Here is a 56,975-nt window from a genome sequence, read left to right on the forward strand (position 1 = left end):
TCACTGTTTCTTGAGATGACAAAGCCCGTGCCCTCATGTTCCATTTGGACGGCGCCTTCCGGGAAACCCAAGGCGACATTCGCCACAGATGTGGAATGCATGTTTTTCAGATTTGCAACAGCCGGCAAATCGGAAAGCATTCCCGCGGCAGCTTTATGCGGTGCTGTTACAATCACAGATTCGGCATCAAGTGATACACCGTTATCAAGATCAAGCGAGTAGCCCGTGCCCTCTCGGCTAATCTTGGTAACCTTTGTGCCTTTGTATACCTTTGTCAGCTTTAGTTGATTTTCGATCTCTTCGACAAGCGTCTGCAGGCCTGTTGTCAGCGTCTGAAACTGCCCTTGTTTTTTGGCTGTCAGCTGCTGGCCGGAGCCTTGAGGTCTTGTTTTTTTCATCCCAAGGATCAGGCTTCTGTGCTTTTGTTCCGTCTGATAGAATTGCGGGAATGTTGACATCAGGCTGAGTTTGTCGATATCACCTGCATAGATGCCTGATAAAAGCGGCTCGATTAAATTCTCGACAACTTCATCCCCGACACGTCTGCGGAAAAATTCTCCCAGTGACTGATCCTCTTTTGATTTACTTGCGGGCAGGATGAAATCCATTGCAGCTCGCGCCTTCCCTGACAGAGAAAACAGCCCCGTTGACACGAACGGCGCGATTTTTGTCGGTATTCCCATTACAGCCCCCTTCGGCATCGGATGCAAAGTGCGGTTGACAAGCACGTAAGATTGTCCGGTCGCATTGTTCACAAGCAGATGGTCAAGACCTAAGTCTTTGACAAGCTGCGGAGCGCTTTTTTTCCGTTCCAGGAATGAATCAGGCCCTCTTTCGATGATATAGCCGTCCTTCTTGACTGTCTGGATTTTTCCGCCTACTCTCGGACTTGCCTCAATAAGCGTCAGCTCAAGCGGCAAATTTTTGTCTCTGATTTCTTTTTCCATGTAGAAGGCGGCGGCTAAACCGGTAATGCCGCCGCCGATGATGACTACATGTTTTTTGCCGTCACTCATGTTCATCGCCTTCTTTAACGTCCTAATTTTTTCAAAACGACTGTTGCTAAAGCATCAATAAATGCCGGCTTAGCGTTTGGCATTTCCGGCCGGTAATAGCTGGCGCCGATATCGTCAGTCACCACTTTGCATTCATAGTCATTGTCATAAAGCACTTCTAGATGGTCCGCGACAAATCCGACAGGCACATATACAAATGCTTGATAGCCTTTTTGTTCAAATAAATCACGTGTCAGATCTTGCACGTCAGGTCCGAGCCACGGATCAGGCGTATTGCCTTCACTTTGCCAGCCGACAGCGTATTCAGATACGCCTGCGCCTTCAGCGATCAGCTTCGCGGATTCATGAAGCTGATCCGGGTACGGATCTCCGTACTCTTTAATTTTTTCCGGAAGGCTGTGCGCAGAAACGATGAGCATCGCGTTTTCTCTTTCTTCCTTCGGCATTGACGCGTACGTGTCCTTCACTTGGTCAACCCAATATTTCACAAACTTCGGTTCATCGTACCAGCTTTCGACAGACGTAATTGTTAAGCCGCCGAGTTTTTCAGCCTCTTCTTTCGCACGTTTGTTGTAAGACTGCACGCTGAATGTGGAGAAGTGCGGTGCCAATACAAGGCTGACCGCCTCTGTAATGCCGTCCTTATGCATCTCTGCCACAGCGTCTTCAATAAACGGCTCGATATGCTTCAGCCCGATATACGCTTTAAACGTAATCTCATCCTGAATCTCGTTTAAGTGCTGTTCAAGCTTATAAGCCTGTTCTTCTGTGATTTTGGCAAGCGGCGAAATGCCCCCGATTGCTTCATATCTGTCTTTCAGATCCTGAAGCATTTCAGGCTCAGGCTTTCTGCCTCTTCTGATATGTGTATAATAACGCTCTATATCTTCTTCTTTGTAAGGCGTGCCGTACGCCATAATGAGAAGCCCCATTTTCTTTTTACCCACTGTTTACACCCTCTTTAGATGATCTATCACAAAACAATTTTGACAGGCTTTTATCCTGATACCAAAAAATATGCTCAGGAGTATTGGCCTATTTTCTTTGATTGAGAATATTCATGTACAAATGCAGTCAGCTTTTTCAGCACTTCCGGACTGACATCAGGAAATACACCGTGCCCGAGGTTAAAAATGAAGCTGTCCGATTTTAAGCCTTGATCAAGAATCTCTTTCGTTCTCTTCTCGATCACTTCCCAAGGAGCAAGCAAAATGGACGGGTCCAGGTTGCCTTGCACCGTTTTGGTGATGCCTTTTGATCTGGCTTCATCAATGCCGAGTCTCCAATCGAGCCCCACAACATCGAGAGGCAGGTCATGCCAATCCGTTGCTAAATGGCTGGCACCTACACCAAACATGATAAGCGGCACATTTTCCGATGCCAGCTCAGAAAAAATCCGATTCATTACCGGTTTGATGTACGTTCTGTAATCCGCTTGATTCAGCGCGCCAACCCATGAATCAAAGATTTGAATGGCTTTTGCGCCCGCCTTAATTTGCGCTTTTACGTACACGATAATCATGTCGGCAAGCTTTGTCATCAGCAGGTTCCAGGCATCCGGCATGCTGTACATAAAGGCTTTTGTTTTATTGTAGTTTTTCGAAGGCCCGCCTTCGATCATATAGCTGGCAAGCGTAAAAGGCGCACCAGAGAAACCGATTAGCGGGACGTCAAGCTGTTCATTGACAAGCAGTTTGATCGTTTCGAGCACGTACGGCACGTCCTGTTCCGGCTCAAGCTTGCCGAGCTTCTCAATGTCCTGCAGTGAACGAATCGGCTGATCAATCACCGGTCCGATTCCATTTTTAATTTCAACATCTACACCGATCGACGGAAGCGGCGTCATAATATCTTTATAAAGGATTGCAGCATCGACTCCGTATTGCTCGACCGGAAGTCTTGTGACGTACGCACACAATTCGGGCTGATGTGTAATTTCGAACAATCCGTATTTTTCCTTCAGCTTACGGTACTCCGGCTGTGAGCGCCCGGCTTGTCTCATGTACCAAACAGGCGTGTGATCCGCTTTTTCTCCCCGCGCAGCTTTTAAAAACGTCTCGTTAAACGTTTCTCGTTTCCTCATCTGATTTCCACCTTTCATACTGCAACCATACGTTCGTGTTCCTTGACCATTACACTATACCTCGTTTTGGGCAAATGGTATAGAAATGCGGCTCAAAGTTCAAAAAATCGCCGAATTCCATTAAGAGGAAAACAGTTTCGGCTGAACGTAATCGGTTCCTTCTCCTTCTTTTTTTGTCTGTGTATTATAAGGCACCACTTTATAGGAAGCGCCCGAAAACAAATTGGCATATGGGATCTCATAGCTTCCCTTTCCTTCAACAGAATCAAGAAGCGTTTCCTTGCCGTCCTTATTTACATAAATTCTGTACACTGCCCGATCATCCTCTTGCGCATCCCATTTTAATTCAATCGTAAACAGCCCCGCTGCCCTAAATGTATAGTCAGCCGTCAGCGTTTTGACAGGCTCAAGCTCAATTGGGCTTTCAAGTTCTTTTACTTTTTTAGGCTTCGCAAACGCAGAACCCGTTTCGCCAGCCTGTGTCAAAATATCCTTAAACATTCTGGTCGGATATGCGCTTCCGCCTTTTAAGTAATGGTTTTGATCTGTTTTGTCATAGCCCATCCAGACAGCTCCCGTTATGTTCGGCGTATAACCTGCAAACCAGGCATCCTTTGTTGCGCCGGAAACGCCTGTATATGAAGTAGAACCGGTTTTCCCGGCAAGATCGCCTTGATAGGTGCCGGACGTTGCTGTTCCCTTCTTAACCACCTGCTGAAGCATTCTCGTCATGTTCCAAGACGTCTGTTTGCTGAATACTCGTTTTCCTTCTTCTTTATGATCGGCTATTGTTTCCCCGTCTTCATCTGTTATGTTTGAAATAAAGTACGGCTCGGTGTATGTTCCATTCGCGGCAAACGTATGAAAAGCGCCTGCAAGCTGGAGGGGTGACACGCCTTTTTCCAAACCGCCGAGAGCCAGAGCAAGCCCTTCATCCGGTATATCAATGCCGTTTGCCTTCAAATAAGATTTCCCCGTTTCCACACCGATCTCATTCAGCGTCCACACTGCCGGCGCGTTTTTGCTGTAAGTGATGGCATCAGACATCGTGACTTCCCCTTCATAACGGCCGTCATAGTTTTTCGGTGTGTAATCTCCGTAGGATTGTAATTCATCCTTTAACAGAGAGTACGGCTTAAATTTCTTTTCCTGCATCGCCGGTCCGTATACGGCCAGCGGCTTAAACGTTGACCCCGGCTGGCGCACAGCTGTCACACGATTATATCCTTTAGCCGTGTAATCTCTTCCGCCGATCGCCGCTTCCACACCGCCTGTTTTATTGTTGATAAAGACTGCGCTTCCTTCAGCATCTTGATCTGTTCCGGGATAATAGCTGCCTTCCTTCATGACTTGATATGCCGTTTTTTGCAGTTTTGAATCAAGCGGCACCTTAATCGTGTACCCTCCTTGAAGCAGCTGCTCTCCGGAAATGGAATACTTGTCCTCCGCTTCTTGGATCACAAGGTCAATATAGCTGTCAAACCAAGGTGTTTCCGACTGTTTTTTCACGTTCAGCCCGAGCGTCCTCCCCTGCGCGCTGACAGCCTCTTTCGCACTGATATAGCCTTGGTCATTCATCATGCCGAGAATCGTATCACGCCGCTCCTTGCTTTTATCAGGATGCAAAACAGGAGAATACGTAGAAGGCGCCTTCGGAATAGCAGCCAAGACCGCGCCTTCTGACACGGTTAAATCTTTAACTTCCTTATTAAAATAATAATGGGATGCAGCTTGAATTCCATAAACCCCGTGTCCGAAGTATAGCTGGTTCAGATACATTTCCAGCAGCTTGTCCTTGCTGTAATCCCGTTCAAGGTTGATCGCTATGATCACTTCTTTCGTTTTTCTTAAAAACGTTTTGTCATGTGTCAGAAAAATATTTTTGGCAAGCTGCTGGGTGATCGTGCTCGCGCCTTCTACTTTTCCTCCTGCTAATATATCGCGGTACACCGCTCTTCCGACAGATTTCACATCGATACCGTGGTGTTCATAAAATCTCTTATCTTCCACTGAGATAAACGCTTCTCTGACCCCTTTCGGAATTTCATTGATAGAGACCGGTTCACGATTTTCTGTATACAGACTTGCGACCTCATCCCCGTTTTGGTCAACAATTTTTGAAGATGCGTGAAGGATCAGCTTCTTTTCATCTATGACATAATGACCGAGAAAAATGATTGAAATATATCCTATTAAAGCGAGAAAAGCAGTTAACACTAAAATAATGATGGGAATGAAAAGTTTCTTTTTCTTTATCTTAAACATGAACTCACCTCGCCTTTCTAAAGGTAGTATGGGAAAAATTGTTTGGATTTATGTTTGAAGCAGTCGCCAATAGAAACTTATACCATTGTTTTGATATACTAGCAAGCAGGAGGTGGCTGATATGAAGGTTTATATTACATATGGGACAGCCGATTTTTTGAAAAACATCGTGCAAAAACATTCCTCGGAAAATATGCTTTTGATGCAGGGACAGGAAAATGCGATTTTAATTCACGAAACAAACGGAGAAACGGTTTTTCAGGCCCCCCATTCCTATGAAGTCATTGACCAAGTCGGGGACATGAAGCATCCCGGTTTCGCAGTATTGAACAATATAGCCGTCACACAGGAAGGACGGCCGCTGTTTGAAAACAGATTTAAAAACAGAGCGGGAAAAGTCGAAAACGAGCCCGGTTTTGAAGCCATTCGTGTCCTGCGTCCGCTTGACAGCGACACGTACGTCATTCTCACCTTGTGGGAAACAGAAAGATCCTTCCAAGACTGGCAGCAGTCAGGCTCATACAAAGAAGCCCACAAAAAACGCGGCACGTCTGCCGGAGTTGACACAACGTCCATTTTCTCCCGGCCTTCGTATGTCACCACATATGTTGCTGTCGAATAGCTGCCGGAATGTCCGGCAGCTTTTTTTATGGCGAAAGGGAGGGAAGCTAGATGAAGTATATTTGCCCAGTCTGCGGGTTTAAAGGGCTGACAGAACCGGCATATGATGACCAAGGGAATCACTCCTATGAAATCTGCTCGTGCTGCGGCTTCCAATTCGGATTTGACGATTTTGAAATGACGCGTGAGGACGGTTCATATTTAGAGCCTTCGGAAAGCATAATCGCCTACCGAAAAAACTGGCTTGCTGTCGGTGCCGTTATTTTTTCACCCGAATGCTACCCGCAGCATCAGCAGCAGGCTAAAAAAGTATTGAAGCACGAGTTGATCGAGCAGCTAAAACATATTCATGTCTATCTGAAGTAATATCTGCGGTCAGATGCTATCTGTCCCGGCACCTTCCGCCCGCCTATGAATAATCTGTAGGAAGCGGAAGGAGTGATCAATGATGGAAATCGGGATTATGTCTGTTCATGTTCTTTATGTGTTTTTTATTGGAGCGATCATTCTTTTTATGCTGCTGCGAAAAGATACAACCTTTATTTCGTTATTTGGGATTTTCATCATTTCGTTATGGGCCAGCCATTCGCTTTCAGCTTCGGTCAGCAGTTTATTCCACAGCTTCATCTATGCGGCATCTGAGCTGCTTCCTACGATTTTCATCATTTGTTTTATCGTGTCTATGAGTGATGTGTTAACGAAAACAGGGATAAATGAAGCGATGATTTCTCCCTTTGTCCGTCTTGTTAAAGGTCCAGTAATTGCATACTGGCTGATTGGCGGACTGATGTTTGCCATTTCTCTATTCTTCTGGCCTTCGCCGGGTGTCGCTTTAATCGGCGCCGTTCTGCTTCCGGCAGCCGCCCGTGCCGGCCTGCCGCCTATCGCTGCCGCCATGGCAATGAATTTATTCGGGCACGGCTTTGCCCTTTCAGGAGACTTTGTCATTCAGGCAGCGCCAAAACTGACAGCTGATGCAGCAAGCATCCCTGTCGGTGATGTCATCTCAGCAAGCATTCCGCTCGTTTTGATTATGGGCGTGACCACAACAACTGCGGCTTTCTTTATGATTCAGCGTGAACGCAAAAAACAATTGCGGCCCGCTTCTTTTTCCCCGATGTCAGAAGAACATGACACTTCAATGTATTTGCCGAAACGTCTTCGGTCAATGCTGGCTCTTTTGATTCCTCTTGTATTTGCCGCTGATATCGCGTGCATGGTCATATTCAACCTTCAAGGAAATGATGCAACCGCGTTAATTGGCGGATCGGCCATTTGCATCCTGCTGATCGTTCATTTCCTTGTGTATAAACAGAAAGGGCTTGAAAAAATCACTGGATATTTTATCGAGGGGTTTCAATTCGGCTTTAAGGTTTTCGGTCCCGTCATTCCAATTGCCGCTTTCTTTTATCTTGGTGATTCAGGCTATGAGAGCATCTTGGGTACTGAACTCCCTAAACATTCACACGGCATTGTCAATGATCTCGGCATCGCCTTATCCCACGCCATGCCTATGTCTAAGGAGCTTGCCGCCGCAGCCTTGACTGCCGCTGGAGCCGTAACCGGACTCGACGGTTCAGGTTTTTCAGGCATTTCCCTCGCCGGCACCATCGCCAAGCTATTTTCATCCGCTCTCCATGCTGATCCAGCTGTCCTGACCGCACTCGGGCAAATATCAGCCATCTGGGTGGGCGGCGGTACGCTTATTCCATGGGCGCTCATTCCCGCTGCAGCCATTTGCAAGGTCGATCCATTTGAGCTTGCCAGAAAGAACTTCCTCCCCGTTGTGATCGGACTTTCGGTGACAACCATTGCAGCGATGATCATGCTTTGAAACCCGACCAGTTGAAATATTCAGACTTTTTCTATACAATCATGGAAAAGCTTAGAAAAGGGGGAAGCGGCTTTGTCCATAAAGACGCTGCAAAAAGAGATAAACAAACAGCTCGACAGCTGTTTCGATGAAATGGTGGAAATCAGGCGCCATTTCCATATGTACCCTGAACTGTCCAATCAGGAAGAAAAAACGGCCGCTTTTATTGCTTCCTATTACGAATCGTTAGGAGTCCCGATCCGCACCAAAGTCGGCGGCAATGGAGTTTTGGCTTATATTGAAGGCAGCGAGCCCGGTCCTGCTGTCGCATTGCGGGCCGATTTTGACGCCCTTCCCATCCAGGATGAAAAAGATGTTCCTTACGCCTCCAAAGTGCCCGGTGTCATGCATGCATGCGGCCATGACGGCCATACAGCGGCTCTGCTTGCCGTCGGAAAGGTGCTTTATCAGAACAGGCATGATCTGAAAGGAACGTTTATTATGATCCATCAGCACGCTGAGGAGTACGCGCCAGGGGGTGCAAAACCGATGATTGAGGACGGCTGTCTTGAAAACGCAGACGTCATATTCGGCACCCATCTTTGGGCGACTGAGCCGATCGGTACCATTCTCTGCCGCTCCGGTGCCGTAATGGCCGCAGCTGACAGATTTACAATCAGCATTCACGGAAAGGGCGGCCATGGCGCTCACCCCCATGATACAAAAGACGCCGTCCTGATCGGCTCGCAAATCGTTTCCTCGCTGCAGCATATTGTCAGCCGCAAAGTCAATCCGATTCACTCCGCTGTCATATCGACAGGCTCTTTCATGGCTGATAACCCGTTTAATGTGATTGCAGACCATGCAACTCTCATTGGCACAGCTCGTTCGTTTAATGAAAATGTCCGCGACATTCTGGAAAAAGAAATCGAAGCTGTTGTAAAAGGTGTGTGCAGCATGCACGGCGCTTCCTATGACTACAACTATGAACGCGGCTACCCGGCGGTAGTCAATCACCCTGCGGAGACCGACCATCTGGTAAACGTCGCAAAAGCCACAGACGGCGTTCATCAGGTTCTTCAAGGTGAACCGCAAATGGGCGGCGAAGATTTTTCTTATTACTTACAGCATGTCAAAGGAACCTTTTTCTTTACCGGCGCCGCTCCTGAACAGCCTGAACGTATCTTTTCCCACCACCATCCAAAATTTGATATCAATGAAAAAGCGATGCTGACTGCTGCAAAAGTGCTTGCGGGCGCTGCAATCACTTACCATTTATCTTAAAAAAACAGCCGGAGTTTTACTCTCCGGCTGTTTCCTTTAATATTCTCAGATGAAAAACGTGTCTTGCTGTATCTCCAAGCTGAGCAAGCAGTTTATAATTGGCAATTCCGCCGACTGCGGCCCCTACCCCTGGTAAAAGCTGAAAAAGCTTGACGACATCAATATAATCGCGATACTCCTGCTGAAACACTCTCCAGTCAATATCCTTTTTCTCCGTCTCCCAGTTTTCAATGACAGAAAAAAGTGATTTGCGGCAGTCATCACTTGAAAAAGCAAGCTGAAATACAAGAAGCAAAAACATCCTTTCTTCTGCATTCTTCACATCAAAGCCGTATATCGAGGACAAAGTGAATAAACATTTCATCTTAATGGAAAGCAGGAGCGGGAAATCGGCAATACCTAAAAAGATGCCGCCCGCCCCGGTGCCGACTCCTTCAGCAGCCGCCACTTTCTGATAAGAAGCAATCGTTTTTTTCGCAAGCTCGTTTTTTTCACTGAGTGAAAGCGTGCTTGTATCCTTCTTATAAGTGATGATATTAGATCCTGTCATCGTTGCTTCCACCATTTTTTTCACGCTTTCAGTTACCGCTGCATGAATTTTTTCAGGTATTCGTTCATTCACCTTTGTTTGCACACGCTTTGAGAAGCGTTCAAACATGGAATCCTTTCGCAAAAAATGCATTTTCCATTGAAGAGCTTCCTGCATCAGCAGATTCTCGCTCATTTGACCTACCCCTTTTTTCAGCTCACAGCTTTCCGTGTTTTTTTAATCTGGCGGTCATGTAAGACGGCAGAACGACAAAGATCAAGACGGCTGAGCCGATCAGCGCGTACAGAAAACCTGCAGCGCCCGCAGCATATGCAGAGGCCGCTGCCATGAGCAGAGCCTGCACGCTAAGCGCAGTTTTTAATAGAGAAAAATAGCTTTTCAGCTTCGCTTCCTTTTTGACAGGATATAGATCTTGAAGCGCCAGATGGTCAAAGTGGCCAAACAGCGGCAGAAGCTGAATGCCTGTGATAAAGACGGTAAACACAGTCAAAATCCCTGCGATCATCGGGCTTGCAGACGCATACATAATAATCAGCGCGAAAATAACGGTTAATCTGACTTGAATGCCCAGATAATCACTTGAACGCAAAAACGCGCGGGCAAACATATAGGCGAACGTTTTACGCTGTTCAAACGGCACAAACCGCAGCAAAAAGTCGAGATACGCTCTCCGTTTCGCTTGTTTCTTTAAATGCGGCACATCCGTAAATAGGTTGGCAATCCGGTAAAAACGCTGCTTGCGTCTCAATTCGTATTCAATATGGCTTTCCCATTTAAATGTTTTTCCTTTTGCAGCGGAAGACACATAAAGATAAAGAGCCGCCATAATGATATAGATCACAAGCGCATACACATAAACAGACTGAAAAACAAAATACAGAACGAGTGTATTAGCGGCAAAACGAATGACAAGATCCATCTGTTTCATGCTTCGGTCATTTTGAAACGTCATACGCCATTCCAAGGCCTGATTCCACGCTTTCAGCAGCAGAAGCTGTACAAATACCGCCGCGTACGACACGAGCGATGCCCCCGGCGTGACAGCGAAATAAAGCGGCATCGCTACAAGGCTCAGTGCAATCAGCGGAAACAGCTGGGACACATAGCTGTAAACAAACGCCTGTCTCAAATACGGCTCCATCTTAGCCTCAAGCGGCAATAAGAAGACAAGGTCAGCCTCCTTTAAAAGCGTCCGCACATAAGATCCTGTCAGAACGAGTGAAAACAGAACGGCCATCACCCAAAAGGACGGAAAGTGAGCGGGAATGTCCCGTACCCATTTGCTGTACCAGCTCGCCGCACCTGCGATAAAAAAGATCAAAACGATAACGAGGTGATCGTTGAGCATATATTTCATATACATTCTTGTTTCTTTAATATGCTCCTGCAGCCGTGACTGCCAAATATCCAGCATGTTATTCATGGCCAGCGTCTTCCTTTGTGAGCTCTAGATATAAATCATCCAGCGCCGCGCCCTTCATTCCAAACTGCTCTCTGAGCTCGGACAGCGTGCCGCGCGCCCGCACTTCGCCGTTATGTAAAATGATAAACGAATCACAATAGCGCTCCGCCGTTGCCAGGATGTGCGTTGACATCAGCACGCTCGCCCCACTTTTCTTCGCTTCATTCATCCGCTCAAGAAGAGCATTGATTGCCAGCGGATCAAGTCCCAGAAACGGCTCATCAATGATGTAGAGCGCAGGCTCTGCCAAAAACGCACACATGATCATGACCTTCTGCTTCATTCCTTTAGAAAAATGCGCCGGGAACCATTTCAGCCTTTTTTCCATTCGAAATTCCTTTAACAGCGGCGGCAATCTTTTTTCCATGGTTTCTTTTGAAAGGCCGTATGCCATCGCCGTCAATTCAAGGTGTTCCATCAGCGTCAGTTCTTCATATAAGACGGGTGTCTCAGGAATATAAGTGAATTGGGACCGATAGCCTTCCCGATCCTCAGCAAAGGTTTTCCCGTTTAACTCAATAGATCCTTTATGCGGGTCCATCAGCCCGATGATATGTCTGATTGTTGTACTTTTACCTGCACCGTTTAAACCGATTAAACCGACAATTTGGTTCGGCTCAAGGGTGAATGACACGTTTTTCAAAACCGGATTTCTCGTATAACCGCCGGTTAAGTCTTTTACCGATAGCAGAGACATAGTTTCTCCCCTTATATTGTTTTTCTTCATAGTACCAAAAACAAAGCCTGATTTGAAACAATTCCCTTTTAACAAATGATGATTTTGCTGTAATAAAGAGACAGGTTTCTGGACAATATAATCGTTGTAGAGGAAAAAGCATATCAACTGAAAAATGAGGTGTTTGTCAAAGACGTCTTAGGCACAGTTGGATAGAAAATAACATGTCCTATGCTCAAACCTTTTTGCATTCACTGAATTGATGAATCTTCATTTCTGAAGCTGACTATCAAATGAGGTGTTTATCGCAGGAATCGTTAGGCATTAAACAAGTCTTCATTTTATTGACAAATGAGGTGCTTACCAAAGGCATATCACATTTTCTTCATAAAGCTGATTCCTCTGCATTCAGGGTGAACGCTCCGCCGTTCATCCTGTTTTCTATTTTCTTCATTTCTGTGGTACGATGAGTTTATACATAAAAAAACAATTTCATAAGGAGGAACCCTCATGCATAGTGCAGAGAATTGTATCTTTTGTAAAATTATCGCCGGCGAAATCCCGTCAGCAAAGGTTTATGAAGATGAACATGTGCTGGCATTTCTCGATATCAGCCAAGTGACGAAAGGCCACACCCTCGTTATCCCGAAAACCCATATTGAAAATGTTTACGAATTTACAGACGAATTAGCGAAACAATATTTTCACGCCGTTCCGAAAATTGCCCGCGCCATCAGGGATGAATTTGAACCGATCGGCTTAAATACGTTAAACAACAACGGCGAAAAAGCAGGACAATCTGTTTTCCATTACCATATGCATATTATCCCGCGCTACGGAAAAGGAGACGGATTCGGAGCAGTGTGGAAAACACATGCAGATGATTACAAACCGGAAGATCTCCAAGACATTTCTTCATCCATTGCCAAACGCCTGGCCTCATCATAAAGATGAGGTTTTTTTATTTGTGAACAATTCGCAAATATTCGTCATTTTCTTTTGATAATTCTAATTTTTTATCAAAAAAACTGAATTTTTGTGATAGGATAATTGTATTATTTATTACATTAACGTGGAAAACAGGGAGAGATCATGATGGAACGTACAACGAATTTTAACGCAGGTCCTGCAGCGCTGCCATTAGAAGTTCTGCAAACAGCACAGAAAGAGTTTATTGATTTTAATGAATCCGGCATGTCCGTTATGGAGCTTTCCCACCGCAGCAAAGAATATGAAGCGGTGCATCAAAAAGCGAAAAGCTTGCTGATTGAACTGATGGGCATCCCGGAAGACTATGACATTCTGTTTCTTCAAGGCGGGGCAAGCCTTCAATTCTCAATGCTTCCGATGAACTTTTTAACACCTGAAAAAACCGCTCATTTTGTGATGACAGGCGCTTGGTCTGAAAAAGCGCTCGCTGAAGCGAAACTGTTCGGAAACACATCTGTGACGGCGACAAGCGAATCAGACAATTACAGCTACATTCCCAAGGTTGACCTTACAGATGTAAAAGACGGCGCATATTTACATATTACATCTAACAATACGATTTTCGGCACACAGTGGCAGGAATTCCCGAATTCTCCAATTCCGCTTGTCGCTGACATGTCCAGCGATATTTTAAGCCGAAAAATCGATGTATCCAAATTTGACGTCATTTACGGCGGTGCCCAAAAAAACCTTGGTCCTTCAGGTGTTACCGTTGTCGTAATGAAAAAATCATGGCTGCAAAATGAAAATGCCAACGTTCCGAAAATCCTTAAATATTCAACACATGTCAAAGCGGATTCTCTTTACAACACTCCGCCTACATTTGCCATTTATATGCTGAGCCTCGTCCTTGAGTGGCTGAAGAAAAACGGCGGAGTTGAAGCCGCTGAACAGCGCAACGAACAAAAAGCACAGGTTCTTTACAGCTGCATTGACGAAAGCAATGGCTTCTATAAAGGCCATGCCAGAAAGGACAGCCGTTCATGCATGAACGTTACCTTTACGCTCCGTGATGACGGTTTAACGAAAAAGTTCGTTCAGGAGGCAAAAGAAACAAAAATGGTAGGCCTTGGCGGACACCGTTCAGTAGGAGGCTGCCGTGCTTCCATTTATAATGCGGTGTCACTGGAAGACTGTGAAAAATTAGCTGCGTTCATGAAGAAATTCCAGCAGGAAAATGAGTAAAAAGTCTGGCTGTGCAAACCATTCGTTTGGTATACTGTTTGCATAACAAATTCTTTAAGCCTTCGCAATAAATGATGAGCATATTATTGGAGGGCAAAAAGCTTAGCAGAGGAGAGCATAGTTATGAAAACAAAAGAGTTAGTCATTATGGCTCTGTTTGCCGCAATCGGCGCAGCGCTCCATTCCATTATTCCGCCCTTTTTAGGCGGGATGAAACCAGATATGATGCTGATCATGATGTTTATGGGCATCCTTCTGTTCCCGCGGGTGCAAAATGTACTCGTTATCGGGATTGTGACCGGGATCATTTCAGCTCTTACAACCGCATTTCCGGCCGGACAGATTCCGAATATCATTGACAAACCTGTATCAGCGTTTCTGTTTTTCTTCCTGTTCCTTCTGGTCAGAAAGAGCCAGAAAACAGCTGCAGCCGCAGTGCTGACAGTCATCGGCACCATCTTATCAGGAACTGTATTTTTAACGTCAGCTTTATTTATCGTCGGTTTGCCTGGCGGTTTCGCCGCATTATTTGCCGCAGTCGTTCTTCCGGCAGCTGTATTGAATACAATTGCCATGATCATAATGTATCCGATTGTGCAAACCATTTTAAGACGCTCAAGTTTTATGGAAGCTGCAAAATAAATGTGACACAAAACCTCTTCCGCTTCCGGGAGAGGTTTTTTTAAAAAAAGAGCCCGCAGCATGTCAGCATGTTTTAAGCGAGGAGTTTTGTGAAAAAGATAAGACATAGTGTAAAGGCGGTTCCGGTTGAACAAACAAGCGCTTTCTGCCGGATGACTTTCTTCGGCGGATAAGAAGCAGCCTGGCTGAGAAGTCTGATATAGTAAATGGCGCCTGTTGCAAAGGCAAGGGTGATGCAGGATAACACAATCATAAAGACAGACAACCTTCTCCCTCCTTTTCACTTAAAAAATATGCTAAAATAAAGCAAGCTATGTATAGAAGTTCATTCTTCGAACAAAATTGAAAAAGCTGCACGTATCATATTTCAAGAAAAAAACGGGGTGATTTTAATGGCGGACGGACGTTCTCTATTAACAGGACTATTCGTGGGCGGCATCATCGGAGGTGCTGCAGTTCTTCTATCAGCACCTTCTTCAGGTAAACAGCTGCGTGAAAAAATCAAAACCAATTGCGATTCTTTTGAAGAAACGATCAAGCGCTTAAAATCAGACGGCTTAACTTTAAAGGACCAGCTAGTGAAAGCGGCAAAAGAAAGTGCAGATGTCATTAAAGACGTGAGCGGTGAACTGCAAACCTCAATTAAAAAATGGCAGGAAGAGATCAAACCTCATCAGCAGGATCTTCAAAAAGAAATCGCCGATATTGAAGAAAAAATCAAACAGCTGGAGAAAACCTTACAAAACTAATATCCTATTCAAAGGAAAAAAGTGCGGGTCATAACATGACCTGCACTTTTTTTATTCGCAAAAGCCTTTCCTAGCAACGGCTCAAGAATTTATTAAAAAATTCTTACATTTTCATCTTTATTAATCTTTATTTTATTGGCATAATAGAGAAAAAGATAAAGAGAAGCAGGTGACGTAATGAATCAAGTGGAACCGCCTTATGATGTGAAAGAGGCTCTGGTCTTCACCCAGAAAATGGCTCAGCTTAGCAAAGCTCTTTGGAAATCGATTGAGAAGGATTGGCAGCAATGGCTCAAACCGTATGACCTGAATATTAATGAGCACCATATTTTATGGATTGCTTATCAGCTGAATGGAGCTTCCATTTCTGAAATTGCAAAGTTCGGAGTCATGCATGTTTCAACGGCATTTAACTTTTCAAAAAAGCTTGAGGAACGCGGGTATTTAAGGTTTTCAAAACGGCTGAACGATAAACGAAACACATATGTTCAGCTGACTGAGGAAGGAACTGAGGTATTCTGGAGCTTGCTTGAAGAATTTGATCCGACGCGCAACGCGGTTTTTAAAGGGTCACAGCCTCTGTATCATTTATTCGGAAAGTTCCCTGAAGTGGCAGAAATGATGTGTATGATCCGCCATATATACGGCGATGATTTTATGGAAATCTTTGAAACATCACTCACAAATATCGACAACGACTTTGAAAGCGTAAACGGAAAACTGAAGAAAAAAGCAACGGACACTGCTGCGGATGAATCAGCCGAAGAACTTCAACCTGTAAACAGTTAATCAAAGTGTCTGATAATGTCTATAAAAACTTCCATCAGTTCTTTATAAAGCCCCTGCTCATACAGGGCAAAAATCGTTTCATGAACATCTAATTTTTCGTTCAGCTGTCCGGCAAAAAGCGCAAGGAGCTTATCAAAGGTTACAAATCCTTGCGCTTTTTGTGCTGCCAGCTCCTCCGACAATTCACCGCATATGCGCACAACCTCTTCCCCTTCTTCTCTGCTCAGCCCTTTATCAATCAGCAGCGCATAGAAAGGGTACCTATCCATATCCACTGTTTTCACTAATAATTGTATGTAATATTCCAATCGCTCAATGCGATGATCCATCGAATCCATCCACACCACTTCTTTCTATCTTTAATCTTATTTTAGCTGATAATTCACTGAGAAGAAAGTTCTAACCCCATATTTCATAGATTGTTTGCTCCTTTCAAAAAAATACCTATTGAAAGATATTTTTTCTTAAAAAAGCATTGATTTTTTTTCTTGGGAGGAGTAAATTATTTTGAGATTCTATTCAAGATGTACGGAAGGATGACTTTGATGAATTGCTGGAAAACCATAAATCTGATGAAAGATTATGGTGCCGTTCGCATAATATTGATTGCTGTGTGTTTCATGATTATGGTTTTTATATCTAACTTCTTAGCATTTGAGCTGTTGCGGCCTAAAACAAGCTTGAGCGATGAATATGTACCGCTGTTCGGCGTTTTGCTCGTCGTTATTTTATTTGTACATAAAGTCATCCATGTCCTGCCGATCATCTGCAAAAAAAGAAAAATAGAAAAAAAGATTTATATATGGCGTATGCGAACGTGGAAACGAATACCGAAAACGACGATGCTGATTTCACTGTTAAGCCCTTTTATGCTGATAACACCTGTATTATTTTACGCCGCGCTGGCGTTTCCGAATCACGCCCATTACTTCTGCATGATTTCAGGCATTCATGCAGGCTACTGTCTGCCTGACTTTTTGCTGGCTCTGAAGCTGATGCAAGCACCGAAAGCATGCTTTATCGATCAGGAAGCAGACGGCTTGGATATTTTGGTCGAAAAGTAGCGGACGCTTGGCGCTGTGCCGATTTTTCAGTTTACATTCTATCTTTTTTGATAAATATTTGGTAATGTAATATGGGAGCAGTTCAGAGAGAGGGGGAATCTCCCATCATTTTATTCTATTTTATCGTGACTGCCTTGTTTATTGTTTACTTTATAAACAGGCTCACCAATACATTATGCCTTGTCAGAGAGATTCCTGAAGAGCGCCAGGATAAGGTATTTCGATTTATCAATGTATGTATATTAATTTTACTGATCTCTTCATTTGTGGAGATATCCTTTACTGTTTAAATATGAAGGAAGTAAAGAAAGCATAGCTGCCGGTCTCGCTAGAACCGGCAGCTATGCTTTTTTGCATTGATTAGTAAAGCCAAGAAGCGCCGATGATAATCAACAAGATAAATAAGACGACCAATAAAGCGAAACCGCCTGCAAATACTTCACCCATCTTAAAAAGCACCTCCTGTAAAAAGCTTTATTTTCCAATTACATCTTATGCAGTTAATTGATGAAACGATTAGGCGCTTGTGAAAGTAAAGGATCGCTTATTCAACAAGCGATCCCTTTTGCTGCTTAGTAGATGTAAGCTGCACCTACAATGATAAGCAAAATGAACAGTACAACAAGCAAAGCGAAACCGTTTGAATATCCTCCGCTCATGTTACATACCTCCTTTTCTTGATCAATATATTTGTATGTCATCAGCGAAAGTTTGACTAGACGAATGCCCTTTATTTAAAATCTTTTTACAGAAAGCCACAATATGTTATGATACGCATAGGCAATTCAATTTGGAATGATTAGGAGTGTTTGAAACAATGAAGAAAATCGCAATAGCAGCTATCACTGCTACAAGCATCCTCGCTCTCAGTGCTTGCAGCAGCGGCGACAAAGAAGTCATCGCAAAAACAGACGCAGGCGATGTAACAAAAGGCGAACTTTACACAAACATGAAAAAACAAGCTGGAGCGAGCGTCCTGACTCAGCTGGTGCAAGAAAAAGTTTTGGACAAGAAATACAAAGTATCAGATAAAGAAATTGACAACAAGATGAAAGAATACAAAACACAGCTCGGTGATCAATATACTGCGTTAGAAGATCAATACGGAAAAGATTACCTCAAAGAACAAGTTAAATATGAATTGCTTACACAAAAAGCAGCTAAAGATAACATCAAAGTTACAGATGACGAAATTAAAGAATACTGGGAAAACTTAAAAGGCCAAATTCGCGCAAGCCACATCCTTGTCGCTGACAAAAAGACAGCTGAGGAAGTAGAGAAAAAGCTGAAAAAAGGCGAGAAATTTGATGCCCTTGCGAAGGAATACTCTACAGACACAGGCTCAGCTACAAACGGTGGCGAACTTGGTTGGATTTCAAAAGATAACGAACAACTGGATTCCACATTCAGAAAAGCTGCATTCAAGTTGAAAACAAACGAAGTCAGCGACCCTGTGAAAACACAATTTGGCTACCATATCATCAAAAAGACTGAAGAACGCGGAAAATATGAAGATATGAAAAAAGAGCTGAAATCTGATGTTCTCGACCAAAAACTTAATGACAACACAGCTGTGCAGGCAGCCGTTCAAAAAGTAATGAAAAAAGCTGACATCGATGTGAAGGATAAAGATTTGAAGGATACATTTAACACTTCTGCTTCTACTAGCAGTCCTTCAAGCAGTTCTAAATAATAAAAAAAAAGCTGTGCAGGCTCACCGGAGCTGCGCAGCTTTTTTTATGCGATGGAATGATTTTGGTTTTCTTCCTCACGCTGCTGGGACGTGCGGCGTTCTTTTTCTTTTTCCATCCTTTCAATATAAATCTGACCTTCTTTTTCAATAAAAGACTGGTCTAACTTATCTTCCTCTTTGGCTGCTGACACCAGCTTATATGCACTGAAAATGATACCCACAATACAAAGATATACCCACCATGGAAAAAACAACACGGGCTTCTCCCCCTTTTGCATAGATTCTTTATTTTTAACCTTATGCAGGAATGAGACAGGTTATGAGCGGGAAAAGCATGTAAAAAAGGACTGAGCTGAACATGTCAGCATCAGTCCTTTTTGATTATTGATGAAAAGTCGGTTTATAAAAGGAACGGTTTTCAAGTGCAAATACACGTTCAGTGTACTCACCCGGCTTCACGCGCTCCAGCGCTCTGTCCATCATATTCATTTTCGCATCCAGATTATCAATATAGTGCAAAATTTCCGCTTCTTTTACCATCGGCGGTTTTGGGCTGCCCCATTCTGCTTTGCCGTGATGGCTCAGGATCAAGTGCTGAAGAATCAACACCTCTTCAGAATCGATTTGAAGCTCCTCAGCCGCTTTTGACAGCTCTGTGACCATAATGGAAATATGGCCGAGCAGATTGCCTTCTACTGTATAGGAAGTGGAAACGGGCCCGGACAGCTCTTTCACTTTTCCGAGATCGTGAAGGATAACTCCTGCATAAAGAAGATCACGGTCAAGAGACGGATATAAATCAGCAATTGCTTTTGCCAGATTCAGCATAGAGACGACGTGATACGCTAAACCTGAGACAAACTCGTGATGATTTTTCGTAGCCGCCGGATAATCCATAAATTCTGCTTCGTGCTTTTTGACCAAATATCTTGTTATCCGCTGGATATTTGGATTTTTCATTTCAAATATATATTGAGTGATGGTATCCAGCATTTCATTTTTCGGAATCGGCGCAGTTTCCAAAAAATCATCAATATTGACGTTTTCATTCTCGCTTACCGGTCTGATATTTCTCAGCTTCAGCTGGGTGCGTCCGCGGTAATGGTGGACATCCCCCACAACCTTAACGATCGTCTGCGGCGCATAGGTTACTTCATCACTTTGCTTGGCATCCCACAGCTTGGCTTCAATATCACCTGACTGGTCTTGAAGCATCAGAGTTAAAAACGGTTTTCCATTGCTTGCAATCCCTTTTGTTAAGGATTTAATCAATAGATATTGGTCAACCTGTTCGCCAACCTCATGTAGCATAATCCCTTTAGCCATACTATTAAAGCTCCCTCCATATCTTACATAATATCAGTATATCACATACCGATTTTCAGCTATATAACCTCATTTATGATACTAAATGGATGATTTGATCACTTTGAAACGCATTTTTTACATGTTCATGGCATGTAAAATAGAAAATCTGCCGTTCTCCTCCTGATAAAACAGCAAGCATTTCCAGCACGCGGTTCAGACGTTTCTGATCGAAATGTACAAAGCTGTCGTCGAGCTGGAATGGCAGCATTGCCCCATCCTGACGAGTAACGGCCAGAGCGAAACGAATTGCTGTATACAGCTGTTCACACGTGCCCTGAGACAGCTCTTCCGCCTGAAATACCGTTCCAGCGCTGTTCATAACCATGATGGAATCATCTGTTTCGGAAAAATAAATCGATTGATAGCTGCCGTCAGTCAGCGGGCGGAAGAATTCTTCAGCTGTCTCCAAAAGACGCGGCAATCCGACTTTTTTATGCCGCTCCATTTTGTTTCTGATCACATGTCTGACCATTTGAATCGATGCCCATTTTTTTGCAGCTTCTTTCACACGCTCTTTTTGCATTTCAGTTTGCAATTTGAGATCTGAGACCAATCCCGAAGCCTCTAACTGTTCCTGTTTGACCAAAAGCAATGCGATTTGGGCGCGCAGCTGTTTCAGCTCCTCATCGAGCCGTTCTTTTTTTTCATGTTCCTGCAGTCGTTTTTGTTCCAATTCAGAAAGAGTGCCGGAGTCCGCCAGATGAAGTTCTGCTGAGCTGACACCTTGAAGCTGTGCATTAACGTTATACAGCCTTATTTCAGTATCCTTCAATTTCTTGCTGATGTCGGCTATGGCGAAAAACTCATTTCTGTCTTTTGCTCCCGCCTCAGTGAATAATTGTTCGATCTGCGCTTGGAAATACCGTATTTCTTGCTCCAGCTCCAGCACCTGCTCTTCGTGAAATTGGATATCTGTTTCAATTTCTCTTTTTTGCTTCTCGATCTCTTTTTCGCGTTCCGCATTTTTCCGCAGTGCGTGAAGGACATCAGCCACGGGGGTTTGAGAATCGTTTTTGTCAGAATGCAGCATTCTGACGCGTTCCTCAAATGTCCGCCGATGCTTTTGTAATCTCCCGGCTTCGATCGTCAGCTCATGTTTTTTCTTCACTACTTTTTTTACATCCTTCATTACATTGTAAGCATCCAGTAAGAAGGAAGGGTCTTCCTTAAATCCGAGTTCATTCATGAATTGCTCAGCTTGACTGAAGGAGGGAGCCATATCGGCCTCCCACTGTTCGAATTGCTGGATGATCCTTTCGTAAGCTGCCTCTTTCTGCTGGAGCTCTGCCTGCAACGATGTGAGGTGCTGTTTATTGCGGTCATCCTCCCATAACGCTTCTCTAATCGCTTCGGCTTCTCGCGGAGAAATATCCATTTCTGGCTCTTCCCTCTCCCTTACTTCTTCAGAAGACAGCGGCTTTCTGCCAGTTGTAAAGACATACAGCATGAGTGCAGCGCCGACGCATATGGCTGGAATCCATTGCCCCAGCAGCAGAAAGAGAACCATGAAGAGAATGCCTGCTGCAATCACGATCTTCTTTTGTTTCGCCTGCTGCCTTTCGAAGAACTTCAGCTGTTCCCTCAGTTTCATCTGCTCTTGATGCTGTCCCTGTGCTTCATCATATGCTTTAAGAGCGGCTTCTTTTTCTTTTCTTTGGCTGTTTTCAAGTATGGCGGTAGATACGTCACGAATTGCCCTTTCAGCGTCTTCCAGCTCGCGCCGCGCCGCTTCAAACGCTTCATCAAGCTGTCTTTTTCTGTCTCTTGCCTGTACGTAATGCCGCACCGCCTGCTGGAGCTGCCATTCATAGTCATAAGACGTGTTCATATTCAGCAGTTCATTTTCATCTGTTTTATTCAGCTGCTCCAGCCCAGCCGCTGCCTGTGAAGAGGACTGACGCAGCTGAGCCTGGATGGCGGCAAGCTGTTCCCCGTAGGATTGGTACATATGATACGCTGATGATAGCTCTAGGATAAGCGCTTCATTCGCCAATATATCCTCATTCGGGTTAAGCTTTTGCAGCTGTTTGTCCAACTCTGCAAGCTTTACCCGAAGCGCCTCCAGCTGTGCGGATTTCGGATGAAGATGGGATTCATACTTTTCTAAACGATGTATCCCGTCAGCAGGGAATTGCCCCGCATGCTCCGGATATTGTTCAATCGCCTGTTCCAGCGCAGTTTTTTCGATTAGCACCGGCTTCAGTTCAATGGCTCTGTCGATGTTTCGAATATGTTCCGCAGTCTCATTCAGCTCTGTTTCAGCAGCAGCAAGACGGGATTCAAGCGTTCTTTTCTCCTCAAGTAGCTGATGATAGCCCGCCTCCTCCGCTTCAGCCTGCTTCAGCTTTGCTGCCAGCTGCTTCAGCGTTTCCAGCTCCTGATTCAAATGAGGGTTTCGGCCGTTTGGTTTAAAGAGCCTTTCGCTTTCCTTCATCAGTCTTGAATCAAGCTTTGATACAGCTTCAGCGCCAAACAGGCTGGAAAACAGCAGGAATTCTCCAATCTTGTCCCGATTAAAGGCGTGAATTTCCTGCAATCCGAATACGTCAAACGAATAAATGGCTTTGTACAGCGCCCTGTCCGTACCCTGGAACAGCTGCTTCAGAAAATCTTCCTGCTTTACCTCTCCGGTTTCTGTGTACACCCTTACCTTCTCAGCGGTTCCTTTCGTCCGTTCAATCTTCATCACGCCGTATTCAGGGTGTTCAGCCTCAAGAACACCGCCATACACACCGCCTGATTTCGGTTCATATTTTTTCGATTTCGGAAAACCAAACAGCATGCTTTCGATAAATGACATCATCGTCGTTTTTCCTGCCTCATTTAGTCCGTAGATTAATTGGACAGGCGAGGCGGAAAAGTGAAAGGTTCGATTTGAAAATTTTCCGTATTGGTAGATATGTATTGATATGATTCGCATAGCTTTCATCGCCTCATGACTCAAGCACCTTAAGCTGTCTTTTCAATAAAACCTGTGCCTGCTCTTTTATTTCCTTTATCTCCTCTTGACTAAACCGGTCTGCGTGTCTTCTATATACAGGATGCCGCTCAAGTCCTTCCAGCACGCCTGCAAGATCAGTCTGTTCAATGTCTTCCAATAAACCGCCGAAAAAAGGATCAAGGCTCTTAAGCTCTGCTTCATTTTCCGTCTCATCTTCTAATGAGAGCGGCCATATAAAATTCTCCTCGTCTACCTCTTGCTCCTGAAAGGCTTCAAGGAGCTCATCCAGTGAACCTCTCGGCGCATCCGATAACCATTCTGGCGCGATCCCCTGTAATACGAGCTTCACACAAGCAGGAGTCCCTTTTTTCCGCAGCTTTGAAAACGTGTCCTCGACAATTTGAAAGAGCGCGGTCATATTCTCTATCGCTGACACATCAACTTCTGCTTTCTCCCACAGGACGTCATGCGCTTTCTTAAATTCATAGGAAATATCTCCGCGCTCCACACGGACAAGATAAAAGCCTTTATCTCCTGTTTCCTTCATATGGCGCGCTTGAGGATTTCCCGGATATATCACGGCCGGATTCCCGGCAGAAACAACCTGGCGTTTGTGAATATGGCCAAGCGCCCAATAATCCATCCCGCTTTTCACAAGATCATCCTGAGTAAACGGGCAATATGGATCGTGTCCTTCAGATCCTGATAACGTGCCGTGGAGCATCCCGATATGAAAGGGCGCGTCAGTTGATCTCCGGTAGCGGGCGGCTTGGTTTTCCGTCACGGCTCTGGTCTGATAGCTGAAACCGTAAATGCTTGCTGCGCGCCTGCCATCCTTATAAAACGATTTTTCTTCAGGGACTGGGGATGTAAACATGTGAACATTCGCCGGCCATTCAATCGGCGTCCATTCTCCGCCGAGATGATCATGGTTCCCAAAAATCACATAGACTGAAATCCCGTACTCTCTAAGTCTATCGAACTGTTTTTTCAAAAAGAGCTGCGCCTTTAAACTTCGATTGGCCTCATCAAACAAATCCCCCGCCAGCAAAACGAAATCAACGTTCTCTGTGATTGCAGCGTCTATGATATGTCTCACGCTTGAAAACGTGCTTTCTTTGATCCGGGCAAAAATGGGTTCCGGCAGATGCGATATCCCGTAAAACGGGCTGTCGAGATGAAGATCTGACGCATGAATAAAGGTTAGATCAGTCAACATTCTGCTCCTTTCCAGGATGAAGTACCCTTATTTTAGCACCGATTTCTTACGAATGCACGTTCTGCCAAAACGAATACAATCAAAAACAGCCTGAGCATCCCCAGGCTGTTTTCCAATCAGCTTTTTGACAAACGCAGCGCTTGTTTGATTGCTTTAAACGCGCTTGAGTTGCCGTAAATCAAGACGCCGCCTTTATAAATTCTGGCGCCAATGACGGCAAGTATGATAATGGTGAGCAATGTTATCCCGATGCCGGCAGCCGCCTGCCAAAACGGAATATCAAGCATGCCGACGCGCAAGAACATAATCATCGGCGTAAAGAACGGGATAAACGATGTGACCGTAATAAATCCTGCGTCCGGAGCGTTTAGTCCGAACATGGCAATCATAAAACCGGCAACCACCAAAAGCGTCATCGGTGTGATCGTTTGCTGCACGTCCTCTATTCTGCTGACGACGCTGCCAAGAAACGCGGCCAGTGTCGCATATAAAAAGTAACCGAGCAAAAAGAAAATAACAGCATATATCACGGTAGAAACGGGAACGTCGGTCAGATTAAGAAAACCGCCGACAGATGAAGCCGTTTCGCTCGTTTTGTTCAGCTTCAGCGATAGATATCCGGCAGAAATAATGACAGCAAGCTGTGTTATTCCGACAAGCCCGATGCCTAACAGCTTTGCAAACATTTGCTGGATCGGCGGCATGCTTGAGATGAGGATTTCCATGACACGCGAAGATTTTTCAGTCGCAACCTCCATCGCAATCATACTGGCATACATAATAACGGAGAAATATATGACAAACAGCATAATGTAAACAAGCCCCATCGCCTGCCCCAGCTCTTCCTCAGACTTTGCACCCTCTTTCAGCGCCTCCTGCCCGACAGTGACAGGCGCATAGAGGCTGCTGATGGTTTCCTGCGAAACGCCGAGCTCCTCTGTTCCAACAGCGGTCTTTGTTTGTGTTAACGCCTGCTGCAGTGTTTGGTACGTGCTTTCATCCGAAATCGTTAACGCTTTGTACGTCCCTGAGATCGTCCCTTTTTCATCTCTTTTGATAATGAGCATCCCATCAAGCGTTTCATCTTTGACTTGCTTTATAACCTTTTCCTCTGATTGCTTAGACTGCTTCACATCAAGATCGCTGTCTGTATCGACTGCTTTCAGCTGCTTTGAGAAAATCGGATATAATTCGTTTGTTTCATCAATAACAGCAATTTTCTCTTTTGTATCTTCTCCTTGAAACATAGAAATGATCGATTCTAAATTGGTGACAGCCAATACAAGCAGAACCGTAATGACAGTAGAAATAATAAAAGACTTTGCCATAATTTTATTTTTGTATGTATGAGAAAGCATGATCAAAAATTTATTCATAGACGGCCCCCACCTTTTCTATAAAAATATCATGGAGTGACGGCTCTTCAAGCTCAAACTTTCGAATAAATCCTTTTCCTTGGAGCATAGCGAAGATCTCTTGAGAGATGTCTTCATTGGCAATTTGCAGCTTTACGCCGCCGGCCGTTTCTTTCCATTGCGTAATTCCTTCGTGCCCCTGTAAAAAATGCAGATCGTCATCGGAATGAATGGTCACATTCTTTTTGCCGAATGAACGTTTAATTTCCTTCAGTCTGCCTTGCACAACAGGCTTCCCTTTTTGCAAAATACAAAGGTGCTCACACAGCTCCTCGACATGCTCCATCCGATGGCTGGAAAATAAAATCGAGACACCGCTGTTTTTCAAAGAGATAACAGCCTCCTTCAACAGCTCGACATTGACAGGGTCCAGCCCGCTGAATGGTTCATCGAGAATCAGCAGCTCAGGCTTATGCAAAACCGACGAAATAAACTGGATTTTCTGCTGGTTTCCTTTTGAAAGCTCTTCTACTTTTTTATTCTCGTATTCTGTTATATTGAAGCGTTCAAGCCATGTTCCGAGCTCTTTTACGGCTTCGCGTTTCTCCATGCCTTTTAATCTTGCCAGATAGACAAGCTGGTCCTTTACCTTCATTTTCGGATAAAGTCCGCGCTCTTCCGGCAAATATCCGATTTTGTTGCTCATACTGTAGTTGACGGGACGGCCTTTCCAGCTGATCGTACCCTCCGTAATGCTTAATAAGCCGAGAATCATACGAAAGGTCGTCGTTTTTCCCGCTCCGTTTGCGCCTAAGAGGCCAAACATTTGCTGTTCCGGAATTTCCAAATTCAAACCGTCAACCGCTTTATAATCTCCAAATGTCTTCGTTACGTGATCAATCGTCAGCACCGAATCTCCTCCTTCCCTGACCCATTATATACTATATTTGGTTAAAACATAATAAAGGATTTTGGTTTGTTTTTTAGAATATAAATGAAGAAAGAACGATAAATGATGAAGTTGGAGGCGAAATATAATGGCGGAGTATTTTCTTACGGCTTTTGATCCTTCGGGAGAAATACTGATAAACGAGCGATTTGACGCAGAAAACGAAGATACGGCAAAAAAGCAGGGTGAAGCCCTATTAAAGGAAAAAGAGATTCATCGTCATACCCATCGTTTAGTGAATGCAGCCGGAAAGCTGATTTTGTTTCAGAGATGATCAGCTTCCCGGCTGATCTGTTATGCTTGAAACTTCGGCTCCCGTTTCTCTAAAAATGCACGGATTCCTTCCTGGTGATCTTTTGTCCTCCTCATTCTCTCCTGGGCACTTCGTTCAAGAGCCAGCACCTTCTTCAATTCATCAATATGGAGGCTTTGAAAAATGGCTTTCGTCTCAATCATTGCCAATAGGGGCGAGGCTAAAAGCGTTTCAACATAAGGTCTTGCACCTTCCGCAGGATCTCCGTTAAATGTTCCATCCAAGAGACCCATGCCAGCCGCTTCTTCAGCGGATAGCTTTTTCCCGCTCCAAATCAGCTTTTTCGCTTTCGCTTCCCCAATCCTTTTTTTCAGCAAATAATGTCCCCCGCCATCAGGAACAAGGCCGATGCCGATAAAGTTCATTGCAAGGACGGCATTTTTCTCCGCAAGCACAATGTCAGCACAAAGTGCTAAACTCAAGCCCAGCCCAGCGGCAGCACCATGGACAGCGGCAATTGTCACTTTTTTCATTTCGTATAACGTTAAAGTAATGGCTTCGATCGTATCCATCAGCTGCCTAAATTGATCAGGATCATGCTCAGAGGTCATCATCCGTATATCGCCGCCTGCCGAAAAACCTTTTCCGGTACCTCTCAGGAGGACGATGAGCGCCTCGCTTTCAGAAACCTTTTCACACGCCTCCTTCAGCTCGAAAAGCATTTGCTCATTCAAGGCGTGATGAGCATCAGGACGATTCAGCACAATTTCTGCCACAGGCCCCTTCAGTTCATATTGAATATAATCCATATGAAACACCTCCATGTATACGCTTTCTTTTTTTCTTTCTCATATACATTCCCCGCCGTCCTTAAAGAAACCTTTTTTATTTTTCAAGGTCAATAGATACTGAAAAATGCATATCATTTGAATGGGAACATAAAGTTTTATATAGTGAAATGGAAGGGATATAGAATGAGAAAGGGGGAAGGTAACATGGATAAATTGCTGATCAGCTTTCTATTAAGCTTATTTATGGTGTGCTTTCCCCCTTCTGACGTGGCCCTGCCCTCACAGTTTGATGCAAGCACTGACAGCTATGTGCCAATGTCCTCATATCCGAAAGAATCACAATCAGCCAAAACGCCGTCACCGGGCAGTCTGCATCTGGCGGAGTTTATGAAAGAGTACAATCCATTGGCGCAGTCTATCAGAACGTTATCTGTCAAGCCGCTTGATGATCCTCACATCAACAGGCTGGAAAGGGTTTGTGCCGTCCCTGTCAAATACCAGTCTAATTACCTCCGAATATGAATGTATATCGTTTTGTTTGTACCCTATCTTTTATGCCAACACTACATTCGGAGGGATTTTCATTGAATATAAAAGAAAACGATCTGCCGGGAATCGGCAAAAAATTTGAAATTGAAACAAGAAACCGCGAAAAAATGACGATTATCATTCATGATGACGGAAGAAGAGAAATCTATCGATTTGATGATCGGGATCCGGATGAGCTTCTTTCCAATATTTCATTGGATGATTCTGAAGCAAGGCAAATTGCAGCCATTTTAGGCGGCATGGTCTATAAGCCGCAGGCGCTGGAATCCATCGAGATGGCGTTTAGCGACCTCATTATTGAATGGTTTAAGGTGGAAAAAGGCGCGAAGTCAATCGGGCGCACCCTCGGCGAACTTGATGTCCGTCAAAACTATGATGTCACTGTCATCGCCATCATTAAACACAACCAGCAAAAGTTTTTAAATCCAGGCGCTGACTCGGTGATTGAAGAAGATGATACCCTTGTCCTCTCAGGTGAAAGAAAGCATCTGAAAAAACTGACTCATGATTTTCTTTCTAGAGAGGGCGTGTGATCAGCGGATGGATCATCTTGTTTTTGAAGTCGGAACTGCGCTTGTGCTTGTGGCAATTGCCAGTGTCATCGCAAATAAAATTAAGTTTTCAATTATCCCGTTTCTCATTATTTTAGGGATGCTGCTTGGCCCTCATGCCCCTAAAGTCGGGATCATTGACCTCACGTTTATAGAAAGCAGTGAAATCATTGAGTTTTTCGGGCGGATGGGCGTGCTTTTCCTCCTTTTCTATCTCGGACTTGAATTCTCTGTCGGAAAGCTGATCAAGTCTGGAAAATCCATCGCAATTGGCGGATCAATTTATATTTTGATTAACTTCAGCCTCGGACTGCTTTATGGCTTTATCACCGGGTTTTCTTTTCTGGAAGTCCTCGTGCTGGCAGGCGTCATCACCATTTCTTCAAGCGCGATCGTCGCAAAAGTGCTGGTCGATTTAAAAAGAACGGCCAACCCGGAAACAGAGCTGATTCTCGGCATTATTATGTTTGAGGATATCTTCCTTGCCGTGTATCTGTCTGTTGTTTCCGGCCTTGTGCTTGGAGACGCGACATCAGTCGGGAGTGCGCTTTTGTCCATTCTGATCGCATTTGGCTATATGCTGCTGTTTTTTATCGCGGCCAGAAAGCTCCCGCCGCTTTTGAATAAGCTGTTGGACATTCGCTCGAACGAAGTGTTTATTATCGTCATTTTTGCAGCGCTCTTTTTCATCGCCGGATTTTCAGAGACAATTCATGTGGCAGAAGCCATCGGCGCGCTGCTGCTCGGTTTGGTATTTTCGGAAACAGAGCATTCCGATCGGATTGAGCACCTTGTCGTTCCGTTTCGCGACTTTTTCGGCGCGATGTTCTTTTTCAGCTTCGGCCTCAGCATAGACCCTTTTTCACTTGGTGAAGCGGTTTGGCTGGCATTGGGAGCTGTGATCCTGACCATATTCGGAAACTTTATCGCCGGAATGGTGGCTGGACGCCGCGCAGGGCTTTCTCATAAAGCCTCATCCAATATCGGTCTTACGATCGTATCACGGGGTGAGTTTTCGATTATCGTTGCCAACCTCGGCATAGCCGGCGGCCTGTCAGCCACATTAAAGCCGTTCGCCGCATTATATGTCCTCATTCTGGCGATTTTGGGGCCATTATTAACAAAAGAGTCAAAATGGATTTACCGCCAGCTAAACAAGGTGTTTAAATGGAAGCCGGACGTTCAGCCTGTGAAAAAACAGCGGGGATAAAAAAAAGCAGCACTGTGATCAGTGCTGCTTTGTCGTTCTCTCAAAAATCTGCTCTAAATATTTGATCTTTTCGTCCGTGTAGTGCTCAAATCGGTCATTGTATGATTTCGGGTCTTTCGGATTGGCAAAGTGTGTGATTTTCCCTGTATCCGGATCAATAAATTTGCTTGCCGCACCGCAGCCGATGCCGATAATCGTCTGCACTTCTTCCATAATCATAATGTTGTAGATGCTTTCCTGGCCCGGAATCGAGTACCCGACGTTTTCCAGATTTCCAAGAATATTTTTCTGGCGGTATAAATAATAAGGCACGTATCCATGTTCTTTCGTCCAAGCTACCGCATCATCCATCATTTGAGAAACCTCTTCTCTCCCGGCAACTTTGTATTTATGTTTGTTTCTTGTCATTTCTGACGCCCGCTTAAAGGAAAGGGTATGAACAGTCAGCGATTCCGGCATCAGTTTCTCGGTTTCTGAGAGGCTGTGTCTGAACTCCTTCACGCCTTCGCCAGGCAAACCGATAATTAAATCCATATTGATATTATTCATGCCGTGCTGGCGTGACAGATGGTATTTTTCAATGGTCTCTTCCACCGTATGATGACGGCCGATTGCTTTGAGCGTTTCGTTTTCATAGGATTGCGGGTTAATGCTGATCCTGTCAATATCATATTTGTTCAACACGTCAAGTTTTTCTTCAGTAATCGTGTCGGGGCGGCCGGCTTCCACAGTAATTTCCCGAATGTTTTTCACATCCGGGAAGGAGCGGACCATTTCTTCATACAGAAGATCCATCTCTTCCGCTGTAATGCTTGTAGGCGTCCCGCCGCCAAAATATATGGTTGTGACCTTGACGTCATGCTCCTTGAGCCATTCGCCGATTTTCTGCATTTCGTAATGCAGCCCCCATAAAAATGAGCCGACTCTGCCTGCTTGTCCTTGGATGGCGTATGCAGGGAATGTGCAATACGCACATTTGGTCGGGCAGAAAGGAATGCCGATATAAATACTGACTTCGTCCTTTACTTGATACAAATCAGGAACTGCCGCCAGCTGCCTGTCGACAATTTGCTGCATCAATTCGATTTTCTCATCATGAATTAAATAGTCTTTTTTCAATTCTGCATGCGCCTGTTCCTTCGGCATCCCGCTTTGCAGCTTTTTATGAAGCAGCTTCGTCGGGCGGATTCCCGTGAGAATTCCCCACTTTTGCGTCATGCCCGTATGCGCTTGAAGTAGATTTAAGTAAACATAAGAAATTGTGTTTTTTACTTGTTTGAAAGCTTCTTTTTCATTCATATCAGGAGAAAAAGATTTAGTATGGTGTTCCTTAATTCCGGTTCCTTTCACTTCTCCTGAAACCGTCACATGCTCATCCGTTTGCGTGCACGCTAAAGAGATGACAAGATCCGCCGGCTCCTCTCCGCCGTAGACAAGACCGCATTCCTCATAAAACAAATTTGCGATATTTTGCAGTGGCCGATGAAGGCGGTCATCGTGTATGCCTTCTATTTTAATTTGCAACTTCATCACCTAATTTATCAGATTCAAAACTTTCTTTAGTGTACAGAAATAAACAGCTAAAATCAATCCGGCAAAAAAGCCGCCGCACCTGTTTGGGCGCGAGCGGCTTTTTTTATACGCGTTTCATGTGGAACTTATCGAGGAACCCTTTTCGCTGCTGCATACGGAAATATTCCTTCATCATATATGCGACGCCTTGCTCGTCATTTGACCTTGTGACCCAATCTGCTTTTCTCTTTATTTCCGGTGCAGCGTTCCCCATTGCAACCCCAAGTCCGGCAAGCTCAATCATCGGAAGATCGTCTTGCTGATGGCCGATAGCGACTACATCCTCCATCCCCAGCCCCAGTTCCGAAGCAACAAGTGCAAGGCCCGCTTCCTTCGAAACTCCCTTTGGAACAATGTTCATCTTCTCATCGTTTACGCGAATCACGTCAACCGCCGGGAAGGCTTTTGTAATCGTTTCTGTAATGTCTTGCTGAATATCGTGTTCTGTATATACTTCGATGACGGGCGCACTCACCGGTTCATCCATCAGAAGATCGCTTAACGATTCAACAAACTGAACCGGGTAAAAGATGGGATCTGACGGGTGGATCAGCGCTTTCCCAAGCAAATTTGAATTGACCTTTTTCTTGTTTCCAATCGAATATTTCTCGTGAAGAAGCCTGATGTTGCATTGATAGCTCTCAAGCACTTGAACGATATTAAAAGTATGATCGTCAGAAATTCTTTTTTCAAAAAAGGGCGCGTCTATTTTCTCAGCGATATAGGCGCCGCTGTGGGTGATCAGCTTTGCATCAAGCTTCAGCGATTTTGCTATTTTCTGAGCTGAGCGAAAATGGCGGTTGGTGACAAGTGTGACGTAAATCCCTTTTTTCTTAACATATTCAATCGCGTCTTTCGTTGCCTGATGAATTTTCCCGTTCGACCGAAGCAGCGCTCCATCTATGTTTAAGGCAAGCAATTGTTTAGACACAGAGATGTCCCCCTCCTTGATGACTGTACTTGTGTATAGGATATGACCCTGTCTCTGTGTTTAGAACAACCTTTTCTGTACAGCAAAAAAAGCCTGACTCAGCAGACTTTATACGCAATCATAATAGGATACGATCGAAGCAGCCATTCTCCCTAATATCGTTATTTCGATTTACTTACGAAAAATCATGTATCAGGAACCCCTTATTTGACCAATGATGCGCTCCGAACACTTACTCTCTGTTGCTTATCCCCTCTATATAACGGCATGATATGCGACCGTATCCATTTGAAATAGGTAAGTGTAGGCGCTTTCAATGTTATTATCCCAGTTTTCTCTGCAGATGACAAGGGTTTTTTTAACTAAAAAAAGTAAACAATATCTGTGTAACTAAGGTAGCGTGTAATGTTAATTATTGGATTTCACCACTTGAATAGGAACGTACATTCGTATACAATATAAACATTAAATGAAAAAAGCGGTGGTCCAATGACTGTATTAAAAGAAATTTATAATCAAGAACTGATCTCTCGATTGACAGATACTGTAAAAGAAACCTATCCTGCATTCAACAAAGACAAATTCGAGGAACTCTTAATGACGGGAGAATGGCCTGGGCTCGCATTAAAAGAACGCATGCGCCGCATTACCGTTGCTTTATACGAAACACTGCCGAAACATTACGGTGAAGCGCTTGCGGTATTATGGGATGCAGCTCCTCATTTTAAGGGACTCAGCGGAATCATATTTCCTGATTATGTGGAGCATTACGGCTTAGAGCATTGGGATGATTCAATGAAGGCGTTAGAATACTTTACGGCATATTCCACTTCAGAATTTGCTGTGAGACCTTTTTTGCTTTTAAATCAGGAAAAAATGATTGCACAATTCCTGATATGGTCTAAGCATGAAAATGAGCACGTAAGAAGACTTGCGAGTGAAGGAAGCAGGCCCCGCCTCCCATGGGGAAAATCGATACCCGCTTTGAAATCGGACCCCTCCCCCGTGCTGCCGATCCTCGAGCAGCTGATGCAGGACGAGTCTTTGTATGTGAGAAAAAGTGTGGCCAACAACCTTAATGATATATCAAAAACGCATCCTCACTTGCTGAGAAAAGTCGCAGAACAATGGTATGGAACACATCCTCATACAGACTGGATCATCAAACACGCTTACCGGACCTTGTTAAAAAAAGGCGATAAACAGGATTTATCGCTTTTTGGCTATCACGATGCTGACTCGATTCAACTGCAAGAATTAACGTGCGAGTCCAGCCGTATTTCTATTGGCGAAACCCTCAAGTTTACTTTTCACATTCATTCAGACAGGGATCAGAAAGTAAGAATTGAGTACGCCATTGATTACGTAAAAGCCAGAGGCCAGCATCATCGAAAGGTATTTAAAATAACAGAAACGAATATACGAAAAAACGAAACAAAATCATATACCAAAACACAAACCTTTAAGGATTTATCTACAAGAAAACATTACAAAGGAATTCATACATTATCAGTGATCATCAATGGAGAGGTAAAGAAATCGCTGGATTTTCTAGTTTGCTGAACGAATAAAAAAATCCCTTCTTATCCAGAAGGGATTTTGAATGATTAGCCTTCGACACTGCCGTAAAGCTCTTCTAAAGGCTTCATGATGATTTTGTTTAATTCGCCGATCAGCATACTCATACGCTGCTCCGCTTCCATCAGCTGAGAGATTTTTTCGTGCTGCTGCACAAGCGCAACGGTTTTTTGAGCCTGCTGCACTTCGTCTTCTGTAATTTCTTCTCCAGCCATTTGTTTTTGCTGAAGTCTCAGCTGCACATCACGGAAGTTTTCGAACATTCGTTTCGCAGACTCGTCTGCGTTTACTTCATCGTACAGGTTTTTTAAACGGGTAAACTCTTCGCTCCCGCGCAATGCATTTTCCAGATCATACGCTACATCATAAAAATTAACAGCCATTGTAAGTAGCTCCTTTCATTATTGCCGATTGACATACCACTCCACTATAACAGACTATGGAGCTCCTTTCATTAATCGAAACCCGTTTCTTCTTAAAAAAGGATGACAAACAACGCTTGAATTGCACCTATGATTCCGCCGAGAAGGCCGCCCAAATAGGTTATCATTTTAAATTCTTTTTTCGAAATCGACAGCACCATTTCTTCAAGACGCTGTACCGGGAACTGATCCACCTGCTCCTTTACAATTTCCTCAAGGCGCATTCGTTTTAATACACTTTCAAGATTGGTTGAAATCCCCTCAAGCAATTTGTCTAAAAGCGCCGGCAGGATACGATGGTTCAGATCATTTTCATAGCGGGCTGTAAGCGAGCCAATCGTATTTTCAAAAAACGGAGCAGTTGAAAATGCTTGCAGCACTCTTTGTTTCAGGCTAAAGATTAGTACTTTTGCGTTCCATTTTTCGTCCGCTTCATTAAATGTATACTCCTTCAGCTTGCCCCATTCGTTTTTCAGAAGATCAGAAAGCAGCTTATTCGTTTCCTCATTCCGCAAAAACTTCAGAAGCTCCGGCAGCACGCGATCAGCAAGGCTTGAATTGCCGAGAAACATTTGCACCATGCTTCCAAGCATACCGCGTTCTTTTAAGAAATCATCAATCATATTGCCGAGACGGATTTTTCCTTCTTCACTTTCAAAATAATGAATGCTTCGCGCCAAAATATAGCCTGAAATCATCGGTATCTTCTCTTCTAGCTTTTCCTGCACTTCCAATGGCAGTGCTTCCTTTAACGTTTGATGCTCATATCGGCGGAAAAGTTCATTCAATTTATCATCCGTCCAGCGGCTGATCCAGGCGTCTGCCGCTTCACCCGGATGCTTTACTCCGGCTTTTTCAAGCGCTTCTTTTACTGTCATTTCAGATAGCGACAAGTTTTGAATCAGCTGTTCTCCGACTTGAAGCGCCTGCTTTTTGGCTGAATCTGAAACAAGCCGCTTTTTAATACCCTCAGGCGTTAATAAATGGTTTACCACCATCAGCCCCATTTGTTTCGCAAGCTCATCACGTCTTCTTGGAATCAATCCCGGAGTAAAAGGGACTCGTTTTCCAAACAAATAATATGCCTTATACGGCCTAAATAGCATTTGAATTGCTAAATGATTGGTCACCGCGCCGATAACTGCGCCGATCACGATCATAAATATAAAGGTTCCTGCAATACCCATTCCTGCTCATCTGCCTCCATCTGTGCTTTTACTTTTTCATAAATAGAATGACCTATTTGTATTATAGAGGTTGGTGTGATCACTTAGCAAACAAGGAGACAAAACATATGGTCATAAAATCAGCTTGTTTAACAGGAATAGGGCAAGATGCTGAATCGTAATCTGTAAAGTAGACTACCGACAGCTGTGTTCCTGATGTTTTTTGAAGCGTAAAGCTGCTGACACCCGCCGGCAGCTTTTTAATAAAAGGGGGAGTCTCACCATGATAACACTCGGTTTTATGTCCTTAACCCGCCAGCACGAGCAGGATTATTCCGCAGAATTGGCCACAAGAGCGCCCGAATTCGGCATACGTTTGATCCGCTTTACACCGTTTGACATTTTGCCCGACACCCTGCGTGTCAAAGCGCTGGTTTATCATCCCGCCAGCAGCAATTGGAATGAAACAGAACTTGCGATTCCCGATTATATTTATGACCGCTGCTTTTATGGGAAGGATTCACAATCACAAAAAGCAAAACCGATCGTTGAATGGCTCAAAAAATATCCGAAAACCGAATTTATCGGGCGGGGTCTTCCTGATAAATGGACTGTGTTTCAAGATTTGCAGGAGCATTCTGTGATCAATCCTTACATTCCAGAAACCATGAAAGTGAGCCGATTTGAACAAATCCATTCGTATTTATTGAAAGAAAAAGCCTGTATTTTAAAGCCAGCGTTCGGTGCTGGCGGCAGAGGCGTGATACTTCTGGAGCTTGGCAAGAAAAACATAACCGCCACCTACCATATCGGAAAGGATAAACAGACAAAATCCTTTTCCAACCAAGCTTCATTTAAAACTTGGTGCAAAAAAGTGCTTCAGCACCAATATTTGATGCAGCCTTATTTAAATATCCAAGATAAGGAGCAATACCCTTGTGATATCCGGCTGTTTATGCAAAAAAATGAGGACGGTGAATGGCATACCGTCGGAAAGGCAGTGAGACGCGGATACAAAAACGGGCTGCTGGCCAATTTATCAGGCGGATCGGATACGCTTACATTTGATACATGGTTTGAAAATATCCCGAAAAAACAGCAGGTAGTCTTACTGGATGACGTATTCTCGATTACCCAATCGGTTCCGTATTATCTTGATGAGCGATACGGGCCATTATTTGAACTCGGTCTGGATATATGCCTTGCGAAGGACGGGAGGATCTGGATCCTGGATATCAATTCTAAACCAGGCAGAAAATCAATACTTCATGTTTCTCCTGAGAAAAAAGAACATCTATATACTTGTCCTCTTAAGCGGTGCAAATATCTATTTTCGCTGCAAAACCAGAAAGGAGTCCTTCCGCGTGAATCGTAAACGGTTTTTGATCGGCATAGACAAAAACAGTGAAAATACTCTGTTTCTGCCCTCCGCAATGAAGCAAGACGGCCTTTTGTCTGCCTCATTCGGAACGAAGGTTGTCAGATGCCATGTTACTTTCAGACGAAATCTCGAACAGACAGTGCTCCTCTCTGAAAATCTGTTTCACGAACTGTTGATACCGCATCGCAGCCGGGCTGATATTCTCATTCATGATCATTCGGTGCACATTGGTCCGTTAATCGGCATCTTCACCGCGGGGTTTACCGCATCACTTGAGCGCCCTTTTAAGGACCGTTCTCTCTTTTTTTCTAAACTGCTCACTTTGCATGAACAAACAGGAAGCTATTGCTTCGTGTTCGGCGCGCACCAAATCAATTGGCAGGAAGGGACGATTGAAGCGCTTCTATACAGGGAAAATGGCTGGGAGAAACACATTGTCCCGCTGCCGAACGTCGTGTATGACCGTTTGCCGAATAGAAAAATCGAGAACTCAATTGTCTTGCAGAATACAAAAAACCGGCTGATCAATGAATATCAAATCCCATGGTTCAATAAAACATTTTTCAACAAATGGGATGTTCATCAATTGCTGGAAAAAGACCCGAGAACGGCTCCTTACTTACCGAAATCAATCCTTCATCCTACTGTTGAGCGGATTGAAGAGCTGAGTGATTCATTCGGCAAGGTTTATATAAAACCGGCGGACGGAGCACTCGGCACCGGGATTTATCAGCTCGCCAAAACAAAATCCGGTTTGACTGTGAAACATACAAATGATGCCAAATCTTTTTCTTCAATCGACTATCCCGATGCTTCCGCATTTCTGGATGAATTTCAAAAACAGCATGATCCCGCTGTCTTTCTCGTTCAGCAAGGGGTAAATTTGATTGAATTTCAGGGAAAACCAGCCGATTTCCGCGTTCATACGAATAAAAACAGTAAAGGGAAATGGACTGTGACCGCCATCGCAGTAAAAATTTCAGGAGAAAACAGCATTACAACACACCTATCCAATGGCGGAAAAGTGAAAACGCTGGCCGAAGTATACGATGATCCGGCGGAACGAATACATGTCATTAAAAAGCTTTCTGCGGCGGCATTGACCGCCAGCCAAGTGCTCCATGACCATATCGAAGGGTTCATCGGCGAGATTGGTTTTGATTTTGGCATTGACCAAAACGGTAAGGTATGGATGTTTGAAGCGAATTCACGTCCGGGCCGCAGTATTTTTTCTCATCCGAGTCTGCAATCTGTCGATTCTTTGACAAAACGAAGAAGCTTTGAATATGCTTCATATCTTTCGAAGATGGCCATTACCTCCCATGAATCGCTGTGGCCATCCTAATTTGCCCGCTTTATGTAAAAGCGGGCTTGAAGTTTATTCAACGCAAGGACAAGTTCATCATAAAGCCCCTTCAATGATGTTTTGCAACAATGATACAATGAATATAATTCGTCCGTATCCATGTCAATTGATATCAATTTCAAGGAGCGTGGCCCCTGATGATTTCTCATTTCAGCTGGAAACCTTTGTTTCAAAAACAAAAACTGCCCGGATGGACAATTTCCTTTTACTATAAAGGCATGCATTACGAGGGCATCTATCATAAAAGCGGCGAGATTGAATGGGGAGATTTGTTTCCCGCCCGTGCTGATGAGCCTGCACTCAAAAACGAGATACATGAATTGATGCTTTTTCATATTTACGATTAGCTTAGCCTGAGCGGCTAAGCTTTTTTTATGCCTTCTCAAGATTTACCACTAAAATCCCCGCATGAGTTTCAGTCAAATCTAACATAATACGTAGTAACAAGCCGGCAAAGCATTGGGTTACGCCGAGACGGCAGTGACACCCGAGACGGGTCCACAGACTGGTGCAACTCCAGTTAACCCAACCATATCAAATAAAAAAGGAGATTTTACACATGGCAAACCAAAACTCTTCAAATCAATTACTAGTACCTGGCGCAGCTCAGGCTATCGACCAAATGAAACTTGAAATCGCTTCTGAATTCGGCGTTAACCTTGGAGCGGATACGACTTCCCGCGCTAACGGTTCTGTCGGAGGAGAAATCACAAAACGTTTAGTATCTTTCGCTCAGCAGAACATGGGCGGACGCGTACAATAACAATTCAATAAATGGCTGACAGAAGGCGCGGTTTCCGCGCCTTCTTTATATTTGTCACCCTTTTTTCCTACACCACATATCCTAGGAGAAGAGGGAGGGAATCAAGGTGCCATTCATCGCTATTGTGAATTGGGAGCTGGTGCAGTTCGTAAGTATATCCATGATTAATGAATATGTTTCCCATCGCTCTGTCTTTTTGTACAGGTATTCTTTCCCGCGCTGTTCAAACTGAGTACATCCTTTTATAATGAGGGGCGAGGAGGTTTTTTCATAAAAATTGCCTTATTTGGCGCAACCGGCCGTGTCGGACAAGCCTTTTTAAGATTGGCAGGCACCAATGAACAACTCGATATTTACGCTCTGATCAGATCATCGAATGATAAACTTGGCCTGCCGAAAGAACGGATCGTTATCGGGAATGCCCGCTGCCGAGAAGATGTGAAAGAAGTTATGAAGGATGCTGAGATCGTCATCAGCTGTCTCGGTACAGATGGCGACGATACGTTGTCAGCTGCCATGACACATATTCTTGCCATTATGCAGGAAAAGCATATCAAACGGCTCATAACGATCGGCACCGCGGGCATTCTTAATTCACGATTTGAACCAGGAAAATACCGATTTGAAACAAATGAATCAAAACGAAAGCTGACCCGCGCTGCCAAGGAGCATGCAAGGGTATATGAAATGCTCAGAGCTTCGTCCTTAGACTGGACCATGATCTGCCCCACATATCTCCCCGACGGAGAAGCAGCAGGTGAATACCGTGCAGAGCGCAACGTCTTGCCGGCGGAAGGTAAAAAGATCACTGTCGGCGACACTGCGGCTTTTCTGTATCACGAGCTTCTTACAGGGGACTATATCGGCTGCCGGGTAGGACTGGCTTATTAATGCGCACAAAAACCCAAAACATTGAATGTCTTGGGTTTTTGAAAGCTATGCAATGGAGTGCCTCTGTCCTTTTTGCAGCTCATACATTTGATAATATTGCCCTTTTAATGCCATTAGTTCCTCATGATTCCCTTTCTCAACAATTTCTCCTTTTTCAAGCACTAAAATTTGATCCGCGTTTCTGATGGTTGAAAGCCGGTGGGCAATGACAAATGTCGTGCGCCCTTGTTTCACTACATCCAGTGCCTTCTGGATCAAAGCCTCTGTCTCCGTATCAATATGCGCCGTTGCTTCATCCAAAATCAAAATGGCGGGATCGTACGCCAGAGCTCTTGCAAAGGAAATGAGCTGCCGCTCTCCCGAGGATAGCGTGCTGCCTTTTTCAATGACAGGTTCGCTGATGCCTTTCGGAAGCTTTTCAAGAAGCGACTCAGCCCCAACTTGCCGCAGTGCTTCTATAATGTCTTCTTCTGAAATTCTTTCATCCTCCAGACTGACGTTAGAACCGATTGTTCCTGAAAATAAGTACGGGTCCTGCAGCACAATCCCCATATGGGATCTAAGTTCCTGCCTTGACATGCTGTAAATGCTTCTCCCATCGATGAGCACATCCCCTTTTTGCGCATCATAAAAGCGGAAGAGGATATTCAAAATCGAGCTCTTGCCTGATCCGGTATGGCCGACAAGCGCTACAGTTTCGCCTTTTTGTGCTGTAAAGGAAATGTGTTTCAAAACATTTTGTCCTTCTTGATAAGCAAATGATACGTCTCTAAATTCAACCCGCCCCAGCGCGCGCTCCTTCGCCGGTTCACCCGTTTCTTCCGTTTCCTTTTCTTCAAGCAGTTCAAAAACACGCCCGGCGGACACCCGCGCCAGTTCCAGCTTAGAAAACTGATTGACGATACCTGTAATCGGCTGGAATAAGCGGTTTAAGTAATCCACAAACGCGTACAGCACACCGATGGAAACAATTCCTGCCGCGTTTAGACTTGCGCCGCCAAAATGCCAGATCAGACAGACAAACGCAAGGTTGCGGATCACATTCACAAGATTGTGTGACATTAAGGAGTTTAAATTCAGCATCCTGTTCTGATAGTAATAATGAGATTCATTTAATTCCTCAAACTCTCTCATTGTTTCTTTTTGATGGAGAAAAGCTTGGATGATCGGCATGCCTTGAATAGACTCATTCATTTTTGCATTAATGTCACTATTGATCGAACGGATTTGATGATTGTAATAGGAAGCGTATTTCCGGTAGATGATCGACCACAGCCAGATGATCGGCACAATCGCCAAGCATAAAAACGCGAGCTTTACATCCAGCAGGAACAACGCCGTAAATATCCCGATCATATATATGCCGCTTGTCACAAACGTTGACAGCACTGTCACATATAAATCTCTGATTGCCTCAGTATCATTTGTAATTCTTGCGACTACTTTGCCCGCGGGAAGATTATCAAAATAGCGCATCGGCAGTTTCTGAATGCGGGAAAACACATCCTGTCTCATCTTTTGAATAATGCGGTTGGCACTCATCTGCAATAAATAATGCTGCCCATATTGGAAAAATACCGAGAAGACAAGCAAACCGGCATACAGAAAAATAAGAAACGTCATCCCCTTCATTTCCGGCTTATAGAACTGAAAAATCTCCTGCTTTGTCAGCTTTTCAGCAGGATACGTCCGGCTTTCATTCCCATTAGTGATCGTCAGCTTTCCGTCAGAAACCGTTCTGTTCCCGTCAAAGCTGACAGCCTGATCAACGAAATAAAACGCCATTCCCACTTGATAAATATGCGCTTCTTTCTCTTTAGCAGCCGCTCCCTGCATCCGGTCTTCCCTGACATAGGAGGTGCCGTCAAATTCAACTGCATTTTTATCTTTTTCCGAGACCTCATACCATGTTTTTTCAATCCCGAGGATGTGGTCGTCAATCATTTTTTTGCCGATAAACGGTCCGGTCAGCTCTGCCCCGACTGCAATCGCAAGCAACAGGACGGCAGTGATCAGCAATTTTTTATATAGGAGTGCGTATCTCCATAAGGTTTTTCCTGTCTTCATGCCCCTGCTCCCCCTTCTTCTGCAGTGAACAGCTGCTGCCTTTCGTATTGTTCCCGATACCATCCGTTATTGGCCATCAGCTCTTGATGTGTGCCTCTCTCAGAAATCACGCCGCCGTCCATCACAAGGATGAGATCGGCATGCTCCACAGCTGATAAACGATGCGTCAGAATAAATGTCGTTTTCTCTTGGCGGTTTTTCCTGATATTGCTGATAATAGCCGCCTCCGTTTTTGCATCTACAGCGGAAAGAGAATCATCCAGGATTAAAATCTCCGGATTCGCCATCAGCGCCCTCGCGATTGAAATTCTTTGTTTTTGCCCTCCAGAGAGTGCGACGCCTTTTTCACCCACCATTGTCTCCAGACCGGCCGGAAGCATTTGCAAGTCTTTTTCAAAATGAGCTTCTGAAACAGCCTTCTTTACCTCAGCATCACTTGCGTCAAGCTTTCCGTACAAGATGTTTTCTTTTACAGACCGGGAAAACAGTAAATGATCCTGCGGCACATATCCAATCCATCCGCGGAGCCGGTCAAGAGGAATCTGCTCAATCGGCACACCTGAACATGTGATGCTCCCTTCACCGGCTGGATACTGGCGCAAAAGCTGCTTAATGATCGTCGTTTTACCGCTCCCTGTTTTACCGGCAATCCCGACAGTCTGCCCTTTTCGCACGGCAAAAGAAATATCTTGAATATTCACATTTGTTGAGCTTGGGTATGTAAAGCTCACATGGCTGAAAACGATATCTCCAGGCTCTTTTAAATCAGACGGCCGCTTCGGATCTGTCACGTCCGGTTCATAAGAAAGGGTTTCATTTACCCGATCTAAGGACGCGTTGCCGCGCTGCATCACATTAATTAATTCACCGATCGCAAACATCGGCCAAATCATCATGCCCAAATAGACATTAAAGGAAACAAGCTCGCCAAGCGTCAGCTCATTACGGAAAACAAGAAACGCTCCATACCCCAGCCCAATCAGATAGCTGGCGCCGACAAGCAGCTTAACAGTCGGCTCAAACAGAGAATCGATAAAGGCTACCTTCATATTCTTCCGGTACACATCGGCCGTCATTTCATTAAAACGGCGTTCATCATTCGTTTCCTGCACATAAGCGCGAATCACTCTCACACCCGAGACCGATTCGAGCACCCTGTCATTCAGCGCTCCGAAAGAATGTTGTGCCTCTGTAAACCTTTCATGAATTTTACTTCCGTATATGCTGATCGCAACAGCCATAATGGGAAGCGGTATTATGGCTGCAAGCGTCAGCTTCCAGCTGATCAAAAACCCCATCGTCAAAAAGATCGTCATCATAAACATTGTGGAATCGACTAATGTCAAAATGCCAAAACCCGTCGTTAAACTGACAGCCTGGAGATCATTTGTCCCCCGCGCCATTAAATCTCCTGTTCTGTATTTTTCATAAAACGGCGGCGCCATTTTCAGCAAATGGCCCATCAGCTTAGAGCGGAGAATTTTTTCCATCACATTCGCTCCGCCGAACAGCTGGTGCATCCAAAAATAAGACATGATATACACCACCGCCGTCAAACCTAAAAATACGCTGACATAAAACAGCAGCCCGCCTGAGGTAAACTCCCCCGATTTCATATCATCGATGGCGTTCCCCAACAATTTAGGCGGAAACATCTCAAGTACATTTACACATAATAAAAGCACAATCGCAATGGTATAGCGCAGCCAGTAGGCTTTAAAAAACCAGCCCAGCTTTTTCAATACTGAAAACATCCATCCCCATCTCCTTTATCTCGTCAGCCGCCTTCTATTTTTTCCTTGCAGCTCTTTTCGTTCAGGTTGTCATAACCAATCCTTGCCTCTGTATTTGTCTTCACATCCGATACACCTGTCTTTCTTAAGATTTTGTATATAAAAAAGGCATGAAGCGTCAGCTCCATGCCTTTTGTTATCGATTATGATGTACAGAGCGCTTTTCGGCGCGCGGATTAACCCAATTCAAAAAAACAGAATAAGGGTTTGCCGCGCCAATATGAAACTGTTCTGTAAGACATATCATTCCTTGGCATAGCAAACCCTCCATTCATTCTGATTTTTCACTCTTTTTTCATAATATAAACAAAACCTTTTTTTGTCAATCATTACTTGAACAGAGAAAAGATTAAATAGATATGATGTCGGGTATTGTATTGTACGACGTTTTTTGAAAGGGTGAGAATGATGTTTCATGCTGACCGTATTATTGTTGCGTTTGACGGAAGTGAAAACAGTAAGAAAGCGCTTCAGACAGCCATTGATCTTGCGAAAACGGTAAATGCAGCCATTACAGTCGCCCATTCACATGATATGAAAGACAACCAGACCATCATCGATCCGCCGAGGCCCGCAGCAGGGGCAAGCTATATTGGCGGAGGCATGACAAGTGTTCCTGACCCGCTGATATCAGATGTTGCGCCACCGGAGCCAATGATTTATGAAGACCGTACGGAAGAAGTCATCGCCGAAGCCAGAATGATGCTGAATGATCAGCAGACAGAGGGAGATATCGATATATTGGAAGGTGACCCGGCTGAATCAATTATCGAGCATGCCAACCGGATTTCAGCAGATCTGATTGTAACCGGAAGCAGAGACCAAAACAGACTGAAGAAACTTTTGTTTGGAAGTGTAAGTGAAAAGCTTTCGGCGAAATCAGATATACCGGTTCTGATCGTAAAGTGAGCACGCCACGTGCTCGCTTTTTTATATTCATAATTGTGAAAAAACACGGATTTTCGTTTTTTTCTGATATAATGCTTTCGTGCCCAAAAGCACAAAAGCATTAAAGAAAATGATGGGGTGTTGTTTTGTATTCTCAAAAAAAGCTGACGTTTCCGTTAGCCGTCGGTTTATTTATATTAATGTTAGGAGTCATTATCTCCTGCTTATTCTTTCTTCATACAGAACCGCATATCCCGCTGTTCCTATGTGTTGTCCTGCTTTCAGCAGCCGGTTTATGGTACGGTTTTTCCTGGAACAGCCTTGAAAAAGGAATTGTAAACGGGATTAAAAACGGTGTACAGCCGATCATTGTTCTGGCACTGATCGGTATCTTAATCGGCGCTTGGATGTACAGCGGCGCCATACCGTCCGTTACAGTTTATGCTTTGTCCTTTATTGAACCGAGCCATCTTCTGTTGACTGCTTTGTTTTCCTGCATGATCATCAGCACGCTTGTCGGCTCAAGCCTGACAACTGTAAGCACAATTGGCGTGGCACTGATCGGCGTGGCGAGCGCGGCAGGCGTTCCGCTCGAATGGACGGCGGGGGCAGTCATTTGCGGAGCCTGCTTTGGTGATAAAATGTCACCGATGTCGGATACAACAAATTTTGCTGCGGGTATAGGCGAAATATCGATCTTTGAACACATTCGCCACATGATGGGCACAACTATTCCCGCCTTGCTGATCACCGTTGTCCTTTTTTACTTTCTTGGTTTATCAGTCTCAGCAGACGCTGCTTCAACAGATGATATTGCACATGTTATTGCCGGAATAAAAGATGCAGCAAACGTCACACCGTGGGCGCTTCTTTCTCCGCTCTTAGTTGTTTTGCTGGCGATTAAGCGCGTGTCCGTTATTCCCGTTCTGACTGCCGGTATTATTTCCTCGGGAATTTTGACAGCCATCTTTGTTCCCGACAGCAGCATTCAGGCTTTTATGTCAGCCCTGCAAAATGGCACCATGTTCGAAACTGACAATGAGGCTGCCGCTAAAATCATCAACAGAGGCGGACTGCAATCCATGATGGGCTCAGTTTCTCTTATTATGATCGCTTTTGCACTCGGCGGTTTAATGGAGAAAATCGGCCTGATCTCCGCACTATTGGAGGGTGTGATGAAAGGAATCCGTTCAAAGGGCAGTCTCATTGCAGCAACTGTCTGCTCCAGTATCGGTGTCAATCTTGCAACAGGCGAACAGTATTTATCTATATTAATACCGGGACAGTCATATAAATCCTTATATGACAAACAAAACATTCAGCGGAAGTTTTTATCAAGATCATTAGAGGACGGCGGAACATTGATTAATCCATTAATCCCTTGGGGCGTCAGCGGGGCTTTTATGGCAACCGCGCTTGGTGTTCCCGTCATTGACTATATCCCATTTACGTTCTTCCTCTATATATCGCCGATCATCTCGATTTTAGTTGGATTTGTAAAAAAATAAAAAGAGCGCCGCTTGCAAAGCGGGCTCTTTTTTATCATTAAAATGATACGCGGGCTGCCTGCTGAATGCTTTCTTGAAAAGCCGCCTGCAGCTGTTTTGTCACCGGTCCGGGCACTCCGCTTCCGACTGATTTTCCATCAAGCGTCACAACCGGAACAATCTCTGCCGTCGTTGAAGAAATAAAGATTTCCTCCGCCTGTCTCAGCTCTTCTTCAGTAACGGGCCTTTCATCAAGCTCTATGCCGTTCTTTACGATGAGATCCAAAATCTTCATTCGTGTAATCCCATTGAGAATCATTCGGTTAGCCGGATGCGTCCGCACCGTACCGTTTAAAACAGCATAAACATTAGAAGATGTACCTTCTGTAACAATTCCGTCTCTTATTAAAATGCTTTCAAATGCTCCCGCTTCGTAGGCTTTCTGCTTTGCCATCACATTATACAGTAAATTCAGACTTTTAATATCGCATCTCAGCCAGCGAAGATCCTCATCCGTGATGGCTGAAACGCCGTATGTCTGCTCCTGTTCCGGCTTTTTAACAGAAAATGTATAGGCCGTCGTCTGCGGCTCAAGGCCCGCTTCATATTGGTGTTTTCGCGGAGCAACCCCTCTTGTGGTTTGAATGTAAACCGCTCCGTCGCTGACCGCATTTTCCTGCACAAGCTTTTGCAGGTCCCACTCTAAATCTTCTAAACTGAACGGCAGTGAAATTCCGATCTCACCCGCGCTTCTGAATAAACGCTCCGCATGCTCGCGCAAGCCGAATAATACCCCTTTATACACCCTGATAACCTCATAGATTCCGTCTCCAAACTGATAACCGCGATCTTCCACATCAACGGATGCCTCGTTCCGCTCCACCAGTTGGCCATTGACTAAAATCTTCATATAAGCCCTCCCTTTTTCGTATTTATCCTGATGCCTAATCAAGCTGTCATTGTCACTCATTCTACCATATCAAACCAGCTGAAAAACAGAAAGATCAAGAACTCAATAGCTGGGAAGGAGATTATTTTTTCCTTAAAATCTGACATTTCGACATTTTTTCTATGTTCTTTCCAATTTTATTCCTGTATACTTGACTCGTAATACATAGGTTGTAAACAATGGCACCTTCAGAGCTGCCAATACAGCGGTATGTAGAGATTTTATGCCACTGGAGAGATTGATATGCGACAAACGAGAGGAGACGCTTCTCCTTCTGCAGTTTCGCTTGCTTTTAAATTTGCAAGTTTAGCAGTTTTATGTGTGCTGCTTTTGCTTATGGTGATTTTAGGTTATTCCAACAGCTCCTCGAAAGCAAAGGAGATCACTGTCACAACAAACAGCCAGCTTCGTGATGAGAAGGAAAGCCTGAAGCTGAAAGACGACTCCCCAGGCCTGCTGATAAAACATTTGCAGACCGAGCAGAATATGGGAGACAAAACGGTTTATTTAACCTTCGATGATGGCCCGTCAGCCTCTACAAACCGCTTGCTGGACGTACTGAAAAGCGCCGATGTAAAGGCGACATTTTTTATGCTGTCACCGCGAATGAACGAATTCAAACACGCGGTTAAAAGGGCCGGAAATGAAGGGCATGCACTCGGTTTACACGGGGTCACGCATAATAACAAATTGTTTTATCAAACGCCGACATCACCGCTAAAAGAAATGCAGCAGGCGCGTGACACGCTGGAAAGCATTACAGGCTATCGCACTGATCTCGTCAGAACGCCCTACGGCAGCAAGCCGTCTCTTACAGATTCACAAATTCGCAATCTAGAAAAAGACGGTTTTATGTACTGGGATTGGACGATTGACAGCATGGACTGGAAATACCGCAACTCAAAATACGTAGCAGAAGTATTGCAGCAGCTTGACAATATGGAACACAGCCATTCTAATCGGCCGTATGTGATTCTCATGCACGATCTTCCTGCTACAGTAAACGCACTGCCGGTGCTAATCCATAAACTGAAAGAAAAGGGCTATTCCTTCGGTGTGTTAAAGGATACAATGGTTCCGGTTCATGAATAAAAAGTGAGGCGCTTATCTGCGGCCTCACTTTTTTATGCCCAAGCTCCGGGCAAACTCTCCGATTTTTTGATGGATGACGAAATCAAACAAACTGTCGCAGTACGTCGGCTCCAGGTTAATAATGGCTTTTTTTATGCCTGGAATCCGGCTTGCATCCTCAGGCACAAATCTGGCGGGAGCAACCTCAAGAGACGTGCCGATCACCAATAATAGGTCGGCTTTATCCAGCTTTTCATAAAGCGTGTCAAAATGCAAAACGGCATCGCCAAACAGAACGACATCGGTTTTTAATACCGTTCCGCACACCTCACCGTCATTTCCGACCGCTGTACACTCCGGCACATCATGCTTCAGCAAATGAGGGAGATCATATCGGGCGCCGCATGAGAGACAGCTCGCTGTTTGGATAGAGCCATGCAACTCGTATACATGTCTGCTTCCGGCTTTTCTATGAAGGCCGTCAATGTTTTGTGTGAATATATCCACCTGCTTCCCTTGTTTCTCCAGTTCAGCCAAAAGCAAATGCCCTTCATTCGGTTCATAGCTCCCGCTCATTTTCATTTGAAACAATTCTTTGAACTTAGGCCAAAACAGACGCGGATAGCTTAAAAAATAATCAAGGCTCATCGCCTCCATCCTTGAGGCATCCTCAGTCCAGATGCCGCCGGCTGAGCGAAAATCGGGTATGCCTGATTCTGTGCTCATTCCCGCTCCGGTCAGCACGACAATTCGCTGCGCTTCATTCAGCATGTTTCTGAATGCTTCCAATTCAACACCGCCTTACAGTCTTTTTTCTTATTTTACCATGAAAAAGACCCCGCCTCTTTGAGACAAAGTCTTTCTTTTTTAAGCCCGTTCCTTTTCCCCTTTATTGAGATTTACTTGAAACGGATCGTGCTGGTGTTTCTGGTTGACATACACCATTTGTCCGGGATAAGCAAATTCAACCCCTTCAGCGCCGAGGATTTCAATAATTTTATAGTTGATATCCTCTCTGACATGAAGGTTCTCCGCCCAAACCGTTGTTTTTGTATAGAAGTTGAAAAATAAATTGTAATAGCTGTCAGCAAACGTATCGAAATTGACCATGATTGTATCATTATCGACGCCTTCATGTTCAAGCAGCATCTTTCTGAGCGAACGAATGCAGCGTTCCAAATTCTCAATCGGCGTTGCGTAGGATACATGAATGGAAAACGTAATCTGGCGCTTGGTCATTCTCGTCCAGTTCGTGATGGCTTCCATCGACAGCGTGGAATTCGGCACCGTTACAAGCGCACCCTGCGCTGTTCTGAATCTTGTGCTTCTGAAGGTAATATCCTCCACTGATCCGGTCACTGTCGCCGTCTCCACCCAATCACCGATCGTAAACGGCTTTTCAGTGATAATGATGATTCCGCCAAAGAAGTTGCTGATCGTGTCTTTCGCTGCTAGCGCAAAAGCCAATCCGCCAAGCCCAAGGCCCGCCACAAACCCATTGACGTCATAATTAAATTCCTGCGCGATCACGCTCACACTGAGCGCTATAATGACAAAACGGAGCAGCTTAGACAAAAATGGCGCCAGAATATCATCCATATCCAGTTCGAAGCGCTGATTCACTTTATGAAAAATAAAAGATGATGTAGCGGTCAAATTACAAAGCCCCCAGCTCAACAGCGCCACAATCAGCGAGCGGTATATTTTGCTGATCAGCGGCATCTGTGCATCTAAAAACGGTGAATAGCGGATCGCTAAAAACAGTCCTAAGGCAACAAAAAACCATCTGGCAGGCTTATCGAATGCCACAACCACCTGTTTAAAAATTTCGGTTTTCGGTTTGTTTGTCATATTAAAAAGCAAATTAAAGAAATATCTTGTAAACAGTTTTCTTAGTATAAGAAACAACAGCAAAATTGCCAAACTGATGCCGGTTTGTATGATTTTATCAAGCGTGAAATATTGCTGCAGATGATCTAGCATGGCAGTCTCCCCTCTATCCCAATCGAATGTTTATTATACTAAAACATTCGGCAGAATGCTTCTCTAAATGTCTTTATAAAACACAAAACCCCGGCGGAGCGCCGGGGCAATTTCTCATTTTAACCATTCAGCCAGATTCAATAGGGACAGTCACTTACTTTTTTTCGTTTGTGTCTGATCAAGGAGAGTTGCTTTTTGCATTTCAACATCTGTTTCGGCTTTAATTCTTTCCTCCACTCTGATTCTCCCTTTTCCCATGATCTCGCCTCCTTTTTTGCTATTATAAAGTAACAGAATATTTTGTGAACATGTCGAAAGCACTATTTTTCTGCCGAAATATGCTCGGATACGGTGAATGTTCTTGTTTCAGTTATACGTTGTTTTCAGCTTGGACTATTCAAATATGACAGAAAAAAATTCACAAGTTGGTATCGCGGTGCATATATGGATTTGATACAATAACAGAAATGCCCATATGAGGAGCTGACAAGCTTGTACACCATTGCCCACCGCGGAGCATCCGGCTACGCTCCCGAAAATACAATTGCTGCATTTGATCTCGCGGCAGAAATGAATGCAGATATGATTGAGCTGGATGTCCAGCTAACAAAAGACAGGCAGATTGTCGTTATACACGATGACAGAGTGGACCGGACAACAAACGGTTCAGGCTTTGTTAAGGATTTTACGCTGAAGGAGCTGCAGGCACTCGATGCAGGAAGCTGGTACGGCCCCGCTTTTCAAGGAGAAAAAATCCCGACTCTGGAGGACGTGCTCAAGCGCTACCATAAAAAAATCGGACTTTTAATTGAACTAAAAGGCCATCCTTCGCAAATCGGGATTGAAGAAGAAGTGGGACAGCTGTTAGGACAATTTTCTTTTTCTATTAACAATATTGTTCAATCCTTTGGGTTCCGCTCCATCCAAAGGTTCCGCGAACTTTATCCATCGATTCCGACAGCCGTTATTACAAGGCCGAATTTTGGCATGCTGTCCAGAAATCAGCTGAAAGCCTGCAAATCTTTCGCAAATTATGTCAACATCAAATACACACGTCTCAATCGTCTCATGATCGCTTCCGCCCATAAAAACGGATTAAAAGTGTTTGCATGGACAGTAAGGCACCAGAAAACAGCAGCCAAATTGCAGGCCATGGGCGTGGACGGTATTGTCACAGACTACCCGGACTACGTATTAAAGGATGGAAAACATGAATAGATATAGTGCAGTTTTTATGGGAGGCGCCCTTGGCGCTTGTCTCCGATACGGATTGAACATCGGCATAAATAATGACATATTTCCGGCTGCAACTTGGCTGGAGAACGCGGCAGGCAGCCTTCTACTAGGCGTTCTGACCGGCTTTTTTATGATTAGGGCGAAACGGCCTTTGCTATCGGCTTTTTTAGGCACCGGTTTTTGCGGAGGCTTTACAACCATGTCAACATTTTCTAAAGAAACGGTCATGCTGTTGCAATCCCATTCGTCATTAGCTGTTTTGTATATGGCTTCCTCATTCATATCCGGAATCGTGCTTGCCCTCTTTGGCGTTTTGGCAGGACGGCAAATAGCCCGATTTCAAATAGGAAAGGGGCGGAAGCAATGATGACACTAGCTGGTATTTTCGCAGCGGGAGGACTCGGTGCTGTGCTGCGTTTTTGGCTCGGCAATGTCATAACATCTAAAACCGAAAGCCTTCGTTTTCCAGTCGGCATTTTGACCGTTAATATACTGGGTGCCCTCGGTCTTGGTCTTTTTACAGGGCTTCACGTGACAAATTCATCTGCAGCACTCATCATCGGCACCGGCTTTTTTGGCGCCTTTACCACTTTTTCCACTTTCAGCGTTGAAAGTGTTCAGCTCTTGCTGGCCAAGCGTGTAAAGGAAAGCATCCTATATATCGGCTTAACGCTTTGCGGGTCTCTCTTGGCGTTTTGGTGCGGCTGGACGCTGCTGACATAAAAAAACCTTGAGCTTATTTCTCGCTCAAGGTTGCACTGTTCAGCATGACCGGCTCGGGCATCGGCAGCGTATGGTGGGCCGCAACCCCGGTTGTTTTGCTGATTTCTTCTTTTATATCTATTTGCTTAATCAAACGGCCATCCATTTTCAGCACCTTTATTGTATATGATCCGATGCGAATGGATTCACCAGCCTCAATATCAATGTTTTCTTTCAATATCAGTCCGCCGATGGTGTCCACGTCTTCTTGAATCGATGCGCCAAGAAGGCTGTTCACCTGATCCATGCGAACCTTTCCATCCATAATATAATGGCGGTCACCAAGCTTTTGGATCAGCGGCTGTTCGTCTTCATCAAATTCATCTCTGATCTCGCCGACAATTTCTTCAAGAATGTCCTCTGTCGTAACAAGGCCCGAGGTACCGCCGTATTCATCCGACAAAATCGCCATATGAATGCGTTCACGCTGCATTTTAATCAGCAGATCATGAACCGGAATTGTTTCAATGACTTCAATCACTGGCCGCACATACGGATGGATCGTCATTTTCATTCTTTCCTCTTCTGTCATAAACAGCAAATCAGAAAACAAATGCTTCGTATTGACCAAGCCGATTACACTGTCTTTGTCCCCATCTGTGACAGGCCAGCGGGTGTATTTTTCTTTCAGCATAACCTCCAGCATCTCGGCCATTGTCATATCTGTTGATACAGCGGCCATTTCCTTCCGCGGTATCATAATTTCTTTGGCAATGCGGTTATCAAATTCAAAAATCTTATTCACATATTTATATTCAGACGGATTAATCTCTCCGTTTTTTAAACTCTCAGACAACAGCATTCTGAGTTCTTCTTCAGAATGAGAACCCTCATGTTCTGACGCCGGCTTTAATCCAAACATGCCGCATAAAAGCCGCGCCGATCCATTCAGGGTCCAAATAAACGGAAACAGGAGCAAATAGAATAGTCGCAACGGACCCGCTATCAGCAAGGTTAGCTGTTCAGCCTTTTGAATCGCGACCGTTTTCGGGGCCAGTTCACCTACAACAACATGCAGAAATGTAATCAAGCCGTACGCGACCGCAAAAGAGACTGCATGAGAAACCGATTCCGGCAGGCCGAGCGGTTCAAACAATGGGTGCAGCAGCCGTTCAAATGCCGGCTCCCCCAGCACGCCGAGTCCAATCGATGTCACTGTAATGCCCAGCTGGGATGCAGATAAATATTCATCCAAATCTGTAATGACACGCTTTGCGAGTATCGCCCGTTTGTTTCCTTCTGTTATAAGCTGATCAATTTTGGATCTCCTTACTCTAACTATCGCAAACTCACTTGCGACGAAAAATGCAGTTAAAGCAATGAGCACACCAATTAAAATCAGACTGTCAATATCGTCCATTTAACCTTATCCCCTCATTAAAGGATAAGGAGTCACCTCCTGATATAATCATTTTTCCTTAACATTGAGGTACGCGGTGTATTGTTGCCTAAGCAGAGGGCCCCATCATACCACCTCCAAGTCAAAGTTTGATTATAAATTGTATATTTTATTGTAACACAACTCATTCCAAAAATGATTTTTAATTTTTAGACTTTTATCATGGGACAAACTATTGATTCATCCGGCCAGCAAGTTCTCGATATCCGTGTATAGCCTTTCAATCTCTGACTCTGCACCTGTTAAGATGCTAAAACTATTGGCAAGACGCTGTTCGCTGAAATATCGGGCATTGATTTGTTGAAGCTCATACAGCTCATTCGTTCGTATACTGATTTAGTGGCGTGCATAGGATGAAGCTCGTTTAAAATGGGACAATTGGTGACCGTTAGATCATTTGAATGCTTAAAAGATGCGTCGATCACGCAGCGCAGGCAAGGTGCGTTATAAATGGTTTTTCCTTCATTTTGCTGGCTCTGCTGTTATGATTGAATTTGGCGGTTTATCCGAGGGAGAGTTAAATCAGGAATTGAAAAACGGGGCAAAGCTTGGGGCATACGACAAATAAAAAAGATAACAGCCTCAAATAGCTGTTATCTTTTTGTCTGAGACGGCCTATGAAAAATCTTTAAATAAGGCAATAAAGATGTCGCGTGATTTTTTGATCTGCTCCAGAGGCACACTGAAGGATAAACGGAAGTGCCCTTTCATCCCAAAACCGCTGCTCGGTACAATTAACAATTTATACTTTTGCGCTGCATGCACACAAAATGCGACTTCATCTTCAATTGGCGACTTCGGAAAAACGAAGAAACCGCCTTTTGGCATTTCAAATTCAAAACCGGCTTCCTTTAAAATATCAACCATGAGATCCCTGCGCTCTTTATAAGCGCTTGCGTCTATTCTTAAATCGTCCATTCTCGCCACAGCCCGCTGCATCATGACAGGCGCATTTACAAATCCAAGCGTTCGATTGCAGTACACAAAAGCGTTTATCAAAAGGTCAGCATCCGGCATGCTGCTGTCTAAGCCGATATAACCGAGCCGCTCCCCTGCTATGCCGAGGTCTTTACTGAATGAGCTCGCCAAAATGACACGGTGATACGATTGAAACGGATTTGCCAGTTCTTCATCATAAATCAGCTGACTGTACGGTTCATCAAACAGCACATAGATGGTTTGGCCGTTTGTCTCTTCGATCTCTTTTAACAGAGCGCCTAGATCATCTATATTTTTCTGGCTGAGTACGGTTCCCGTCGGGTTATGCGGTGTATTCAGGATGAGACCTTTCGTCTGCGGGGTGATCGCCTGCCTGACCGCTTCAATGTCAATCTCGAACCGGGCTGTCAGCGGGCAGCTGACAGCCTTCCCGCCATAGTTCTCAATATACAATTTATATTCTGCAAAATAAGGAGCGAGAATCATGACCTCTTCTCCCGGATTTAATATACTTTTTAACGCCACATTCAATGCGCCGCCCGCACCTACTGTCATGACAACGCGCTCAGCTGAAAACTCGGCAGCAAAGCGGCCTGCCAGAAATTGCGCGACTTTTTCTCTAGCTTCAGGAAGGCCCTGATTTTGTATGTATCCGTGGTTTCCTTTTTCAGCTTCTTCTATTAATGCTCTCGTAAAGGCTTCAGGCGGTTCAACTACCGGGTTGCCGATTGAAAAATCAAACACCTGGTCATTCCCGAACTCTTTCTTCAGTCTCGCTCCTTCATCGAACAGCTTTCGAATCCACGATCCTTTATTAAGGTTCTCTTCAATTTCCCGCGATAAACCAGCCAATCTCATCTGTCCCTTCTGCACATATAAATTGAACATTCTATCTATCTATGTTACTTCAATCAGAATTCGGATACCACAATTTCCATATCCGGCATCTCAAAAAAACAATAAACTTGTGTAAGGCACCCTTCATATATTAAACTATTCTCATAACTATAACGTGATGGTTGGGAGGGATTTAGATGGGGCTGAGACTTATCGTATCAGTGAACTAGCGGCACTTGCCGGAGTAACGAAACGAACAGTTGATTATTATACGAATCTTGGTCTGCTGACGCCGGCCAGATCCTGTTCAAATTATCGTTACTACGATGAAAACGCACTTAAACGACTCATATTTATTGTAGATTGCAAGCAGCAGAGATTGGCCCTGTCCGATATTAAAGATCGACTGGAGAACCAGTTTCCCTCTTCAGCCATAGCTCATGACGAAATTGGAAATCTGGCATCTGAAATTGATTATATGAATCAAAACATCTCCGGAATCTTGCATCGGTTTGAACGGCTGGAGCCTGAGGAGCGTGACAAGCTAAAAAGCAAACTTACACCCGAAAAGCTCGCCGTGTTCCAATCATTTATGCTGCTGTTAAGTTAAAACCATTTTACTAACAGGAGGTGTTACCTTCATTCTCATTGTAGAGTGAAGGTTCTAATTGGACATAGTGAATTTGATTTTAGTCGCTGTTTTAATCGCCCTGACGGCGTTTTTCGTAGCATCTGAGTTTGCCATTATCAGAATCAGAGGCTCACGGATTGATCAGCTGATCGCGGAAGGAAATAAAGCAGCAATTGCCGCAAAAAGAGTGACCACGCATCTTGATGAGTATCTATCTGCGTGTCAGCTTGGAATTACATTGACTTCCATTGGATTAGGGGTTTTAGGGGAATCAACGATTGAAAGGCTTGTTCATCCGCTTTTCGTACAATTGGACGTACCAAGTTCCCTTTCACATATCATATCGTTTATTTTGGCGTATGCCATTATCACGTTCCTGCACGTTGTTGTCGGAGAACTTGCACCTAAGACAGTTGCCATCCAAAAGGCGGAAGCAGTGTCTATGCTGTTTGCGAAACCGCTGATTTGGTTTTACCGCATCATGTTCCCGTTCATCTGGCTTTTGAACAATTCCGCACGGTTATTGACAAAAGCTTTTGGCCTGGAGACCGTATCAGAAAACGAATTGGCTCACTCTGAAGAAGAGCTAAGAATCATTCTGTCGGAAAGCTATAAAAGCGGTGAAATTAACCAGTCAGAGTTTAAATATGTGAATAAAATCTTTGAATTTGACGACAGGCTCGCGAAAGAAATTATGATCCCGCGGACCGAGATTGTCAGCCTTCCGCACGATATTAAGATTTCTGAAATGATGGAAATCATTCAAATTGAAAAATATACCCGCTACCCAGTAGA

The 56,975-nt window shown here is 44.4% G+C and carries 62 protein-coding genes (2 of these 62 running past the window's edge); 32 read left to right on the plus strand and 30 right to left on the minus strand.

Annotation, left to right across the window (positions count from 1 at the left end; translation table 11 throughout):
- The 4 genes from hemY to CJU60_RS10015 form a co-directional block, all read right to left on the minus strand.
- Window positions 1-1,016, minus strand: the 5' portion of a protein-coding gene (hemY, locus tag CJU60_RS10000) for a protoporphyrinogen oxidase (protein ID WP_095713705.1). It extends 397 nt beyond the left edge of the window; 1,016 of the gene's 1,413 nt are visible here — the first part of the coding sequence; its start codon is at window positions 1,014-1,016; the stop codon falls past the left edge of the window.
- 14 nt (window positions 1,017-1,030) lie between these two features.
- Complete coding sequence (hemH, locus tag CJU60_RS10005; RefSeq protein ID WP_010333609.1) at window positions 1,031-1,963, minus strand: ferrochelatase; 933 nt, start codon at window positions 1,961-1,963, stop codon at window positions 1,031-1,033.
- Window positions 1,964-2,037: 74 nt separating this feature from the next.
- The gene (gene hemE / locus CJU60_RS10010) at window positions 2,038-3,099 is read right to left on the minus strand and encodes a uroporphyrinogen decarboxylase (protein ID WP_095713706.1); all 1,062 of its coding nucleotides are present in this window, start codon (window positions 3,097-3,099) and stop codon (window positions 2,038-2,040) included.
- A gap of 120 nt (window positions 3,100-3,219) precedes the next feature.
- Window positions 3,220-5,364 carry a transglycosylase domain-containing protein gene (locus CJU60_RS10015; protein WP_038954177.1) on the minus strand — a complete coding sequence of 715 codons (2,145 nt, stop codon included), beginning with the start codon at window positions 5,362-5,364 and terminating at the stop codon, window positions 3,220-3,222.
- Window positions 5,365-5,485: 121 nt separating this feature from the next.
- On the opposite strand from CJU60_RS10015, the gene hmoB reads away from it, so the two are divergent.
- The 4 genes from hmoB to CJU60_RS10035 all read left to right on the plus strand — a co-directional run bounded on the left by hmoB (window position 5,486) and on the right by CJU60_RS10035 (window position 9,082).
- Window positions 5,486-5,986: a heme-degrading oxygenase HmoB gene (gene hmoB / locus CJU60_RS10020; protein ID WP_024120788.1), complete on the plus strand. Its 501-nt coding sequence runs from the start codon at window positions 5,486-5,488 to the stop codon at window positions 5,984-5,986.
- 50 nt (window positions 5,987-6,036) lie between these two features.
- Complete coding sequence (locus CJU60_RS10025) at window positions 6,037-6,351, plus strand: hypothetical protein (RefSeq protein ID WP_095713707.1); 315 nt, start codon at window positions 6,037-6,039, stop codon at window positions 6,349-6,351.
- A gap of 79 nt (window positions 6,352-6,430) precedes the next feature.
- Entirely contained in the window at window positions 6,431-7,819 is a 1,389-nt protein-coding gene (locus tag CJU60_RS10030) for a hypothetical protein (RefSeq protein ID WP_095713708.1), read from the plus strand.
- A gap of 72 nt (window positions 7,820-7,891) precedes the next feature.
- Window positions 7,892-9,082, plus strand: a complete 1,191-nt coding sequence (locus CJU60_RS10035; RefSeq protein ID WP_095713709.1) for a M20 family metallopeptidase — start codon at window positions 7,892-7,894, stop codon at window positions 9,080-9,082.
- Window positions 9,083-9,098: 16 nt separating this feature from the next.
- Here CJU60_RS10035 and CJU60_RS10040 read toward each other — a convergent pair whose 3' ends face one another.
- The 3 genes from CJU60_RS10040 to ecsA are packed head-to-tail and all read right to left on the minus strand — an operon-like array spanning window position 9,099 to window position 11,791.
- A complete protein-coding gene (locus tag CJU60_RS10040; protein WP_095713710.1) occupies window positions 9,099-9,806 on the minus strand; it encodes an EcsC family protein in 708 nt (235 codons plus the stop codon).
- 22 nt (window positions 9,807-9,828) lie between these two features.
- Window positions 9,829-11,055 carry an ABC transporter permease gene (locus CJU60_RS10045; RefSeq protein WP_095713711.1) on the minus strand — a complete coding sequence of 409 codons (1,227 nt, stop codon included), beginning with the start codon at window positions 11,053-11,055 and terminating at the stop codon, window positions 9,829-9,831.
- On the minus strand, window positions 11,048-11,791 hold the full coding sequence (ecsA, locus tag CJU60_RS10050; RefSeq protein WP_095713712.1) for an ABC transporter ATP-binding protein EcsA: 744 nt from the start codon (window positions 11,789-11,791) through the stop codon (window positions 11,048-11,050). Before ecsA ends, CJU60_RS10045 begins: the two co-directional genes overlap by 8 nt.
- Window positions 11,792-12,280: 489 nt before the next feature.
- Between ecsA and CJU60_RS10055 the strand changes: the two genes are divergently transcribed.
- The 3 genes from CJU60_RS10055 (at window position 12,281) to trpP (ending at window position 14,587) form a co-directional block, all read left to right on the plus strand.
- A complete protein-coding gene (locus tag CJU60_RS10055; protein WP_003327743.1) occupies window positions 12,281-12,718 on the plus strand; it encodes an HIT family protein in 438 nt (145 codons plus the stop codon).
- A gap of 147 nt (window positions 12,719-12,865) precedes the next feature.
- Window positions 12,866-13,945 (plus strand): 3-phosphoserine/phosphohydroxythreonine transaminase, encoded by a 1,080-nt coding sequence (gene serC / locus CJU60_RS10060; RefSeq protein ID WP_095713713.1) that lies wholly within the window; start codon window positions 12,866-12,868, stop codon window positions 13,943-13,945.
- A gap of 123 nt (window positions 13,946-14,068) precedes the next feature.
- The gene (trpP, locus tag CJU60_RS10065; RefSeq protein WP_095713714.1) at window positions 14,069-14,587 is read left to right on the plus strand and encodes a tryptophan transporter TrpP; all 519 of its coding nucleotides are present in this window, start codon (window positions 14,069-14,071) and stop codon (window positions 14,585-14,587) included.
- Window positions 14,588-14,660: 73 nt separating this feature from the next.
- Here trpP and yhzF read toward each other — a convergent pair whose 3' ends face one another.
- Window positions 14,661-14,852, minus strand: a complete 192-nt coding sequence (gene yhzF, locus CJU60_RS10070; protein ID WP_024120779.1) for a membrane protein YhzF — start codon at window positions 14,850-14,852, stop codon at window positions 14,661-14,663.
- Between the two features lie 127 nt (window positions 14,853-14,979).
- On the opposite strand from yhzF, the gene CJU60_RS10075 reads away from it, so the two are divergent.
- Both CJU60_RS10075 and CJU60_RS10080 read left to right on the plus strand, forming a co-directional pair.
- On the plus strand, window positions 14,980-15,336 hold the full coding sequence (locus CJU60_RS10075) for a YtxH domain-containing protein (protein ID WP_024120778.1): 357 nt from the start codon (window positions 14,980-14,982) through the stop codon (window positions 15,334-15,336).
- 177 nt (window positions 15,337-15,513) lie between these two features.
- Window positions 15,514-16,125, plus strand: a complete 612-nt coding sequence (locus tag CJU60_RS10080) for an HTH-type transcriptional regulator Hpr (protein WP_095713715.1) — start codon at window positions 15,514-15,516, stop codon at window positions 16,123-16,125.
- Here CJU60_RS10080 and CJU60_RS10085 read toward each other — a convergent pair.
- Entirely contained in the window at window positions 16,122-16,463 is a 342-nt protein-coding gene (locus tag CJU60_RS10085) for a YhaI family protein (protein WP_024120776.1), read from the minus strand. The two genes, CJU60_RS10080 and CJU60_RS10085, sit on opposite strands and share 4 nt — an antisense overlap.
- A 207-nt stretch (window positions 16,464-16,670) precedes the next feature.
- Between CJU60_RS10085 and CJU60_RS10090 the strand changes: the two genes are divergently transcribed.
- Entirely contained in the window at window positions 16,671-17,189 is a 519-nt protein-coding gene (locus CJU60_RS10090) for a DUF3267 domain-containing protein (protein WP_024120775.1), read from the plus strand.
- A gap of 71 nt (window positions 17,190-17,260) precedes the next feature.
- Window positions 17,261-17,479, plus strand: a complete 219-nt coding sequence (locus CJU60_RS10095; RefSeq protein WP_081638266.1) for a hypothetical protein — start codon at window positions 17,261-17,263, stop codon at window positions 17,477-17,479.
- A gap of 70 nt (window positions 17,480-17,549) precedes the next feature.
- Here CJU60_RS10095 and yhzE2 read toward each other — a convergent pair whose 3' ends face one another.
- Both yhzE2 and yhzE1 read right to left on the minus strand, forming a co-directional pair.
- On the minus strand, window positions 17,550-17,636 hold the full coding sequence (yhzE2, locus tag CJU60_RS10100) for a sporulation protein YhzE2 (protein WP_003155248.1): 87 nt from the start codon (window positions 17,634-17,636) through the stop codon (window positions 17,550-17,552).
- A 125-nt stretch (window positions 17,637-17,761) separates the two neighbouring features.
- Window positions 17,762-17,848, minus strand: a complete 87-nt coding sequence (yhzE1, locus tag CJU60_RS10105; protein ID WP_003327753.1) for a sporulation protein YhzE1 — start codon at window positions 17,846-17,848, stop codon at window positions 17,762-17,764.
- A 158-nt stretch (window positions 17,849-18,006) separates the two neighbouring features.
- Between yhzE1 and CJU60_RS10110 the strand changes: the two genes are divergently transcribed.
- On the plus strand, window positions 18,007-18,882 hold the full coding sequence (locus tag CJU60_RS10110) for a peptidylprolyl isomerase (RefSeq protein ID WP_024120774.1): 876 nt from the start codon (window positions 18,007-18,009) through the stop codon (window positions 18,880-18,882).
- 44 nt (window positions 18,883-18,926) lie between these two features.
- Here the strand turns inward: CJU60_RS10110 and CJU60_RS10115 are convergent, their stop codons facing one another.
- From CJU60_RS10115 to CJU60_RS10140, 6 genes are all read right to left on the minus strand, one after another.
- Window positions 18,927-19,139 carry a sporulation YhaL family protein gene (locus CJU60_RS10115; RefSeq protein WP_010333590.1) on the minus strand — a complete coding sequence of 71 codons (213 nt, stop codon included), beginning with the start codon at window positions 19,137-19,139 and terminating at the stop codon, window positions 18,927-18,929.
- Between the two features lie 124 nt (window positions 19,140-19,263).
- A complete protein-coding gene (gene yhaM, locus CJU60_RS10120) occupies window positions 19,264-20,208 on the minus strand; it encodes a 3'-5' exoribonuclease YhaM (RefSeq protein ID WP_024120773.1) in 945 nt (314 codons plus the stop codon).
- Window positions 20,209-20,281: 73 nt separating this feature from the next.
- The gene (locus CJU60_RS10125; protein ID WP_095713761.1) at window positions 20,282-23,179 is read right to left on the minus strand and encodes an ATP-binding protein; all 2,898 of its coding nucleotides are present in this window, start codon (window positions 23,177-23,179) and stop codon (window positions 20,282-20,284) included.
- Window positions 23,180-23,183: 4 nt separating this feature from the next.
- Entirely contained in the window at window positions 23,184-24,410 is a 1,227-nt protein-coding gene (locus tag CJU60_RS10130; RefSeq protein ID WP_095713716.1) for a metallophosphoesterase family protein, read from the minus strand.
- Window positions 24,411-24,526: 116 nt separating this feature from the next.
- Window positions 24,527-25,786 carry an ABC transporter permease gene (locus CJU60_RS10135; protein ID WP_095713717.1) on the minus strand — a complete coding sequence of 420 codons (1,260 nt, stop codon included), beginning with the start codon at window positions 25,784-25,786 and terminating at the stop codon, window positions 24,527-24,529.
- Window positions 25,779-26,675 (minus strand): ABC transporter ATP-binding protein, encoded by an 897-nt coding sequence (locus CJU60_RS10140; protein WP_044156564.1) that lies wholly within the window; start codon window positions 26,673-26,675, stop codon window positions 25,779-25,781. The genes CJU60_RS10135 and CJU60_RS10140 overlap by 8 nt, the downstream gene beginning before the upstream one ends.
- A 127-nt stretch (window positions 26,676-26,802) precedes the next feature.
- Here CJU60_RS10140 and CJU60_RS10145 point away from each other — a divergent pair, with 127 nt between their 5' ends.
- Window positions 26,803-26,988, plus strand: coding sequence for a YhzD family protein (locus tag CJU60_RS10145; RefSeq protein ID WP_095713718.1), 186 nt, complete (start codon window positions 26,803-26,805; stop codon window positions 26,986-26,988).
- 20 nt (window positions 26,989-27,008) lie between these two features.
- On the opposite strand, the gene CJU60_RS10150 is transcribed toward CJU60_RS10145, so the two are convergent.
- Window positions 27,009-27,776: an enoyl-CoA hydratase gene (locus CJU60_RS10150; protein ID WP_024120767.1), complete on the minus strand. Its 768-nt coding sequence runs from the start codon at window positions 27,774-27,776 to the stop codon at window positions 27,009-27,011.
- Window positions 27,777-27,941: 165 nt separating this feature from the next.
- Here CJU60_RS10150 and CJU60_RS10155 point away from each other — a divergent pair, with 165 nt between their 5' ends.
- The 3 genes from CJU60_RS10155 (at window position 27,942) to khtU (ending at window position 30,068) form a co-directional block, all read left to right on the plus strand.
- Window positions 27,942-28,280 carry a hypothetical protein gene (locus CJU60_RS10155; protein WP_081638265.1) on the plus strand — a complete coding sequence of 113 codons (339 nt, stop codon included), beginning with the start codon at window positions 27,942-27,944 and terminating at the stop codon, window positions 28,278-28,280.
- Between the two features lie 62 nt (window positions 28,281-28,342).
- Entirely contained in the window at window positions 28,343-28,840 is a 498-nt protein-coding gene (khtT, locus tag CJU60_RS10160; protein WP_010333581.1) for a K(+)/H(+) antiporter subunit KhtT, read from the plus strand.
- A 7-nt stretch (window positions 28,841-28,847) separates the two neighbouring features.
- A complete protein-coding gene (gene khtU, locus CJU60_RS10165) occupies window positions 28,848-30,068 on the plus strand; it encodes a K(+)/H(+) antiporter subunit KhtU (RefSeq protein ID WP_010333580.1) in 1,221 nt (406 codons plus the stop codon).
- An 18-nt stretch (window positions 30,069-30,086) separates the two neighbouring features.
- Here the strand turns inward: khtU and CJU60_RS10170 are convergent, their stop codons facing one another.
- On the minus strand, window positions 30,087-31,592 hold the full coding sequence (locus tag CJU60_RS10170) for a coproporphyrinogen III oxidase (RefSeq protein ID WP_024120764.1): 1,506 nt from the start codon (window positions 31,590-31,592) through the stop codon (window positions 30,087-30,089).
- Between the two features lie 112 nt (window positions 31,593-31,704).
- Window positions 31,705-32,571 (minus strand): Cof-type HAD-IIB family hydrolase, encoded by an 867-nt coding sequence (locus CJU60_RS10175; RefSeq protein ID WP_059336402.1) that lies wholly within the window; start codon window positions 32,569-32,571, stop codon window positions 31,705-31,707.
- 489 nt (window positions 32,572-33,060) lie between these two features.
- On the opposite strand from CJU60_RS10175, the gene CJU60_RS10180 reads away from it, so the two are divergent.
- Window positions 33,061-34,134 carry a DNA alkylation repair protein gene (locus CJU60_RS10180; protein ID WP_095713719.1) on the plus strand — a complete coding sequence of 358 codons (1,074 nt, stop codon included), beginning with the start codon at window positions 33,061-33,063 and terminating at the stop codon, window positions 34,132-34,134.
- 44 nt (window positions 34,135-34,178) lie between these two features.
- On the opposite strand, the gene CJU60_RS10185 is transcribed toward CJU60_RS10180, so the two are convergent.
- Both CJU60_RS10185 and CJU60_RS10190 read right to left on the minus strand, forming a co-directional pair.
- A complete protein-coding gene (locus tag CJU60_RS10185; RefSeq protein ID WP_010333576.1) occupies window positions 34,179-34,532 on the minus strand; it encodes a YlbF/YmcA family competence regulator in 354 nt (117 codons plus the stop codon).
- A 92-nt stretch (window positions 34,533-34,624) separates the two neighbouring features.
- Window positions 34,625-35,758: a DUF445 domain-containing protein gene (locus CJU60_RS10190; protein ID WP_095713720.1), complete on the minus strand. Its 1,134-nt coding sequence runs from the start codon at window positions 35,756-35,758 to the stop codon at window positions 34,625-34,627.
- A gap of 262 nt (window positions 35,759-36,020) precedes the next feature.
- Here CJU60_RS10190 and CJU60_RS10195 point away from each other — a divergent pair, with 262 nt between their 5' ends.
- The 6 genes from CJU60_RS10195 (at window position 36,021) to CJU60_RS10220 (ending at window position 40,138) form a co-directional block, all read left to right on the plus strand.
- Complete coding sequence (locus tag CJU60_RS10195) at window positions 36,021-37,112, plus strand: YheC/YheD family endospore coat-associated protein (protein WP_095713721.1); 1,092 nt, start codon at window positions 36,021-36,023, stop codon at window positions 37,110-37,112.
- Window positions 37,102-38,463 (plus strand): YheC/YheD family endospore coat-associated protein, encoded by a 1,362-nt coding sequence (locus tag CJU60_RS10200; RefSeq protein ID WP_024120760.1) that lies wholly within the window; start codon window positions 37,102-37,104, stop codon window positions 38,461-38,463. The genes CJU60_RS10195 and CJU60_RS10200 overlap by 11 nt, the downstream gene beginning before the upstream one ends.
- Window positions 38,464-38,621: 158 nt before the next feature.
- A complete protein-coding gene (locus CJU60_RS10205; RefSeq protein ID WP_024120758.1) occupies window positions 38,622-38,831 on the plus strand; it encodes a YheE family protein in 210 nt (69 codons plus the stop codon).
- A gap of 212 nt (window positions 38,832-39,043) precedes the next feature.
- Window positions 39,044-39,247 carry a beta type acid-soluble spore protein SspB gene (sspB, locus tag CJU60_RS10210; protein WP_010333571.1) on the plus strand — a complete coding sequence of 68 codons (204 nt, stop codon included), beginning with the start codon at window positions 39,044-39,046 and terminating at the stop codon, window positions 39,245-39,247.
- A 106-nt stretch (window positions 39,248-39,353) separates the two neighbouring features.
- Complete coding sequence (locus CJU60_RS10215) at window positions 39,354-39,479, plus strand: hypothetical protein (RefSeq protein ID WP_081638264.1); 126 nt, start codon at window positions 39,354-39,356, stop codon at window positions 39,477-39,479.
- Between the two features lie 38 nt (window positions 39,480-39,517).
- Window positions 39,518-40,138 carry an NAD(P)-dependent oxidoreductase gene (locus CJU60_RS10220; protein ID WP_095713722.1) on the plus strand — a complete coding sequence of 207 codons (621 nt, stop codon included), beginning with the start codon at window positions 39,518-39,520 and terminating at the stop codon, window positions 40,136-40,138.
- 45 nt (window positions 40,139-40,183) lie between these two features.
- Here the strand turns inward: CJU60_RS10220 and bmrD are convergent, their stop codons facing one another.
- Together bmrD and bmrC are read right to left on the minus strand one after the other, a co-directional pair.
- Entirely contained in the window at window positions 40,184-42,205 is a 2,022-nt protein-coding gene (gene bmrD / locus CJU60_RS10225; RefSeq protein ID WP_095713723.1) for a multidrug resistance ABC transporter ATP-binding protein/permease BmrD, read from the minus strand.
- A complete protein-coding gene (gene bmrC / locus CJU60_RS10230) occupies window positions 42,202-43,959 on the minus strand; it encodes a multidrug ABC transporter ATP-binding protein BmrC (RefSeq protein WP_024120755.1) in 1,758 nt (585 codons plus the stop codon). The genes bmrD and bmrC overlap by 4 nt, the downstream gene beginning before the upstream one ends.
- A gap of 447 nt (window positions 43,960-44,406) precedes the next feature.
- Here bmrC and CJU60_RS10240 point away from each other — a divergent pair, with 447 nt between their 5' ends.
- Window positions 44,407-44,907 carry a universal stress protein gene (locus CJU60_RS10240; protein ID WP_095713724.1) on the plus strand — a complete coding sequence of 167 codons (501 nt, stop codon included), beginning with the start codon at window positions 44,407-44,409 and terminating at the stop codon, window positions 44,905-44,907.
- A gap of 125 nt (window positions 44,908-45,032) precedes the next feature.
- Window positions 45,033-46,394, plus strand: coding sequence for a Na+/H+ antiporter NhaC (nhaC, locus tag CJU60_RS10245; protein ID WP_095713725.1), 1,362 nt, complete (start codon window positions 45,033-45,035; stop codon window positions 46,392-46,394).
- A 37-nt stretch (window positions 46,395-46,431) separates the two neighbouring features.
- Here the strand turns inward: nhaC and dat are convergent, their stop codons facing one another.
- The gene (dat, locus tag CJU60_RS10250) at window positions 46,432-47,283 is read right to left on the minus strand and encodes a D-amino-acid transaminase (protein ID WP_095713726.1); all 852 of its coding nucleotides are present in this window, start codon (window positions 47,281-47,283) and stop codon (window positions 46,432-46,434) included.
- A gap of 282 nt (window positions 47,284-47,565) precedes the next feature.
- Here dat and CJU60_RS10255 point away from each other — a divergent pair, with 282 nt between their 5' ends.
- Entirely contained in the window at window positions 47,566-48,414 is an 849-nt protein-coding gene (locus tag CJU60_RS10255) for a polysaccharide deacetylase family protein (protein ID WP_095713727.1), read from the plus strand.
- A 24-nt stretch (window positions 48,415-48,438) separates the two neighbouring features.
- Here CJU60_RS10255 and CJU60_RS10260 read toward each other — a convergent pair whose 3' ends face one another.
- The 3 genes from CJU60_RS10260 to CJU60_RS10270 form a co-directional block, all read right to left on the minus strand.
- Entirely contained in the window at window positions 48,439-49,182 is a 744-nt protein-coding gene (locus CJU60_RS10260) for an NAD-dependent protein deacylase (protein WP_059293135.1), read from the minus strand.
- Between the two features lie 78 nt (window positions 49,183-49,260).
- Window positions 49,261-50,376, minus strand: a complete 1,116-nt coding sequence (locus CJU60_RS10265) for a mechanosensitive ion channel family protein (protein ID WP_095713728.1) — start codon at window positions 50,374-50,376, stop codon at window positions 49,261-49,263.
- Window positions 50,377-50,526: 150 nt separating this feature from the next.
- Window positions 50,527-50,634 (minus strand): YhdX family protein, encoded by a 108-nt coding sequence (locus CJU60_RS10270; RefSeq protein ID WP_024120747.1) that lies wholly within the window; start codon window positions 50,632-50,634, stop codon window positions 50,527-50,529.
- 234 nt (window positions 50,635-50,868) lie between these two features.
- Here CJU60_RS10270 and CJU60_RS10275 point away from each other — a divergent pair, with 234 nt between their 5' ends.
- From CJU60_RS10275 to crcB, 3 genes are read left to right on the plus strand one after another with little or no spacing between them, the layout of a single operon-like run.
- Window positions 50,869-51,594, plus strand: coding sequence for a glycerophosphodiester phosphodiesterase (locus CJU60_RS10275; RefSeq protein WP_024120746.1), 726 nt, complete (start codon window positions 50,869-50,871; stop codon window positions 51,592-51,594).
- Window positions 51,587-51,979 carry a fluoride efflux transporter FluC gene (locus tag CJU60_RS10280; protein WP_095713729.1) on the plus strand — a complete coding sequence of 131 codons (393 nt, stop codon included), beginning with the start codon at window positions 51,587-51,589 and terminating at the stop codon, window positions 51,977-51,979. The genes CJU60_RS10275 and CJU60_RS10280 overlap by 8 nt, the downstream gene beginning before the upstream one ends.
- A complete protein-coding gene (crcB, locus tag CJU60_RS10285; RefSeq protein WP_024120744.1) occupies window positions 51,979-52,335 on the plus strand; it encodes a fluoride efflux transporter CrcB in 357 nt (118 codons plus the stop codon). Before CJU60_RS10280 ends, crcB begins: the two co-directional genes overlap by 1 nt.
- A 13-nt stretch (window positions 52,336-52,348) precedes the next feature.
- Here crcB and CJU60_RS10290 read toward each other — a convergent pair whose 3' ends face one another.
- The gene (locus CJU60_RS10290) at window positions 52,349-53,734 is read right to left on the minus strand and encodes a hemolysin family protein (protein WP_095713730.1); all 1,386 of its coding nucleotides are present in this window, start codon (window positions 53,732-53,734) and stop codon (window positions 52,349-52,351) included.
- A gap of 451 nt (window positions 53,735-54,185) precedes the next feature.
- Here CJU60_RS10290 and CJU60_RS21585 point away from each other — a divergent pair, with 451 nt between their 5' ends.
- The gene (locus tag CJU60_RS21585; RefSeq protein ID WP_176471080.1) at window positions 54,186-54,341 is read left to right on the plus strand and encodes a hypothetical protein; all 156 of its coding nucleotides are present in this window, start codon (window positions 54,186-54,188) and stop codon (window positions 54,339-54,341) included.
- Window positions 54,342-54,388: 47 nt separating this feature from the next.
- On the opposite strand, the gene CJU60_RS10295 is transcribed toward CJU60_RS21585, so the two are convergent.
- Window positions 54,389-55,570, minus strand: coding sequence for a pyridoxal phosphate-dependent aminotransferase (locus tag CJU60_RS10295; RefSeq protein ID WP_095713731.1), 1,182 nt, complete (start codon window positions 55,568-55,570; stop codon window positions 54,389-54,391).
- Between the two features lie 157 nt (window positions 55,571-55,727).
- Here CJU60_RS10295 and CJU60_RS10300 point away from each other — a divergent pair, with 157 nt between their 5' ends.
- The gene (locus CJU60_RS10300) at window positions 55,728-56,159 is read left to right on the plus strand and encodes a Cu(I)-responsive transcriptional regulator (protein ID WP_095713762.1); all 432 of its coding nucleotides are present in this window, start codon (window positions 55,728-55,730) and stop codon (window positions 56,157-56,159) included.
- 58 nt (window positions 56,160-56,217) lie between these two features.
- Window positions 56,218-56,975, plus strand: the 5' portion of a protein-coding gene (locus CJU60_RS10305) for a hemolysin family protein (protein ID WP_024120740.1). It continues 577 nt past the right edge of the window; the window shows 758 of its 1,335 coding nt (coding positions 1-758); it begins with the start codon at window positions 56,218-56,220; the stop codon falls past the right edge of the window.

Origin of the sequence: Bacillus sp. 7705b, from assembly GCF_002289525.1 — a bacterium.
Taxonomy (GTDB): Bacteria; Bacillota; Bacilli; order Bacillales; family Bacillaceae; genus Bacillus; species Bacillus halotolerans.

Coding starts and splice junctions, on each gene's coding strand:
- hemE (WP_095713706.1), bottom strand. CDS start 3,099: ATGAGGAAACGAGAAACGTTTAACGAGACGTTTTTAAAAGCTGCGCGG.
- CJU60_RS10015 (WP_038954177.1), bottom strand. CDS start 5,364: ATGTTTAAGATAAAGAAAAAGAAACTTTTCATTCCCATCATTATTTTA.
- hmoB (WP_024120788.1), top strand. CDS start 5,486: ATGAAGGTTTATATTACATATGGGACAGCCGATTTTTTGAAAAACATC.
- CJU60_RS10025 (WP_095713707.1), top strand. CDS start 6,037: ATGAAGTATATTTGCCCAGTCTGCGGGTTTAAAGGGCTGACAGAACCG.
- CJU60_RS10030 (WP_095713708.1), top strand. CDS start 6,431: ATGATGGAAATCGGGATTATGTCTGTTCATGTTCTTTATGTGTTTTTT.
- CJU60_RS10040 (WP_095713710.1), bottom strand. CDS start 9,806: ATGAGCGAGAATCTGCTGATGCAGGAAGCTCTTCAATGGAAAATGCAT.
- CJU60_RS10045 (WP_095713711.1), bottom strand. CDS start 11,055: ATGAATAACATGCTGGATATTTGGCAGTCACGGCTGCAGGAGCATATT.
- ecsA (WP_095713712.1), bottom strand. CDS start 11,791: ATGTCTCTGCTATCGGTAAAAGACTTAACCGGCGGTTATACGAGAAAT.
- CJU60_RS10055 (WP_003327743.1), top strand. CDS start 12,281: ATGCATAGTGCAGAGAATTGTATCTTTTGTAAAATTATCGCCGGCGAA.
- serC (WP_095713713.1), top strand. CDS start 12,866: ATGGAACGTACAACGAATTTTAACGCAGGTCCTGCAGCGCTGCCATTA.
- trpP (WP_095713714.1), top strand. CDS start 14,069: ATGAAAACAAAAGAGTTAGTCATTATGGCTCTGTTTGCCGCAATCGGC.
- CJU60_RS10075 (WP_024120778.1), top strand. CDS start 14,980: ATGGCGGACGGACGTTCTCTATTAACAGGACTATTCGTGGGCGGCATC.
- CJU60_RS10080 (WP_095713715.1), top strand. CDS start 15,514: ATGAATCAAGTGGAACCGCCTTATGATGTGAAAGAGGCTCTGGTCTTC.
- CJU60_RS10085 (WP_024120776.1), bottom strand. CDS start 16,463: ATGGATTCGATGGATCATCGCATTGAGCGATTGGAATATTACATACAA.
- CJU60_RS10090 (WP_024120775.1), top strand. CDS start 16,671: ATGAATTGCTGGAAAACCATAAATCTGATGAAAGATTATGGTGCCGTT.
- CJU60_RS10095 (WP_081638266.1), top strand. CDS start 17,261: ATGGGAGCAGTTCAGAGAGAGGGGGAATCTCCCATCATTTTATTCTAT.
- yhzE2 (WP_003155248.1), bottom strand. CDS start 17,636: ATGGGTGAAGTATTTGCAGGCGGTTTCGCTTTATTGGTCGTCTTATTT.
- yhzE1 (WP_003327753.1), bottom strand. CDS start 17,848: ATGAGCGGAGGATATTCAAACGGTTTCGCTTTGCTTGTTGTACTGTTC.
- CJU60_RS10110 (WP_024120774.1), top strand. CDS start 18,007: ATGAAGAAAATCGCAATAGCAGCTATCACTGCTACAAGCATCCTCGCT.
- yhaM (WP_024120773.1), bottom strand. CDS start 20,208: ATGGCTAAAGGGATTATGCTACATGAGGTTGGCGAACAGGTTGACCAA.
- CJU60_RS10125 (WP_095713761.1), bottom strand. CDS start 23,179: ATGAAAGCTATGCGAATCATATCAATACATATCTACCAATACGGAAAA.
- CJU60_RS10130 (WP_095713716.1), bottom strand. CDS start 24,410: ATGTTGACTGATCTAACCTTTATTCATGCGTCAGATCTTCATCTCGAC.
- CJU60_RS10135 (WP_095713717.1), bottom strand. CDS start 25,786: ATGAATAAATTTTTGATCATGCTTTCTCATACATACAAAAATAAAATT.
- CJU60_RS10145 (WP_095713718.1), top strand. CDS start 26,803: ATGGCGGAGTATTTTCTTACGGCTTTTGATCCTTCGGGAGAAATACTG.
- CJU60_RS10150 (WP_024120767.1), bottom strand. CDS start 27,776: ATGGATTATATTCAATATGAACTGAAGGGGCCTGTGGCAGAAATTGTG.
- CJU60_RS10155 (WP_081638265.1), top strand. CDS start 27,942: ATGAGAAAGGGGGAAGGTAACATGGATAAATTGCTGATCAGCTTTCTA.
- khtU (WP_010333580.1), top strand. CDS start 28,848: ATGGATCATCTTGTTTTTGAAGTCGGAACTGCGCTTGTGCTTGTGGCA.
- CJU60_RS10180 (WP_095713719.1), top strand. CDS start 33,061: ATGACTGTATTAAAAGAAATTTATAATCAAGAACTGATCTCTCGATTG.
- CJU60_RS10185 (WP_010333576.1), bottom strand. CDS start 34,532: ATGGCTGTTAATTTTTATGATGTAGCGTATGATCTGGAAAATGCATTG.
- CJU60_RS10190 (WP_095713720.1), bottom strand. CDS start 35,758: ATGGGTATTGCAGGAACCTTTATATTTATGATCGTGATCGGCGCAGTT.
- CJU60_RS10195 (WP_095713721.1), top strand. CDS start 36,021: ATGATAACACTCGGTTTTATGTCCTTAACCCGCCAGCACGAGCAGGAT.
- CJU60_RS10205 (WP_024120758.1), top strand. CDS start 38,622: ATGATTTCTCATTTCAGCTGGAAACCTTTGTTTCAAAAACAAAAACTG.
- sspB (WP_010333571.1), top strand. CDS start 39,044: ATGGCAAACCAAAACTCTTCAAATCAATTACTAGTACCTGGCGCAGCT.
- bmrD (WP_095713723.1), bottom strand. CDS start 42,205: ATGAAGACAGGAAAAACCTTATGGAGATACGCACTCCTATATAAAAAA.
- bmrC (WP_024120755.1), bottom strand. CDS start 43,959: ATGTTTTCAGTATTGAAAAAGCTGGGCTGGTTTTTTAAAGCCTACTGG.
- CJU60_RS10240 (WP_095713724.1), top strand. CDS start 44,407: ATGTTTCATGCTGACCGTATTATTGTTGCGTTTGACGGAAGTGAAAAC.
- dat (WP_095713726.1), bottom strand. CDS start 47,283: ATGAAGATTTTAGTCAATGGCCAACTGGTGGAGCGGAACGAGGCATCC.
- CJU60_RS10255 (WP_095713727.1), top strand. CDS start 47,566: ATGCGACAAACGAGAGGAGACGCTTCTCCTTCTGCAGTTTCGCTTGCT.
- CJU60_RS10265 (WP_095713728.1), bottom strand. CDS start 50,376: ATGCTAGATCATCTGCAGCAATATTTCACGCTTGATAAAATCATACAA.
- CJU60_RS10270 (WP_024120747.1), bottom strand. CDS start 50,634: ATGGGAAAAGGGAGAATCAGAGTGGAGGAAAGAATTAAAGCCGAAACA.
- CJU60_RS10280 (WP_095713729.1), top strand. CDS start 51,587: ATGAATAGATATAGTGCAGTTTTTATGGGAGGCGCCCTTGGCGCTTGT.
- crcB (WP_024120744.1), top strand. CDS start 51,979: ATGACACTAGCTGGTATTTTCGCAGCGGGAGGACTCGGTGCTGTGCTG.
- CJU60_RS10290 (WP_095713730.1), bottom strand. CDS start 53,734: ATGGACGATATTGACAGTCTGATTTTAATTGGTGTGCTCATTGCTTTA.
- CJU60_RS21585 (WP_176471080.1), top strand. CDS start 54,186: ATGCGTCGATCACGCAGCGCAGGCAAGGTGCGTTATAAATGGTTTTTC.
- CJU60_RS10295 (WP_095713731.1), bottom strand. CDS start 55,570: ATGAGATTGGCTGGTTTATCGCGGGAAATTGAAGAGAACCTTAATAAA.
- CJU60_RS10300 (WP_095713762.1), top strand. CDS start 55,728: ATGGTTGGGAGGGATTTAGATGGGGCTGAGACTTATCGTATCAGTGAA.